This window comes from Streptomyces sp. NPDC007905, from assembly GCF_042959345.1.
GTDB lineage: Bacteria > Actinomycetota > Actinomycetes > Streptomycetales > Streptomycetaceae > Streptomyces.
Genome location: NZ_JBIBKS010000012.1, coordinates 110,380 through 166,118 on the forward strand (window position 1 = coordinate 110,380; position 55,739 = coordinate 166,118).

The window sequence follows — 55,739 nt, forward strand, 5'->3', positions numbered from 1 at the left end:
CGGGATGCCGCGCTCGGTCAGGTACTGCGTGAAGGCGGCCCGGGAGACGCGGATGGTGCCGCGGCCCGAACCGACCCGGTACGAGGGGAGGCGGCCGGCCTTGATCTCGGCGTAGACGGTGGAGACGTCCACGCGGAGGGCGGCGGCGATGTCCTTGGCCCGGAGCGGTTCGCTCGCGGGCGCCTGCGTCTGGGCAGGCGAGATAAGCTCAACGTGCATCTGAGACCTCGACTCTTGGATGCGAGGCCCTGGCGGGATCAAGACGGTGTTAACGGCACCGTCCTCGCCGGGGCTTTCTGCTGCCCACTAGACTGGTCTAGAAGGGTTTCGGGAGTCAAGGACTCTTCTGAACTATTTCAGAATAGGGAGGTTTTGTGGGCTCAGAATCGCGGCCGATGGCGCCCTACATGCGCATCGCGACACAGATCATCAGGCGGATCACCAGCGGTGATCTGCAGCCAGGCGACCACATCCCATCCGTAAGCAAGATCATGGAAACGGAGGGGGTAAGTCGCGCTACGGCGGCTCGGGTGGCCTCCGTCCTGCGCGCCGAGGGCTACGCCGAGTCAGTCCAGGGCGTCGGCACGGTCGTCACAAGGCCCAAGAAGCTGACGGCGGGCGCTGACCGTCTCGCGCAGCTGCGGACCGGCGGCCCCGGCATCGGCGAGGACGAGCGGGTGGAGATCGTGGGCGCCGAGCTGGAGCCCGCGACGCAGGAAGTCGCCGACGCTCTCGGGTTGGAGGCCGGCGCCGAGGTCATCCGACGCCGACGCCGGTACATCGACGGCGCCGGGGTCGTCACGGTCTCCACTACGTGGATCGCCGGCCAGCTGGCGGAGCAGGCGCCCGAGCTGCTGGAGACGGAGCCGCTGCCGAAGATGACGTTCGGCCTCATCGAGGAACGGACCGGCCGGCGGGCCTCGAGGCGCCGTGACACGGTCGCGCTCCGCGAGGTGCCCGAGGACGTCGCCGCCCTGCTCGACACGGAGCCGGGCACGGTCGTCCTCACCATGACGAACCACTACTGGGACCAGGACGGCGAGCCGACCGAGTACGCCGTCGACTACCTCGGGGTCGGGCGTGACCTCTCGTCGGAGTACGACCTCGACTGACCCCGACGGGCGACTCTCGGTGATGGCCAGCGGTCCGCAAACAGTCCGCAAGATGATCGAAGGTAGCCAACGCTACCCAACGTCCGCTAACGCGAAAAAGGGCAGGTCACAGCATTAAGGCCCCTCCGCCGCTGGTGACAGAAGGGCCGTTGAAGTTCGAGCTCTACTTCGACGTGTGATATCGCCCCAGGTCAGAGCGGTAACCGCTCACCTGGGCCGTCTGTGGGCCGTGGGCCGGTTCTCCCAGCGCGGGAGAGCCGGCCCACGGCTTTTTGACCCCGGGCCCTCCAAGCCTGCTCAGGCTGCGTCGTCACGTCGCTCTCGAAATGCCTGGTCGATGGCTTTGCGAGCTCGATCCTGGCTGTTCGGCAACAGGTGAGTGTAAGTACGCAGCGTGAAGCCGGGGCCCGCGTGCCCGAGGTACTCGGCCAAGGCCTTCACGTTCTCCCCCGCGTCCAGCAGGACCGACGCGTAGTAGTGCCTCAGGGCGTGCATGCCGTGCTCGCGCGACTGCTTGAACCTCTCCCCAGGCGACCGCTCGGGGATCACTCCAGCTGAGACCAGAGCGGGCTTCCAGAGGTACATGTTGAAGTAGTTGCGGTTCAGCGCCTTCCGTTCCCGCGAACGGGATGGGAGCTGGGGTGAGGGGTGTGTTGACGTAGGCGGGTGTGTGCGCCGTGCTTAAAGAAGAAAACGGCCGCCGGACGGCCCGGTCCGCATAGTCCCGGCGGACGTCCTCGCGGGCCGGACGGCAACCGGTGTCCTCCACAACTTTGAGGTCGAGCTTCCCTCCGCGGGTGCTCGGCCAAGTGGCACCCGAACGCGACGAGCTCCGGACCCGGAGGTCCGGAGCTCGGTCGGTGCGGATGTGCCGCGTGCCGTCGAGTGATCAGCCGTTGGAAGAGCTGGGCTTGGCGACCTTCACGCTGGAGCAACCGGGGACGTTGTCCCCGGCGCAGTTGTCGGGGCGGTTCTTGAAGATCTCGCTGTTCCTGAGGATGACCTTGGCGCCCGCCTCGTTGTAGATGCCGCCGCCCGTTTCGGTTGCGCGGTTCTCGGTGACCGTCGTGTGCTCAAGGGTGAGGGTCGTCGTGTTCGTGTCGCTCGTTTCCTGCTCGTTGTTGATGCCGCCGCCGAGCCGGCCGGCCTGGTTGTCCTCGATCTCGCTCTTCTTCAGGGTCAGCGTGCCCTCGTTGTTGAGTGCACCACCAAACTTGCCGGCCACGTTGCGGTAGAAGCGACTGCCCGAGATTTCGGTCGCGCTTGTGCCCGTGGGGTCGCTGTTGATGGCGCCGCCGTCGAGGCCGGCCCAATTCTCGATGAACTTGCTGTCCCTGATGCTGGCGGAGCCCAGCTGGTTGATTGCGGCGCCGTCGTCGTCACGTGCCTCGTTATTGGAGAAGTGGGTCCCTTCGACCGTCAGCGTGCCCTGGTTCTGGATACCGCCGCCGTCCTCTTGGGCGGTGTTGCCGGCGATGGTGGACTTCTTGACGGTGAGAGTGCCGGCCGCGTTGTTGCTGATGCCGCCGCCGTCTCCGGCTTCGTTGCCGACGGGTGTATTGAAGGCCACGTTGGTGAGGACCTGGCTGTTCACGAGTGTGAGGTTTCCGCCCTCGTTGGAGAGGCCGCCTCCGTCGCCGGACACTTGGTTGCCGGAAACTGTGACATTCTCCAGCTTGAGTGTGCCTTCGTTGGCGATTCCTCCGCCGTCCGCCTCTCCGGGATGGCTGTTCAGGTAGCCGCCGGTCACCGTGAGGTTCGTGAGGGTGAGGCTCCCGCCTTCCTCGACGCGGAGAATCCGGAATTCGGTGCCTCTTGCCGAGCGGATCAGGGTCGAGCCGTTGCCGATGATCTTGACGTTGCCGGTGATCGGAGGCAGAGCGTTCACGCTTCCGGCTGCGAAGGGGTTCGCGAACCGATAGGCACAGTCCTTGGCCAGCTTGATCGTGCCGCCGTTGACGTTGGCCAGGTTGATGGCGTCGATGAGGTCCTGGGATCCGCCCGAGTCGCAGGGGATGGTGACGTCGGCCTGGGCCGCCGCAGCCGGGACTGCCGACACGCCTAGGCCGAGGCTTGCGACGAGGGCTGAACCGACAAGCAACAGATGCTTGTTCATGAGTGTCCTTCCAGATGGTTCAAGCGACCCGACCGGCATCTGTTTGTCCGTCACCTAAGAGCAGCACGGACCCGGGCGCTTTTTTGGGCGTGAATGATGTAACACCCAGCCCCTGGGACATCACGCAGCATCACCTGTCCGGTGCGGAAAGTGCGTACGGATGGAGTCGGTGATCGCCCCGAACGGACTCCGGCAGCGGTTCAAGGACTGCACGGCTCGGACTGGTCGGCCGTAACTGTCCGTGACTGCGCGGACGGCAGCGCACGGCGCGTCGACGCTGGCCGCTGAAGGCATTCTGATTCGGGGTCGTAATGCCTGGGTTCGGCCATGCGCTCGTCTAGCTACGGGGAGGAGACAAGTAGCGCTGCGCAACTGTTGAGGCAAGGCTTTGAGTGCCTCGTTTCCTCACCTTGGTCGGCGCGTTGGGCCGGTTGCGTGATTTCGAGGTGCTGCCTGAGAGGACAGGTGGCGGCCGCTGGTCGCATTCGGCAGGCGCCCGCAGGAAGCCGGATACTGCGGCGTAGACGACGCTCCCACCACAGCCGTACAGCAACTGAGTACAGCAACCACAGCAACTGAGCCCGCCCACCAGCGTCCCTTCAGGACCGTAGTGCGGCCGGTACGACCCTGCGCGACCGCTCCACATAGCGCTACGGATCAAAAGTTCCCCGTGCACAACCGTGCCCGATCGAGCGGGGAACCACGGGGAACGGCGGTAAGTCCCGGAGTCCGGGCAAGCGAACGGCCCCCGACCATCAACCCTGGTCAAGGGCCGTTCTCACTGCTCACGCTGCGGAGGCGGGGGGATTCGAACCCACGGTGACATCGCTGCCACGACGATTTTCAAGACCGTGTACGGATCGACGCTCCCAAAGCGTCGACCGCGTCGAGTGCGCCCACGGCCGCGTGGATATGGGCCGGGCCGCGACGCAACCGTTCTCCTGCGCACCACCAGAACAGTCGCTCCTGAGCATCCTCCCTTGGATGCATGCCCAGGCCATGCTCGGGGCACAGGGGCCACGCCTGCCACAGAAGCTCCATGACGGTCTCCTGCGCGGCATCGGCGACGCTCGCCAGTGCAGAGGCAAGGCCGTCCTGTGAGTTCGGGTCCAGGCAGTTGCCGTGCCACTCGCCGTTGGCCATGGCGACGTAGACGTCCTCCGGCTCATCCGCAGCGTGGGACGGAAGGGCCAGCAGTTGCAGGGGTTCCAACTGGGGAAGCGTCACCGCCAGGTCCCGGTTCAGAAGAGCGAGCGCCTGGTCCCACACTAGGTACTCGCCCGGCGAGACGCGGCGAGGCTCGGGGGGTTCGAAAAGAGCGCACATGAGCACCATCCTCCGCCACACCGGAGACAGCCCCGAGCGCTCAACAGCGTCGCCCTCTGCAAAAAACCGCGTGTGACGGCTGACATCAGCGGCTGACACCAACAAGCACGAACAGCGGCGCTCGGCGGCGGACCTCGCGATCTTCCAAACTCGCTACGCCGACCGCGCTTGCCTCCGCAGGCATCATGCCGGCGCGCAATGACTGACCCTCACCAGAACACAGAGCGATCACATCATCGGATCGACTGGCTACGAGCCACCTCGAAGATGATCTCTATCCTTACCTGCGCATATACGATCCCTGGCCATGAAGCGTTCGATGATCGCGCTGGCCAGCGCAGGAGCAGTCACGCTCGCCGCAGGCGGGTACGCCGTCGGAGCGACGCGGCATGACCGCACACCCGAGCAGTCCGCTACGCGCCAGCAGGCCGGCAACGACTTCGGGAAGCGAGCCAATCAGCTGCGGGAGCAGAAGAAGCGCGAAGCCCGTGATGAGGACTATCTCAACTCCGTGAACGCGTTCGCGGAATCAGCCCAAGTGCAGATCCTCGGCCTGATCGTCGATCAGAATCCGACCTGTTTCAGTGGCGCGACTCGTGCGGCAGCGGCGTATCTGCAGAAGCCTCGCTCCAAAGACGCGGAGGGCCTGCAGGCCGGGGAGGATGTCGCGGCCTGTGAACTCCTCAGCATCGCGCTCAAGGACTGCTCGGTCACAGCAGCCGACTGAGGAAGCAGTACCGCATGATCACCTGCTCAGCCGAGCAGACCTCAGTGACCGTCCGCCCAGAATTCGCTTCCAGGTACAGCACGCGACACTCCCGCTGCGGCCGTCTCCGGGCCGTGCGCGGAGGTGCTCAACGACGACCAATGCTGACAACCACCGACAGCCAAGTCGCAGGTCGCAGTGTTGGTCGATGACACGGCCGCAGGTCAGGGACCCGGTCCTTCACTTCTTCGACGTGTGACATGGCCGCCCGGCGGTCACGCGCCGGACGACACGACACGGGAGGGCCGCCACCTGCGAACGCCGCAGGTGGCGGCCCTCGGCCGTGCTCACAGCCCTGTCACACCGCCTTCTCAGCCCACCACGATCACTACGACGCCCGTGCCGAAGCCGTTGTTGAAGCCGTTGTTGAAGCCGTTGTTGAAGCGGTTGTTGAAGCCGAAGCCGTTGTTGAAGCCACAGTTGTTCCACCAGCAGCCATGATTGGTGGAGACCTGGGTCGGGGTCGCCGCCGACGCGGTGCCGGCGGTGCCGATCGCCACTCCGCTCGCCATCAGAACGCCGATGGCCGACGCGGCGGCAAGACGCCTCGCACGATGTGCATTCATGGATCCACCTTCCTTCCACCCCTCGTGCGGCTTTCCGGGCACGAGACGGATGGCCGCGAACTCGGAGTGAGGAGTCCGGCGCGGTCGTAGGGGACGCCGCACGGGCATGAGAAGCAGGGCAGACACCATCGGGCACCCTGCGGTGCGGCTCTCACCTGTAAACGATAACCGTCCGGTGACCACGCAGCATCTTGGGCAACTTTTGCCGCTTCACAGGCTTCCTACTCTCGGGGGATCATCCTCCTGGCTCTGTCCGACGAGAGAGGTTGAACGGGGATGACTGAACAGGACGACTGGGAGCGCGAATTCGACCACAGGTGGGCGAACTCCGCCGAGCACAAGGAGCCCTCCGCCCGGGCCCGGATGCTGGCCGCCCGCTGGAAGGAGAACCCGCCGGACCCGGCGCCGTTCCGCGCCGACCCGGACCGGGGGGCGCCGCGGCGGTCCTCATGGGTGTCGACGGTCGTGGTGCTCGGCTGTGTGGCCGCGGTGATAGTCCTGCTCGGGTACGCGCAGATGCGCTCGCCCTACTAGGAGGCGGCGAGTGCGAGAGGGGATCCGGGCAGCGCGGCGGCTCGCCGAGGGCGCGGCGCTGCGAGACGTCCTCGACACCGGCGACCCGGCCGCCTGGCTGGCGCTGGACGAGGGCGTGCGGGCGGACGAGTGGTACCTCCCGCCCTACGCCGTTCCCACCTGGGAGGAGACGGACGGCGGGCGGACCCCGACCGCCGTCCTGCGCGGCGACGGCCCGCTCACCGAGTCCCGGCTCGCGCTCGCCCTGTGCCACCGCGACGGCCGGATCCGGCACAGGGCGCTGGGCCTGGTCGCCGGGCATGCGGCGCTGCTGCCGCTGGTGGCCGTGCGGTGTGCCGACTGGGCCGAGCCGGTGCGCGAGCGGGCCCGGAAGCGGCTCAGCGAGGCTCTGGACGCACACACGGCCGCGCGGCTCGCCCCGCTGGTCCGGCGCCTCGGCGGCCGACACCGCGGGGACTTCGCCGTCGGCCTGCTGAGCGATGTGCTGCGACGGGCGCCCGGAGAACAGCTGGCCCCGCTGCTCGCCTCCCCCGACCGCCGGGTGCGCCGGTTCGCGTACGGCCTCGCCGTCGAGCAGGGGCGGCTCTCCACCGCCGAGCTGGCTCGCGCGGCCGCCGGGGACGACGACGCCGTCGTGCAGACCCGGTGCGCCGAGGCCGCCCTGGCTGCCGTGGCGGAAGAGGACGCGGAGGAGGTGCTGGGAGCGCTGCTCGGGGCACGCAACCCCCGGGCCCGGTCCGCCGGGGTGACCGCGCTGCGGCGGCTGGAGCGGCCCCGGCAGGCCGTCGCGTTTCTGGCGGACCGCTCGGCGCTGGTGCGGGCCTGCGCCCGGTATGTCGTACGGCAGCACGGGACCGATCCGCTGCCCTGGTACCGGGACCGGTGCGCCGACCCGGGTGATCCCGCGCTGCCGCCGGGGGCCGCCATCGGGCTCGCGGAGTGCGGGACGCGTGCGGACGCCGGCCTGCTGTGGCCGCTGCTGGACCACCCGGCGCCGGGTGTACGGGCCAGGGCGGTGGCGGGTCTGCGCACCCTGGACGTGACGGACGTGGCGCGGATGCGGCGGCTGCTGGACGACCCGGCACCCGCGGTGGTGGGCGAGGCGACGCTCGCCCTGCTCCCGTCGGCCGCGCTGCTGCCCGAGACGTGGCTGGTGGAGCGGCTGGCGGTGGCGCGGTCCCGCTGGGTTCGTCTGTCGGCGTACCGGCTGCTGGACGGGCACGGCGGGGTCGTACGGCTGCGGGCGGCCGAGGCGCTGCTCGGTGATCCGGACGACCGGCTGCGGACGCGCGCCGAGGCGGCCGTACGGCGGGCACTGCGCCGGGGGGTGGCGGGCCGGGCGGACGCCGAGCTCGCCGAGCTGCTCGGGCGGCCCCGTCTCCGCCTGGGCTGACACCGGCGACCCACCGGGACCTTTTGCTGCTCCTAGGGTCGTTCGGAACCACTTCATGGGAATCGGCAGGTGCACACTGGACAGCGGGACGAGTGCCTGACTGCGGGGTGATGCAAGATGCAGAGCCGCTTCCGGAGCGATCGGCGGCTGACCGTGCGGATGACGGTCACGTTGTTCCTGCTCGGGCTGTTGTACGTGGCCTTCGTCGCCGCCTTGATCGTGTTGCTGAAGTCCTGGCTGCTGGTCGTCGTCCTGGTCGGGGCGATGTTCGTGGCGCAGTTCTGGTTCTCCGACCGGATCGCGATGTTCGCCATGCGCGGGCGGGTCGTGGAGCGTGAGGAGTATCCCGAGCTGCACGCCGTCGTCGACCGGCTGTGCGCGATCGCGGACATGCCCAAGCCGGTGGTCGCCGTCTCCGAGATGGGCATGCCGAACGCGTTCGCGACCGGGCGCAATCCCGACCACGCCGTGGTCTGTGTGACCACGGGGCTGCTGCGGCGGCTGGAGCCCGCCGAGCTGGAGGGTGTGCTGGCGCACGAGCTGTCGCACGTGGCGCACAAGGACGTCGCCGTGATCACGGTCGCGTCGTTCCTCGGGGTGATCGCGGGACTGATCGTGCGGTTCGCCTTCTACTCCCAGGTGCTCGGCGGGGGCCGCAGGGACCAGAACACGGCCGCCGTCTTCGCCGCCGTGATCGGCGTCGCCGCGGCCGTGTACGCGATCAGCTTCCTGCTGATCCGCGCCCTGTCCCGGTACCGGGAGCTGGCGGCCGACCGGGCGGCCGCGCACCTGACCGGCCGGCCCTCGGCGCTGGCCTCGGCGCTCACCAAGGTCTCCGGGGACATCGCCCGGATCCCGACGGAGGACCTGCGCACGGCCCAGGCCTTCAACGCCTTCTACTTCACCCCGGCGACCGGCAAGGAGCCCGGCATCGAGCGGTTCTTCTCCACCCACCCGACCCTGGAGCAGCGGCTGGACCAGCTGGGCCGGATCTCCGCGGAGCTGGGTGAGGCGTCCGCGCCCGGGAAGGCGGGCTGAGCATGGGGCTGCTGGACATCCTGCTCGGCCGTACGAAGCCGGTCGCCCCCGATCTGGACCAGCTGTTCGCGCTGCCCTCGGCGGCGGTGACGCTGCAGGTGGCGGCCGGGTTCACGCCGACCGGCGTCGGTGCGGTGTGCTTCGCCACGGTCGAGGGCGCCGCCTTCGAGCAGACCCACCGGGAGGTCCAGGCCCTGCTGGACGCGGACACCGACCGCACCGGACCTCCGGTGGAACTCACGCAGGACGACTACGGCTACTCCTGGCTGGTCTCCCGGCGGACCCCGGACCAGCTGCCCCAGCTGGTCAACGACCTGCACGCGGTGAACAGCTCGATGGAGGCCAACGGCTTCGGCCCGCAGCTGCTGTGCTCCCTCGCCGCGTTCGAAAACGACCGCGGACGCCGCCTGGCCCTCGTCTACCTCTACAAGCGCGGTACGTTCTACCCCTTCGCGCCACTGCCCGGCGCCGCCGAGCGCCGGGACAGCGCACTGGAGTTGCAGGTGAAGGCCGCGCTCGTGAACGACCTCAGGGCCGAGGAGGATCTGGGTCGCTGGTTCCCGGTATGGGCCGCCCCCGGCCTGTGAGCGGCGGCGGCCCCGCTCACCCGGCCTTCTCGCGCTTCTGACGCCGAACCTCGAAGGGGCGCTCGCGACGGTAGCGGCGCTCCCACTTGGCCTGGCGGTCCCTGCGCTCGCGGTACGCCCGGTAGGAGTCGGGCGGCGTGCCCGGGGCGGCCGGCGGGGTGGTCGTACCGGGCGAGCGCCGGCCGTACTTCGCGTACAGGTAGAGCAGCGCGACGGCGGCGAGCCACCAGGTGTGGTTCGAGAATCCGAGGATCACCAGGACGACGGTCCCGGAGAGGACGATGCCACTCATGACGGACCTCCGTGGGGTGAGTGCGGATGGGGGCGTGTCGGCTTCGCGACGTTTGTTCAGGGTAGGGAGGCCGTCACCGGGCGTGCACCTCCTTTTCCGTGCGGCCCGACGGCTGTGAGTGAATGACCCGCATGAGCGAACTCTCCCGCGCGTACGAGGAATTCACCTACGCGTACGACGGTGAACGGCTCAGCGCGGTGAGCGCGGGACCGCCCGGACGGGCGACCGTCGTCCTCCTGCACGGCGCGGGCAACGGCAGCAAGGAACGGCTGCTGCCGCTGCTCGCCGAGGTGGCGGCGCACGGCTGCCACGCGCTGGCCTTCGACTTCTCCGGGCACGGCGGGAGCACCGGTGCGCTCGCGGAGTTGAGCCTGCGGCGGCGGTTCGCGCAGGCGGTGGCGGTGGTCGACGCGCATGCTCCGGCGGGCGACCCGCTGGTCCTGGTGGGGTTCAGCATGAGCGGCCAGACGGTCGCGGACCTCGTCCGCCATTACGGGCGCCGGGTGGCGGCCGTCGGCCTGTGCGCGCCCGCCGTGTACGCGCCCGAGGCCTGGGACGTGCCCTTCGGCAACGGCGGCGGCCGGTTCAGCGAGATCATCCGTACGCCCGACGGCTGGCGGAACTCGTCCGCGCTCACGACCCTGCGGGCGTACGAGGGCCGGGCGGTGCTCGCGGTGCCGGGCACGGACGCGGTCATCCCGCCGGCGGTGACGGAGGCCGTGCAGGACGCGCTCTCGGCGCGCGCGCAGTACACCCGTTTCGAGCTCCCGGACGCCGAGCACCGGTTGGGGCCGTGGTTCCGTGAGCACGCCGCGGACCGGCGGGAGTTCGTTGCCGCGCTGCTCGGCGGCCCGGTGGAAGGGGGCTGGACGGCGACCCGGAGCTGAGTGGCCAAGCAGCTTGCGGAGGGCCGTACGGTCACCGGCTGCCGCCTGCTCTCGGGGGGCTGGTCCTCGCAGCTGCGGGGGCTGACCCTCGACGACGGGGAGGAGCTGGTGCTGCGCTCCTTCGTGAAGCCGTTCTTCCGGCGGCACGCCCCGGGCCTGCTGTCCCGGGAGGCGTCCGTCGTCGCCCTGCTCGCCGGGCGGGAGGGCATCCCGGCGCCGGCGCTCGTCGCCGTGGACGCCACCGCCCAACACTGCGACCACCCGAGCCTGTTGATGACCCGGCTGCCGGGCGTGGTACGCGTGGACGAGGAGGACCCGGAGGCCCTGGGCCGGCGGCTGGACCTGCTTGCCGCCCAGTTGGTCCGGATCCACGCGGTGGTTCCGGAGGAGCTTCCGCGCGCGTACCAGGCGTGGACGTCTCCGGAGCGCGTTCTCGCCCCGGCGGGCGGAATGTGGGAGCGGGCGGCGGACGTGATCCGCCGCGACCCGCCGCCGTACCGCGGCCGCTTCCTGCACCGGGACTACCATCCCGGGAACGTGTTGTTCACGGGGGCCGGTGACGGACTGCGGGTGAGCGGGGTCGTCGACTCGGTGGACACCTCGTGGGGCCCCGCCGACCTCGACGTCGCCCACTGCTCGACGGCACTGGCCCTGCTGCACGGCCCCGCGCAGGGGTTGGCCTTCCGGGCCCGGTACGAGGCGCAGGGCGGTCATGGGCTCGCGGTCGGGCCGGACCACCTGTACTGGCGGCTGCTCGATGCCCTGGCCTACTCCCCCGACGCCGGGAAACTTGCCGGCCCGTGGCGGGAGCTGGGGCGTACGGATCCCACGCCGGACGTGCCGGCCGAGCGGCTGGAGGCCTATGTGCGCCTGCTGCTGGAGCGGTACGGCTGATCGGGGGGGTCACACCCCGGGTTCCGCGGTCACCACGCCCGCCGCGATGGCCGCGACGAGTCCGGCGTGGTCGGCGGCGGTCTGGTCGGCGTAGGCCAGGGCGAACTCGGCGACGGCGCGGTCGAAGCTGTCGGAGCCGCCGAGGTAGGCGGCGATGGCGATGCGGTCGCCGGAGCGGGCGTGGGCCCGGGCCAGGGTGGTGCCGCACAGGCGGGCGTAGGCGAGCAGGCCGGCCGGGTCGAGGCCGGTGACCTCGGCGGAGCCCTTCATGTCGCGCAGTCGGCGCCAATAGAAGGCCCGGTCCTGCGGCCCGCTCATCCAGCCGAGGAAGATGTCGGTGGCCGACTGCAGCAGGCGCTGTCCGGCGACCACCCGGTGCCCGGGATGGATGTACGGCCCGTTCGGCAGGTGCTCCTCGAGCACCGATGTCCGCGCCTCCTTGATCTGCAGGACCAGCGGGTCGTCGGCGTCGCGCCCGGTGAGCAGCACGATGAAGCAGCGCAGGCCGACGCTGCCGACCCCGACGACCTTGCGGGCGGCGTCGACGAAGCGGTACCGGTCGAGGAGGTGGCGGCGTTCCTCGGGGAGGGTGGAGCGGTAGTCGCTGAAGGTCTTGCGCAGGCAGGCCGTGTCCGGGGCGCCGGCGGGTTCGAGGAGCGGGGGGTCGTGGATGATCCGGCGTCGCCCGTCGACCACCTCCGTCAGCTTTTCGAGGGCCTGGAGGCTGGTACGGCGGCGGGCCCGGGTGAGGCTGGACTCGAGGCGGTGCCGCCGGCGGGCGGAGCGGACCAGGGGCAGCAGACTGTCGGCGTCGACCTGTTCGTACCAGACGGCCAGCTCGCCGAGCCCGGCCAGCCGGCGCATGGCGGTGCGGTATCCGGTGACGGCCGCCTGGGCCGCGGCCCGCGTGCCGGCCTTGCCGTGCCCGTTCTCCCGGGCGGCCACGGCCACACTGGCCGCGAGCCGCTTGACGTCCCAGTCGAAGGGGCCGGGGAACGTCTCGTCGAAGTCGTTGAGGTCGAAGAGCAGGGCGCGTTCCGGTGAGGCGTGGAGCCCGAAGTTGAGCAGGTGGGCGTCGCCGCACAGCTGCACGGTGAGCCCCGTGTGCGGCTGGGCGGCGAGGTCGGCGGACATGACCGCGGCGGCGCCGCGCAGGAAGGCCAGCGGCGAGGCGGCCATCCGCCCGTAGCGGATCGGCAGCAGCTCCGGCAGCCGGTCACGGCCCTGCCGCTCCAGGGCGGCGACGGGGTCGGGCCGGTCGGCGGAAGGGAGCCAGAGGGCGTGCGCGGAGCGGGGCACATCCTTGCGAGCCGCTCTGCCGCGCTGGGCGCGGTCCTCGAGGGTGCTCATACGGCGGCCTCTTTCTGCGGTTCCCCGCGTCTGCCGTCACCTCCTGCTGGCAGTGAAGTCCGCGGGGGCGGGCGGCCGCACGCGGAGTACGGCGAACGGGTGAAGCGGCGGATTGTCAGTGGTGTCTGCGACCCTGCGGACAGGGGATGGTGAGCGACGGGAGGTCGGTATGGGTGACGGACGGCGGCGGCGCATCGACGTGGCGGAGCGGCGGGCCCGGCTGGCCCTGCGGCACCGCCTCGCGGGTGCGGCCCGGGCGGCGGCCCCCGAGGAGGTCGCGGCCTCCCTGGTGGCCCTGCACGGCACGGACCCGGCGACGGTGCACCTGGCGGTGGCCGCGCGGCTCGCCGACCCGGCGAAGGCGGTGCCGGAGACGGAGCGGGCGCTGTACGAGGACCGCACGCTGGTGCGGATGCACGGCATGCGGCACACGGTGTTCGTGTTCCCGACCGAGCTGACGGCCGTCGTCCACGCCTCGACGGGCCTGGCGGTGGCCGCCCGTGAACGGGCCTCCCTCCTGAAGGACATGGCAAAGGCGGGCGCGCCGGACGCGGCCTGGCTGGCGGAGGTGGAGGCGGCCACGCTGGCCGCGCTGGCCCGCCGCGGCCAGGCGACGGCGGCGGAGCTGACGGCGGACGAGCCGCGCCTGCGCGAGCAGTTCGTGTACGCGGCGGGGAAGAGCTACGAGGGCGTCCACACGGTCTCCTCCCGCCTGCTGCGCGTGCTCGGCGTCGAGGGCAAGGTGGTGCGCGGCCGCCCGCTCGGCTCCTGGACGTCGAGCCTGTTCACGTGGGCGCTCGCTCCGGAGCACCCGGTCATGGATACGGCGCGGGCGCAGTCGGCTCTGCTGGAGCGCTGGCTGCGGGCCTGTGGCCCGGCGACGGAGGCGGACCTGAAGTGGTGGACCGGCTGGCGTGTGACGGAGGTCCGCCGGGCGCTGTCCGCGATCGGTGCGCGGGAGGTGTCGCTGGAGGAGGGCACGGGTCATGTCGCCGACGGTGACGAGGACCCGGTGGAGGCCTCCGGGGAGTCCTGGGCGGCCCTGCTCCCCGCTCTGGATCCGACGGCCATGGCATGGCAGCGGCGCGACTGGTATCTGGACCCGGCGCTGCGTCCTGCGCTGTTCGACCGCAGCGGCAATGTGGGGCCGACGGTGTGGTGGAACGGCCGGGTGGTGGGTGGCTGGGCCCAGCGTCCGGGCGGGGAGATCGTCTGGCGGATCCCCGAGGCCGGTGTACGCAGAGAGGCCGAGGCCGCGGTGGCCGTGGAGGCGGAGCGGTTGCGGGGGTGGGTGGGGACGACGAAGGTGACGCCGCGGTTCCGGACGCCGCTGGAGCGCGAGTTGTCGGCGTGAGGAACCGGGTGCCCCGCACCGTCACGGGGCACCCGGCACCACGGCTCAGCGCGAGTAGCGCATGAACGCCCGCACCATGTGGCACGTCGTGTTCGACGGCGGATGCACGCCGATCCTCTCCGCCGTGCTGCGGATCGTCTCGTCGTGGGCCTGGTTGGGCAGGTAGATCCCGGAGTCGAGCAGGGCGATGGCGAGGCGCATGGCCTTCAGGCGCCGGTTGTGCGTGACGTACCACTCGCGCGGCCGCCCGGCCGGCAGCGGACGCTTCTCCATCGGCGCGTAGGGCGAGTCGAGCCGGACCGAACGCTTGGCGGTGGACTGGGTCGGCAACGGCTTGGTCGTCAGGGCGGCAGCGGGCACAGGCATCCTCCTGTCGCGGTCAGGGCACCCACCGGAAGACCCGGCGATGCCCTCGAACACTGCTTCTATTCTACGACCCGCCACTGACAAAAGCCCCTGGCCACAAGGGCTTTCGGGGCTGCCGTGACAGACGTGGAAGACGGGTTTCGCGTACCGTGTGCGGCATGGAGATCTGGATCAATCCCGCCTGCTCGAAGTGCCGCAGCGCCCTCAGCCTCCTCGATGCCGAGGGGGCCGACTACACCGTCCGCCGCTATCTGGAGGACGTGCCGAGCGAGGACGAGATCAGGGCCGTACTCGACCGGCTCGGGCTCGAGCCGTGGGACATCACCCGCATCGAGGAGGCCGCCGCCAAGGAGCTGGGGCTCAGGGAGTGGGCGCGCGACGAGGTGTCGCGGGACCGCTGGATCACGGCCCTCGCCGAGCACCCCGGACTCATCCAGCGCCCGATCATCACGGCCGACGACGGAACGGCCCTGGTGGCCCGCTCCGAGGAGGCCGTGCAGGACGCGCTCTCCCGCGGCAAGAGCTGAGCAGGGCGCAACTCGGCTGTGACGCAGGTTACTTCGATGACTCCTGTAACCGCTGAGTAACCTCGTTCGGGATCTCGTACATAGCGGCGTACGCTCCCCTACCTCTTGAGGAGGCGCGCATGTCGCGCAGGAGAACCCTCAGCACGAAGAAGAAGCTCGCGCTGCTCGTCAGCGCCGCCGCGGTGGCGGGCGGCGGAGCCTTCGCGCTGGCGTCCACCTCGAACGCCGCCCAGAGTCCGCAGAACGCCAAGACGCTGTCCGCCGGGGACTCGACCGTCTGCCAGGGGCTGGCCACGGCCCACGGCAACAACGACAAGTTCATCGCGGACCAGAAGGCGAACCCGGACGCGCAGTCGGCGGCCCGGATCGCCAACCGCGAGGCGGTCATCAAGCAGATCGAGGTCCAGCAGAAGGCTGCCGGATGCACCGTTGGGGAGTCGGCTCAGGGCTCCCAGGCGGCGCAGAACGGCAACGCCCAGCAGGGCGGCGGCGACCAGCAGGCCGGCGGCGCCCAGCAGACCGCACAGCCGGCGCAGACCGGCGCCGCGGGAAACAACGGCGGTGACGCTGCCGCGGCCTCCGGTCAGCAGGTCTGCAACGGTTCCACCGTCACGCTCTCCGGCGAGGGCGGTGCCCCGGCCGCGTCCAGCAACCAGTTCCCGGCGGGTACGACGCTGAAGGTCACCAACCTGGACAACAACAAGTCCACGACGGTGAAGGTCACCTCGGTCTCCGGCAGTTGTGTGCTGCTCAACAACGCGGCCTTCGAGCAGGTCCGGGAGCCGGGCAAGTTCCTCATCCGCCGTGCCGTGATCGAGAAGGTGGGGTGACGCTCAGCAACCGGACAGGAAACCGGTGAGGTGGCGGGCCAGGCCGGCCGGTGCGGCTTGCGGCAGCGCGTGGTGCGAGACATCCGGCAGGACGGCCGTCTCCACGCGCGGCAGCACCGCGGCGGCCCTGGCCGCCACCCTGGTGGGGTCATGGGTCCTGCTGTTCGCGGCCACGAGCAGCAGGACCGGCACGTCCAGGGTCCGCAGCGCGTCCGGTGCCGGGCGCGGGCCGGTCACCGGCTTCGCGGACGGGAAGCCCGCGGCCGCCTCCTGCAGCCGGAGCCAGTCGGGGTCCGGGGCCGCTCCCCCGGTCTCCCACTCCAGGAAGGCCCGAACCCGGCCGGGCGAGGGCCGCAGCAGCATCGGCACGGCGTGGAGCAAGTAGGCCGCCTTGTACCCGGCGAAGCACTGGGTCGGGTCCAGGAGGAACAGGCGGCGTACCCGAGCGGGCGCCCGCAGGGCCTGGTGCAGCGCGATCCAGGCGCCGTAGGAGTGCCCGCCCACGTCGGCGGCGGGCACGTCCAGGCCGTCCAGGAGGGCGTCCAGCCAGACGGCCAGGTCGGCGACCGTGCGGGGGTGGCGGTCGCCGGCCGGGGCGCCGAGGCCCGGGGCGCCGATCAGGTCGGGGGCGTAGACGCGCCGGATGCGGGCCAGTTCCGCGGCCTGGGCGTACCACGACACGGAGGTCGCGGCACCGCCGCCCGGCAGCAGGAGCAGTGGGGGCGCCTCGTGCGGGCCGCAGGCGTTGACCCGGGTGTCGCCGAACGGTGTGGGAACGGTCAGCGCCTCACGGTCCGCCGGCCATTTCGCCAGCACCTTGTCGTACGCAACCCGGAAGGCGTCGGCGTCGTACGCGCTCGTCCCCGGCATGGAAGCACCCCCTATTATCTCGCTCAGCAAGACAGTTGCTCAGCGAGATGCTACGCCCGGAGGACCCGCATGCCGAGCCCGCCCAGCCCCGACCCGGCGCCCGAGATGGAGATGGTCCATCTGCTGCGTGCCGTCACCGTCGAACTCGGCCTGCACAGCGCCCGGTTCGCGAGCCGGAACGGCATGCATCCCACGGATGTGCGCGCCCTGATCGCCCTCATGGACGCCCGGCGCGCGGGCGAGGAGATGACCGCCGGGCGGCTCGGGGCCGTGCTGGGGCTCAACTCGGCGGGGACCACGGCACTCGTGGACCGGCTGGAGCGGGCCGGGCAGGTGCGGCGGGTGCGCGGTGAGCGGGACCGGCGGCGGGTCGTGGTCGAGGTGGAGGAGCGCGCGGTCGAGCTGGGCCTGACCTTCTTCGGCCCGCTGATCGAGCGGTCGGTGGAGCTGCTGCGGGGGTACGACGAGCGGCAGCTGGCGGCGATCCGGGGCTTTCTCGGCGGGGTGCGGGAGGCGGCCGCCGAGGGGCGGGAGTAGCGCCGGGCGAGCGGCGGCGGGCCGGGGCCATACCCCGCCCGGCTCCATCTCACACCGTGAGTCGGGCCACAGAACCACCAGGTAACACGGGGTTCACATATGAGCAATGGACGGGAAACCGCCTGTTGACAAGCTGCCCGGCAGATCGAGCGGCGCCCCAGTGCCGCAGCGCCGCAGCACCCGCGAGTGCGCCCGACCCACCCCCGAAGGATGTGGCCCCGTGACCTTCAAGGCTGAGTACATCTGGATCGACGGCACCGAGCCGACGGCCAAGCTGCGTTCCAAGACGAAGATCATCACGGATGCCCCGGCCGGTCTCGACGCGCTGCCCATCTGGGGCTTCGACGGCTCCTCCACCAACCAGGCCGAGGGCCACTCCTCGGACCGCGTGCTCAAGCCGGTCTTCACCTGCCCGGACCCGATCCGCGGCGGCGACGACATCCTCGTGCTCTGCGAGGTCCTGGACATCGACTTCACCCCACACTCCTCCAACACGCGGGCCCCGCTGGCCGAGACCGCAGAGAAGTTCGCCGCGCAGGAGCCGATCTTCGGCATCGAGCAGGAGTACACCTTCTTCGACGGCTCCCGTCCGCTGGGCTTCCCCGAGGGCGGCTTCCCGGCCCCGCAGGGCGGCTACTACTGCGGTGTCGGCGCCGACGAGATCTTCGGCCGTGAGATCGTCGAGGCCCACCTGGACAACTGTCTGAAGGCGGGCCTCGGCATCTCCGGCATCAACGCCGAGGTCATGCCGGGCCAGTGGGAGTTCCAGGTCGGCCCGCTGGCCCCGCTGGAGGTCTCCGACCAGCTGTGGGTGGCCCGTTGGCTGCTGTACCGCACCGCCGAGGACTTCGGCATCTCCGCGACCCTGGACCCGAAGCCGGTCAAGGGCGACTGGAACGGCGCGGGCGCGCACACCAACTTCTCCACCAAGGCGATGCGCGAGGGCTACGACGCGATCATCACCGCCTGCGAGTCCCTCGGCGAGGGCTCCAAGCCGCTGGACCACGTCAAGAACTACGGCGCCGGCATCGACGACCGCCTGACGGGTCTGCACGAGACCGCCCCGTGGAACGAGTACTCCTACGGCGTCTCCGACCGCGGCGCCTCGGTCCGCATCCCGTGGCAGGTCGAGAAGGACGGCAAGGGCTACATCGAGGACCGCCGCCCGAACGCCAACGTCGACCCGTACGTGGTGACCCGCCTGCTGGTGGACACCTGCTGCTCCGCGCTGGAGAAGGCCGGCCAGGTCTGATCCTCCCCGTTTCACGAAGGGGCGCCCGCCGGCTCGGGCGCCCCTTGCGCGTGTCAGGCCCCCACGCCCAGCACCGCCTGTCCGGCTGCCGAGACGGCCGGACGGACGCCACAGGGACCCACGACCTGCCGACCAGGGCCGAAGGGCGGGTGAGAGGACGCCCGCAACGACAACTTCGTGCCGAGGAAGCGTCCAAGCAGTGAGAGGAGGGTCCTGTTGTGGCGCCGTGTCTGCTTCAATGGGCGCATGGCCGGCTTCCAGCAGTACACCGCGACGGGTCGCCATGACCTCGAGCCGTTCTGGCCTTCCCGTCAGCACCACGACTTCGACCGGGTGTGTTGCCGCGCGATGAACGCGCGGGCCCTCTAAAGCCGTACACCCCGGCCTTCGGCCAGCGCGAAGCGACGTACGTCCTCCGGCGCGCCCGACCACGAATCGCGGCCGTCGTCCTGCCCGACGAACTCCTCGCGCGAAAGAGCTGACCTCTCATGGCGACCACTCGTTCTCTCTCCACCGCCACCCTCACCGCCCCGGCCCCCGCCCCGGCGAACGCCGCACGCCACCGGCTGCGGGCCGTCGACCGGGACGAGGTCGTGGAGGTGGCGGACTTCCTGCCCCCGGGCGCCACCTGGCTGCCCGCGCCGCAGCACACCCTGCCCACCCTCCCCGGACAGCCGCCCATGGTCGGGTACCTGGTACTGGTCCCGGCCGACCAGCGGCCCCCGTTCCTGCCGGTGCCGTTGCCGGGCGAGCCGGAGACGGCCACCGAGGCGGCCGGCGACCCGCTCGTGCGGATCGACCCCGTGCAGCGCACCGCGAGCATCGACGGCCGCGAACTCGACCTCACCTACCTGGAGTTCGAGCTGCTCGCGCACCTGGTGGCGCACCCGCACCGGGTGCACACCCGCGACCAGCTGGTCACCACCGTGTGGGGCTACGGCCACGTCGGCGACGGCCGCACCGTCGACGTCCACATCGCGCGCCTGCGCCGCAAGCTGGGCGCCCAGCACCGCCAGTCGATCCAGACGGTCCGCCGGGTCGGCTACAAGTACACCCCGCCGACCGGGCGTTGACCCGGTCTGTCTGCCCTCGGCAGACAGGTCTTCCCCGCTCCGCCCCGTACCGGGCACGCTCCCGGCATGAGACTTCTTGTGCTGGGCGGTACGGAGTTCGTGGGACGGGCCGTCGTGGAAGCCGCACTCGGACGCGGCTGGGAGGTGACCGTCTTCCACCGGGGACGGCACCGGCCTCCGTCGGGCGCGCGGGCGCTGCACGGCGACCGCGCCGCCCCCGACGGCCTTGCCGCGCTCGCCGGGGACGGCGGCACGTGGGACGCGGTGGTCGACACCTGGTCGGCCGGGCCCCGCGCGGTGCGGGACGCGGCACGGCTGCTGCGGGGCCGTGCCGGACGGTACGTGTACGTCTCCAGCCGGTCCGTGTACGCCTGGCCCTGGCCACCAGAGGCCGCCGAGGACGCTCCGCTGGTCGAGGGCGCCGCCGCCGACGCCGGCCCGACGGACTACGCGCGGGACAAGCGGGGCGGCGAACTGGCCGCCGTCGAGGCCTTCGGCGCGGCCGGCTCGGTGCTGGCCCGGGCGGGGCTGATCCTCGGCCCGTACGAGAACGTCGGCCGGCTGCCGTGGTGGCTGACCCGGATCGCCCGCGGCGGCCCGGTCCTGGCGCCCGGGCCGCGCGACCTGCGGGTGCAGTACGTCGACGTACGCGACCTGGCCGACTGGCTCCTCGGGGCGGTGGAACGCCGGTTGAGCGGGCCGTACAACCTGGTGAGCCCGCCGGGACACACCACCATGGGCGAACTGCTCGAGGCGTGTCTGAGGGCCACCGGCGGGGACGCGGAGCTGCGCTGGACCGAGCCGCGGGTGATCCTGGACGCCGGGATCGAGCCGTGGACCCAGTTGCCGGTGCGGGTGCCGCCGGGCGGCGAGATGTACGACGCCGTGCACGGGGCGGACGTGTCCCGTGCGCTGGCGACGGGGCTGGTGTGCCGGCCGGCGGGCGCGACCGTCGCCGACACCTGGCGGTGGCTGACGGAGCTCGGTGGTGAGGCGCCGCGGCGGCCGGACCCGACGGCCAAGGGTCTCGACCCGGAGGTGGAGGCGAAGGTGCTGGCCAGGGCGGGGGGTGTAGCCGGCACCACCTCCGGGGAGGGGACCTCGGGCGAGTGACCGTCGAACACCGGTCGGTCAGACTGACGGCATGAACACCCACACCAAGAGCGGCGGCATCCGCAGCCACGTCCGGGATGTCGTACTCGCCGCCGTACGGGGGCTCGTGCTGGCAGTCACGATGCTGCCCGTCACCGTGCTGTGCTTCACGCTGACCCTGGTGTCCATCGCCCTCGTCCCGCTCGGCCTCGGCATCTTCACGACCCCCGGGATCCTGGGCGGCGTACGGGACTTCGCGAACACGCGGCGACGGCTCGCGGCCGAGTGGTGCGGGGTGCGGATACCGTCGGCCTACCGGCCGATGCCCAAGGACGCCAACCCCTGGACCCGTACCGCCCTGATGCTGGGCGATCCCGCCACCTGGCGGGATCTGCGGTGGCTGCTGGTCGACATGACGGCCGGGTTCGTCACCGCGCTGCTCCCGGCCGTCCTGCTGTTCTACCCCTTCGAGGGGTTCGCGGTGGCCGCCGGCCTGTGGCGGGTGGTCGCGGACGGCCGGACCTACTGGTACGGCTTCGTACCGGTGACCGACCAGCCGAGCGCGCTCGGCGCGGGCGCCACCGCCGTCGTGCTCCTCTTCGCCGCCTACCACCTCACCCCGCGCCTGCTGACCGCCCACTTCGAGCTCACCCGGGCCGTCCTCGGCGGTGACCAGGGCGAACTCGCGGAACGTGTACGGGTGTTGACCGAGACCCGGCGGGACGCCGTCGACACCTCCGCCGCCGAGCTGCGCCGGATCGAACGGGATCTGCACGACGGCGCGCAGGCCAGGCTGGTCGCGGTGGGCATGGATCTCGGGGCGGTCGAGACGCTGATCGACAAGGACCCGGCGCAGGCGAGGAAGCTCCTCTCCCAGGCCCGCCGGAACTCCGCCGAGGCCCTGGAGGAGCTGCGCGACCTGGTCCGCGGCATCCACCCGCCGGTGCTGGCCGAGCGCGGACTCGGTGACGCCGTACGGGCGTTGGCGCTGCGGCTGCCCGTGGCGACGGAGGTGACCGTGGAGCGGCCCGGCCGTGCGGACGCGCCCGTCGAGTCGGCCGCCTACTTCGCGGTCAGCGAGGTGCTCACCAACGCCGTCAAGCACTCCGGCGCCGACCGTCTCTGGGTGGACCTGCACCACACCGACGGGATGCTGCGGATCACGGTCACCGACAACGGCAAGGGCGGCGCCGTGATCGGCGCGGGTTCGGGGCTGGCCGGGGTCGAGCGGCGGCTGGGTACATTCGACGGCATCCTGGCCGTCAGCAGCCCCGCGGGCGGTCCCACCCTGGTGACCATGGAGATTCCGTGCGCGTTGTCCTAGCCGAAGACCTCTTCCTGCTGCGCGACGGGCTGGTCCGGATGCTGGAGGCCTACGGCTTCGAGATCGCGGCGGCCGTCGAGTCCGGCCCCGAACTCTCCGGTGCGCTCGCCGAGTTGGATCCGGACGTCGCCGTGGTCGACGTACGCCTGCCGCCCACGCACACCGACGAAGGACTGCAGTGCGCGCTGAAGGCCCGGCGGGAGCGGCCGGGGCTGCCGGTGCTGGTGCTCTCCCAGCACGTGGAGCAGCTGTACGCGCGCGAACTGCTGGCCGACGGCGACGGCGGGGTGGGCTACCTGCTGAAGGACCGGGTGTTCGACGCCGACCAGTTCGTGGACGCCGTACGGCGGGTGGCCGCGGGCGGTACGGCGATGGACCCGCAGGTGATCCAGCAGTTGCTGTCGCGGCGGGCGGCCGGCGACCGGCCGCTCGGCAACCTCACCCCGCGGGAGCGCGAGGTGCTGGAGCTGATGGCGCAGGGCCGGTCGAACGCGGCGATCGCCGCGCAGCTGGTGGTGACAGAACGGGCCATCGCCAAGCACACCTCCAACATCTTCACCAAACTGGGCCTGGAGGTGTCGGACGACGACAATCGCCGCGTACTGGCGGTGCTCGCCCACCTCGACCGCGATCGGTGACACTCGGCGCAACTTCCGCTGCTCAGAGAGAGGTTGAGGCTGTTGCGCGGCGAGGTCCGCCGAGGAATTCGTGAGACCGGTGAACACCCCTGGGGCGGCGTCCGTATGGAAGGGCGCCGCTTCACTCCTGTCGGGCGCCTCGATGCTGCCCCGCAAGGAAGTCAGAGGAGTTCCATGGGACGCAACACACGAAAACGCCGTACGCCGCTGGCCACCAAGGCCATAGCCGCATCGGCGGCCCTAGCGCTCGGTGGGGGCGGGCTGATCTGGGCGAACTTCTACGCCTCGGCGCACGAGTCGAACAACCAGTCGTGGGGAGGCAACCAGACCAAGGCAGCGACAGCGCAGGTCGCGACGATCTCCTGCCCGGACGTGGGCCAGAAGCTCACCAACGTGCCGAACCAGGCCCGTACCGAGGTCGCCGGGGAACTGGCCAACCTCGACCGGCAGATCACCGACGCCTACCAGCGTCTGGCGACCACGCGGGACGCACAGGCCAGGGACGCGAGTTTCGTACAGAACTCCATCCTGCAGCCGCTCAAGGAGCGGCGGTCGGCGATCCTCGACCGGATCAAGCTGGAGATCACCCGGGTCGGCGGCACCACGCCCGGCGATCTGGGCACCCTCGCCGCCTGTACGGGGCAGAACGCCAACCAGACCGCCGCCGGCGGCCAGAACAACACCGGCGGTCAGCAGCAGAACGGTGGCCAGCAGCAGAACACCGGCGGGCAGCAGCAGAACGGTGGCCAGCAGCAGAACACCGGCGGGCAGCAGCAGAACGGTGGCCAGCAGCAGAACACCGGCGGGCAGCAGCAGGGCAACACGGGCCAGCAAGGCAACACGGGCCAGCAGGGCAACGCCGGGCAGCAGCAGAACATCGGCGGGCAGGCCGGCAACGGCCCGGTGGCGGCCGACTTCGTCGACATCACCAAGGTCCAGCCGAACGTGCAGGCCAAGCCCGGCAGGAACGGAAACGCGTCGACCGGTACGTTCACCACGCGCTGCGGTGTGAACGCCAACAAGAACCACAACACCGACAACGTGATCGTGGCGCCCGGCGTGAACAACGGCGCGCACCACCTGCACGACTACGTCGGCAACCAGAAGGTCAACGCGTTCTCCAGCAACCAGACGTTCCTGCAGGGCGGCACCAGCTGCCAGAACAGGAACGACCTGTCGTCGTACTACTGGCCGGTGGTCCGCGTCCAGGACGGCACCCAGGACTTCGACCAGAACAAGGACGGTGGCGGCAAGGAGGGCAACGTCGGCAAGATCCTGACGCCGGTGTCGGCCCAGATCAAGTACGTCGGCAGCCCGACCAGCAAGGTCGTCGCGATGCCGCAGTTCCTGCGCATCATCACCGGCGACGCCAAGACCACCACCAACGGCCTGGCCAACGCCAACGCCCACTGGAGCTGCACCGGCTTCGAGAACAAGGTGCAGCTGACCACGCAGTACCCGATCTGCCCGCAGGGCAGCAAGGTGGTGCGTACGTTCGCCTTCCAGAGCTGCTGGGACGGCCAGAACATCGACAGCGCCAACCACCGCACGCACGTGGCCTTCGCCGACGCCAATGGCAACTGCCAGAACGGCTTCAAGGCGATCCCGCAGCTGACGATGCGCCTGACGTACAACATCACCCCGCCGACCGTCCAGAACGGCCAGGTGAAGAACGCCTACGCGGTGGACGGCTTCCCGGAGCAGCTCCACAAGGCGGCCACCGACCACGACGACTTCATCAGCGTCACGACCGGCGGCCTCGCGAACAAGATCGCCAACTGCATCAACGGCGGTCAGAACTGCGCATGACGCGCCGGTGACCGAAGCGGGCGGTGGGAGTCCCCACCGCCCGCTTTCGTCTGTGCCACCGGCGTCAGCCGTGGTGCGCGTGATGGTTGGTCCCGATCTCCACATCGCCGCCGAGCGTGCCGCGCAGCGCCTTGACCACTCCGTCGTCGCCGACGGCGACCCACTTGCGGCCGACGAGGTAGTAACCGCCGTAGTCCTTCGCGTCGTTGATCCACTCGCGCTGGCCGCGGTCGGTGGCGAAGGTGGCGAGAATGAACCGGCCGTCGGAGTTCCGGCAGATGGCCTGGCGGATCTCGTCGGCGTCGGTCTGCATGTTCGGCTTGCACTTCACCTCGGCCGCCAGGCTCTCCAGGCTGCCTGTGGCGGTGGGCGGCACCGCCTTCGTGTCCCCGCCCGAACCACAGCCCGCCAGCGTCAGCGCCGCGGCGGCGCCGATCATCAGTCGCGTCAACCTCATCCGTTCCTCCGGTCCTGGTGGGCCAAGCATGCCCCAGTCCCTTCGGATACGGCTCCCGCGTGCGGTGCGCTCAAATCCCGTACCGGGGTGGGCACGGATGTGCGAAGGTGCTCCGGTGAACCAGGACTGGGAAGACCGCGTGGCCGCAGCTTGGGCCACCTTCGACGACTATCCGGAAGAGCGCGCGCACGAGTTCCGAGCGGTGATCGACGAGCTCGTCGCCGAACTGCCGGACGACAGCCCGCTGGGCCCCTTCGAGCAGGCCTGCGCCTGGGACTCGACCGGGCACTCGGACCAGGCGGTGCCGCTGTACCGGGAGGCGCTGGCGCGCGGCCTGAGCGAGGCCAGCCAGTACAAGGGCCGCCGGACCAAGATCCAGTTGTCCAGCTCCCTGCGGAACGTCGGCGAGGCGGAGGAGGGCGTCAAGCTGCTCACCACGGAACTCGACGCGCCCTCCGACGAGTTGGACGACGCCGTACGGGCCTGTCTGGCCCTGTGCCTGTCCAGCCTGGGCCGCGACCGCGAGGGACTCTCCCTGGTGCTCGGCGCCCTGGCCCCGCATCTGCCGCGCTACCAGCGGTCGATGGCGAATTACGCGCGCGCACTGGTGGAACCGGAGGACTGAGTCACCCGCACAGCGGTGACCAACCAACGACTCGCTCGTTCTCCCGGACGTGCAGTCACAGGATGTAGCCCAGCGTCGGGCACCCGCTCCCTCCGGCGCCGCAGGCCCGGTCGTCGACGTCGAACAGGCCGAGGCCGCGCTCGTCGAGCACTACCCCCGGCTGGTCCGGCTCGCCTACCTGGTACTGCCGCCCGGCCTCGGCCGCAGCCGCCGGGTGCTGACGGCACACGCCCTCGCCCAGCGCGCCCTGCCCCGGGGCCGCAAGCAGACGTCCGTGATCCCGGCCCAGTCCACGGGCCGGGAGGGGGACCCCGGGTATGCCTTGGTCCGTCTCCGGGTGCTGCGTACGGCGCTGAAGGCGGCCCGCCCCCGCAAGCGCCGGTCGAGGCTCTCACAGCTGCCGCCGCTGCTGCCCCACGTGTGGGGCCTGCGTCTGTTCCCGCGCTCCGGCGGGGCCGACGAACTCGCCCTGGACCAGCGGCTGTCCACCCTGTCCGGCCCGGCTCGCGCCGCCTATGTGCTGCGTGGTCTGGAGAAGCTGCCCGATCCGGACATCCGCAGGATCCTCAAGTCCGCCGGGGTCGAACACCCCGAGTCGGCACTGGCGGAGGCCAACGGAGTGCCCGCGCAGGGCGCGCTGCTCTCCTCCCCCGAGTTCGACCCGTGCTCGCTGCAGGCCCGGCCCACCGACCTGATGCGCCGCCGCCAGCACACCAAGGCCGCGTTCGCCGCCGCGGCCGCGCTCGCGGTGTGCGGGGCTCTGGTGGCCATGCCGGGCGGGGGCTGGGGACCCGACGGTGCCGCCGCGCCCGTCTACGCGGAGAACCCGGCGGCCGAGGCGGCCCTGGACCCCGGCAAGCTCATCCGGGTCGCCCCCACCGCCTGGGAGTCCTCCCCCCGCACCGACTTCTCCGTGTGGCCCGCACGCGGCCCGCTCACCGGCGACAGGGCCCTGCTGCGCCGCGCCCTGGCCGTCTGGGCCAGGCCCGGGGAATCGGTCCGCGTCTCGGCCACCCCCGGGACCCAGACCGGCGGCCCGGCCGGCCCGCCCCAGCTGCTGTACGCGGGCGAGGTGGACGCCACGCGCGTGGTGATCCTCTACGACGGCCTGCGCATCGCCCGCTACGCCGAGCCCACGGAGGGCACCGCGGGCGCGGCCCTCGACTTCGCGCGCGTCGACGGAGCGACCGGCGCCGAGGCGAGCGCGCTGGTGCTGGGCCGCTCGGACGGCAACGTCCGCTATCTGACCGCCCCCTGGGTGAGGAAGACCGCCGAGCGGGACCTGATGAAACCGGGCTCGGCCGCGACGTTCCTCACCGTCACCGACGGCGTCACCGCGCCGCTGGTCAGCCCCGCCCTGCAGCCCGGCGGCTGCACCTCGTGGAACGTGCTCCAGTTGACCGACGCCTCCGGTACCCGGCTCGCCACGGACCTGGGCGAGCTGGTCCCGGCCCACCTCACCGCCGGGCGCCCGGGCTCCACCGGTGAGGCGTCCGGCGCGGACGGGCTGCGCGCGTGGGCGCCGTTCGCCTGCTCGCTGTCCACGGAGCGCTCCGCGGGTGTGCGCAGTGTCAACGCCTGGAGGTTCGCGGAGCAGACCCTGCCCGACGCGGGCGGGGCCGGTCAGTGGGTGTGCACCAGGGCCGAGACCTGGCGCGGCGACGGTACGCTCGCGCTGGCGCAGTTCCGGACTCCGGGCGGGCCGGTAGGTGCGGTCGTGGCCAAGGGCGCCGACGTGGCGGCCTGCGGTCCCCGAGACCCGCATGTGCTGGCCGGGGTGCTGTGGAAGTCGGGAGCCGGCACCTGGTATCTGCTGGCCGCGGGCAGTCCGGACACCGCGTCGATCCGCGCGACCGGCGGGGTCACCGCGTCGGGACGGGGTCCCCTGCTGGCCGCGCGGGCGAACCATGGGGCCCGGGCCGACCTGAAGGGCAGCCTGGCGGACGGGCGGCAGATCAGCGGGCTGCACTAGCCGAGACACGCGTCGGACCAGCGGACCGCACTAGCTGACACTGGCGTCAACAAGGTGCTGCACAGGGGTTCTCGCCTCCCACTCGTCGAGGCGCCCTCGTACGTCTTCGTCGCCGGCGGTATCGACATCACGCCGATCCTGCCGATGCTGCGGGCGCTGCCCGGGGGCCCGGACCGGCGGCTGCTGTACGGCGGCCGGACGCGGGCCTCGATGCCCTTCCTGGAGGAGGTGCGGGGGCTCGACGGCGACCGGCTCACGATCGTCGCCGAGGACGAGGGCGGACGGCCGGACCTGGAGGCGTTGTTCACGGACGCTCCCGCGGGGACGGCCGTCTACCGCTGCGGCCCCGAAGGCCTCATGGAGGCGGTGCGGGCACGGCTGCCCGAGGGCGCCACGCTCCACCTGGAGCGGTTCGCGCCGCGCGCGTCCGGCGACGGGAACGCGGAGTCAGAGGCCGAACTCCGGCGCAGTGGGCGTACAGTGCGGGTCCCCGCCGGCTCCACCGTGCCGGCCGCCGTGCGCCGGGAGCTGCCGGACACCGCCTACTCCTGCGAGCAGGGCTTCTGCGGGGCCTGTCAACAGCGGGTACTGGAGGGTGAGGTGGACCACCGGGACGAGCTGCCGACGGATGCGGAGCGTGCCGACTCGATGCTGATCTGTGTGTCACGGGCCGGAAGTGAGCGTCTTGTGCTGGACCTGTGACGCAATCATGTGAACGCCGCTGCCGGTCCGGCCCATTCGGAGGCTGAATTCGATCGGTAAGGTGTTCGCATGAGTACCGGGGTTCGCCGCAGGATGGGCGTCGAGGAGCGGCGGCAGCAGCTGATCGGTGTCGCGCTCGACCTGTTCAGCCGCCGCTCGCCCGATGAGGTCTCCATCGACGAGATAGCGTCGGCCGCGGGCATCTCGCGCCCGCTGGTCTACCACTACTTTCCCGGCAAACTCAGCTTGTACGAGGCGGCGTTGGAGCGTGCCGCGGAGGATCTGGCGGGCCGGTTCGCGGAGCCCCACGAGGGCCCGCTCGGGGCCAGGCTGCTGCGCGTGATGCGCCGCTTCTTCGACTTCGTGGACGAACACGGGCCCGGCTTCTCGGCGCTCATGCGCGGCGGTCCGGCCGTCGGCTCCTCGGCGACCAACGCCCTCATCGACTCCGTACGGCAGGCCGCCTATGTCCAGATCCTTTCGCATCTGGACGTCACCGAGGCGTCCGCGCGACTGGAACTGGTGATCCGCTCCTGGATCTCGCTGGCCGAGTCGACGGCGCTGATCTGGCTGGACGGCCGGCGCCTCCCGCGCGCCGAGCTGGAGCTCCAGCTGGTGCACGACTTCGCCGCCCTGGCGGCGGTGAGCGCCGCCCACGACCCGGACATGGCCGTGCTGCTGCGCAGCATGGTCAAGGACGAGCCGGCCGACGGCCCCTTCGCGGAGCTCGCCGGCCGGCTGATGTCCCTGGCGTCCTGAACTACCGGTCGAACTTGCGGTACGACGGATCCAGGTCGCGGATCTCGGCGGAGGCGTGCAGGGCGAACCCCTTCTCGGCCACGTGCCCCCGCAGCAGCTCGAGCACGGACTCGGTGAGCCGGGCCTTCGTCTCGGCGCTGCGGCCGGCGAGGAGCCCGATGGTCACGTGCACGAGGGCGTGCCCGTGCTCCGCCGGGTCCTCGTACCCGTAGGCCGTGAACGCCCCGGGCCGGAACTGCGTCTTGCAGGCCTCCGGCTTCGCCGCCGCGATCTCGACGACCGCCTCGTGCAGCGCCCGCGCGAAGCCCGGACGGTCGAAGGCCTCCTCCATCGTCTCGGAATAGTCGACGGTGATCTGCGGCATGGGCACTCCTGTTTCTGCGGCGACGGGCCGACCCTACTCGGCCGCCCGGGTGAACACCGCCACGGTCCGCGCCGGAACGGTGAACGTGCCCGAGCCGGCCGCGTAGGCGGAGGTCTTCACCACCGTGTCCGCACCGGCGGCCTGCACCGGGTGCAGCCGGTAGTGCGTCCCGGCGAGGGCGCCGATCCTCTGCTCCTGCTGCTCCGGCGTGGCGTTGAACACGACGACCAGGTCCCCGAGCCGCATGGTGATCACGCCGGGCGTCTCGTCCTTGCCGGACAGCGGGAAGGACAGCCGGTCCTGCACCTGTGCGGCCGTGCCGAGGGAGAACGCCTTCTCCGTCGTGCGGATCCGCAGCAGGTCCTGGTACGCGGCCGAGGCACCGGTGATCTGCGGGCAGCCCACCTTGACCGTGCCGAGCAGCGGCTTGGCGTACGTCCACTTGGACTGGTTGTCGGCGGCCATGGGCAGCCCGCGCCCGAAGCCGTTGCCGTCCGCGCAGTTCCAGTGGATGGCGTTGAACCAGTCGCCGCTGTCGAAGGAGTTGCGGTCCAGCGACTTCGAGCGCAGCAGGTCGGTGCCCGCCTGGGAGAGGGCCGGCCCCTGCGAGAGGGCGGCCGTGGCCATCGCCAGGACCTGCATACGGGCCCGGTCGGACGCCGGCGTGTCCGTCGGGAGCTTGTAGGTCAGGGCGTCGAACAGCGACTCGTTGTCGTGTGCGTCCACGTAGGCGAGGGCGTCGCCGGGCGCGGCCGCGTAGCCGGCGGGGGCGCCGTTGTAGTCGACCTCTGCGCCCGTGACCTCCTTGCCGTCGGTGTCGGTGAAGCGGTACTTGGCCAGGTTGCCGGTCAGGCCGATCTTGATCAGGTCCTGGTAGTGCAGGAGCCGGGCCTTCTGCTCCTCCTTCGTCCCGTTGGCGGTGGAGGAGTTGGGGTCGGTGTACAGCCCGGACGCGAAGCCCTGCACGCCGGGGTCCGAGTCGAAGGGGCCGCCGCCGCGCACGGCGTCACGGGCGCGGTCGGAGAAGGTGGCGATGCCGGTGCCGGCCATGTTCGCCTGCGTGGCCTGCACGAACCGGGCGTCGTTCGCGACCTCCCCGAAGTTCCAGCCCTCGCCGTACAGGATGATCTTCTTGCCGTCGACGCCGTCCTTCTCCGGGGTCAGCGCATCCAGGGCCTTCCTTACCGCCAGGATGTTGGCCTTCGGGTGGTGGCCCATGAGGTCGAACCGGAAACCGTCGACCTTGTACTCCTTGGCCCAGGTGACGATCGAGTCCACGACGAGCTTGCCCATCATCGCGTTCTCGGGCGCGGTGTTGGCGCAGCAGGTGCTGTTGGCCACGCTGCCGTCGGCGAGCAGCCGCTGGTAGTAGCCGGGCACGATCCTGTCGAGGACGGACGTGTCCGCCTGGCCGCCGGCCGCGGTGTGGTTGTAGACGACGTCCATGACGACCCGCAGACCGTCCTGGTTGAGCGCCTGGACCATCTTGCGGAACTGGACCGTACGGGCGGTGCCGTCCGGATCGGTGGCGTACGAGCCCTCGGGGACCGTGTAGTGGTACGGGTCGTAGCCCCAGTTGTAGGCGTCCTTCGCGGCGATCTTCGCCACGCACTCCTGCTGCTTGTCGGAGTCGGCCGGGTAGGAGGCCAGGTCGCAGTCGGTTCTCGCCTGGTCGGCCTTCTTCTCGGGGATGGTGGCGATGTCGAAGGCGGGCAGGAGGTGCACGTACGAGGTGCCGGCCTTGGCCAGCGCCCGCAGGTGCCTGGAGCCGTCACTGTGCTTGTCCGTGAAAGCCAGGTAGGTGCCCGGGTGCTTCGAGGTGCCGTCCCCGACGGAGAAGTCCCGGATGTGCAGCTCCTGGATCCGGGCGTCCTTCAGGGGTACCGCCCTCGGCTTGCGCAGGCCCGCCCAGCCGCTCGGGGCGAGGGACTTGTCGTTCAGGTCGACGACGAGGCTGCGCTCGGAGTTCGCGGTGAGGGCGACCGAGTAGGGGTCGGTGACCTTGTTGGTGACCACCTTGCGGACGCTGGGCGCCCAGACCTTGACGACGTACCGGTAGGGCTTGCCCTTCCAGGACGCGGGGCCGGTGACGGACCAGACGCCGGTGGTGGCGTTCCGGTGCATCTTCACGGGCGTGCCGTCGAGGTCGAGGTGGACGCTCTGCGCGGTCGGCGCCCACACGGCGAGGGTCGGCCTGCCGTGGTGGAAGGTCGGCCCGAGCGCGGCCTTCGTCGCGCCGGAGTACAGGTCGTCCAGCACGCCCGCGATCTGCACGCCGGTCGCGGCCAGCACGGCACCGCCCGCGGTCCGCTGCGAGGCGACGAGCTGCCCGCCCAGCGCCGCGCGCACCCGGTCCCGGTCGCGCGGGTCGACGGACCAGGCGGTGTAGTCCTTCAGATGCGGGAACTTCGCCTTCTGGGCGTCGGTGAGCGTGGTCTTCGTCAGGCGCAGCCAGCGCTCGTCGTCGCTGGTCAGCGTCCCGTCCTTGACGGCGATCGAGCCGTCGTGGGAGTACAGCAGCTGGGTGGAGGCGGCGCCGTCGACGCCGTTCCAGGCGACGGTGTTCCGGTCGATCCAGACCGCCTTGGAGGTGGTCAGGTCGAGCGCGGCCGCGCTGCCCGCCGGCTGCGGCAGCAGGTACTTCTCCTGGCCGTTCACCAGCCACACCTCATAGCCGTTGGCCTTGAGGTCCAGGGACTGGTCGGCGGCCAGGTCCTTGTCGTCGCCCTTGTGGATGATGTAGCTGAGGCTGGTGGCACCCTCGGTGAGCGGCACCTCGAAGACCGCGCCATAGGCATCAGTCTTCACCGGCTTCAGCGGGTTCGACCAGTCGGTGGGGTTCGCGGCGCCCGTCCAGACGTGCAGACCCCAGCCGTCGTAGTTGCCGTCGGCACGGTGGTAGTGGATGACCGCCTTGGTCTTGTCCTGGGCCGGGTAGTCGGGCTTCTGGGTCAGTACGTCGGCCTTGCCCTGCTCGACCCAGACCTCGCCCGTCCTGGTGACGTCGATGCTCCGGTCGGCGGCAACGTCCTTGTTGCCGTCCTTGTCGATGACCAGGAAGCCGACGTCGGAGGCGCCCGGCTTCAGTTTGACGTAGGCGAAGGCGCCGTACGCGTCCCGGCCGACGAAGGGGTGGCTGGCGGGCCAGTCGGTCGCCTCGCCGTCGGCGAGGTCGCCCCAGGCGTACAGGCCCCAGCCGTCGTAGTCGCCGTCGGCGCGCTTGTAGTGGACGATCGCGTAGTCCCGGGAGGAGGCCGTGGGGACCTCGGGCGCGGGCGGAGTGCCGGTGGTGCTGTTCGCCGTGGCGCTCGCGGTGTGCCCGGCCGAGTCGACCACGACCGCCTTGTAGCGCAGGGCGGTCCCGGCGGGTACGTCCTTGCCGATGGTCTGGGTGACCTTGTAGGGGGCGTGGTCGGCGGAGCCGAGGATGCGCCACTTGCCGTTGCCGGTCTGGGCGGCGAAAACGACGCGGTCGAGCGCTCCGGCTCCCCCGCTCCCGGCTTCGCTCGAGCGGGAGGTGCCCCCGACGCCGGCCGTGACCTCCACGGTGCCGGTGGCGCCGGTGGCCGGGGCCTTCAGGGTGAGCGTCGGCCTGGAGGCGGGCTCGGCGAGGGTGCCGGCCGCCTTGAGGACGACGGAGGTGCCGGCCGGGACGGTGACGGTGAGCTTGTTGTCGGCGTCGGTCCGGGCACTGGTGTGGGTGCCGTAGATGCCGCGGTACGTCATGTCCGCCGAGCCGGTCGCGAAGGTCGCGGTCCGCTCCTCGTCGGCGTTGTTGAGGGCGACGACGTACTCGGCGCCCGTCCTGGCGTCCGTGCGGGTGAAGGCGTAGATGCCGGCGCCGTCGGCCGCGTACCGCTCGGTCTGGACGCCGTCCGTCAGGGCCGGGTTGGTCCTGCGGAGCCTGGAGAGGGCGGCGATCTCCCGGTAGAGCGGCGCGCTCGTGTCGTACGCGTCACTCGCGTGGGTGCGGTCGGTGCCGATCTCGTCGTCGTCCAGGTAGTCGGCGACCTTGGAGGCGAACATGGTCTGGCGGGCGTCCTTGTCGCCGCCGGAGCCCGTGAAGCCCTGCTCGTCGCCGTAATAGACGACCGGGTTGCCGCGGCTGAGGAACATCAGCTCGTTGGCGAACTCGTCCTTCTTGAGGATCTCGGCGTCCGTGGCCTTCGGGTTGTCCTGCTTCAGGAAGGACCCGATGCGGCCCATGTCGTGGTTGCCGAGGAAGGTGACCTGCTCGTACGCGTTGGCCTTGTCGGTCGTGTACTTGTAGTCGTCACCGAAGACGCTCGCCAGCTTCTGGGCGCTGCCACCCTGAGAGGCGTAGGCGCGGGCCGCGTCCTGGAAGGGGAAGTCGAGGGTGGCGTCGAGGCGGCCCTGGGTGACGTACGGGGACGTGAGGGAGGTGTCGGCGGAGTAGACCTCGCCGAACATGAAGAAGTTCTTCCGCCCGTGCGCGGCCGCGTACCTGTCGAGCGCGGTGGCCCACTGGGTCCAGAACTCCATGTTCACGTGCTTGACGGTGTCGATCCGGAAGCCGTCGACGCCGAAGTTCTTCACCCAGCGCTCGTAGATCTTCTCCATGCCCTCGACGACCTCGGGACGCTCGGTCCACAGGTCGTCCAGGCCGGAGAAGTCGCCGTAGGTCGTGGACTCGCCGGCGTACGTCGAGTCGCCCCGGTTGTGGTACATCGCCGGGTCGTTGAGCCAGGCCGGGACCTTGCTCCTGCTCGTGACCTTCGGGGTGCGCGGGAAGGAGTCGGCGTCCACGGCCGGGAACTTCCTGCTTCCGTCCGCGTAGCCGGAGTCGTCGAAGGGCCGGCCGTCCTTCGTCAGGTACGGGAAGGCGCCCTTGGAGAGGTAGTCGTACGACTTCTCCTTGTAGTCCACGACGTCGGCGGTGTGGTTGGTGATGACGTCGAAGAAGACCTTCATACCCTTGGTGTGCGCCTTGGAGATGAGGGTCTGGAGGTCCTTGTTCGTCCCGAAGTGCGGGTCGACCTGGGTGAAGTCGGTGATCCAGTAGCCGTGGTAGCCGGCGGAGGCATCGGCGCCCGTGCCCTGCACCGGGCGGTTCTTGAAGATGGGCGCCATCCAGATGGCGGTGGTGCCGAGGCCCTTGATGTAGTCGAGCCGCTTGGCCAGGCCCTTGAGGTCGCCGCCCTGGTAGAAGCCCTTGTCGGTGGGGTCGTAGCCGGTGCTCAGGCGGGATCCGGTCAGGCCGCCCCTGTCGTTGGACCTGTCGCCGTTGGCGAAACGGTCCGGCATGACGAAGTAGAACTGCTCACGGGTGTCGTCGTGCCGGGCCGGCTGGGCGGCGAGCCTGGCGTCCGACGGCGGCGCGGGCGGGGTGTCCGCCCGGGCGGACAGCGGCTGCAGGAGGGCTGCGGCGAGAGCGGCGACGGTGACGGCCGCGGCCCGTCTCGCTCGTGGGGTGCGGCGCGTGCGGGGCGCCGGCCATCTCGGTATCACAGGCGGTAACTCCTTGCGACTACGGCTCTCTTGGGTCCGACCCCAACGCCGCGGCACGGCATCGATGCCGGGCGCCCGCGCGACCGTATCGCTAACGAAAGGTTTACAGCAAGAGGCTTGAAACCCACAGCAAGAACTTTCACCGACCGCCTTGACGTGCCCTTCGCAACTGCCGCACGTCTGCACCGACGCGGTGATCAACCACACGGCCGGCAGACCGGTACCGGCAACCACGGCACGACGGTCACCAGCAACGACACCCCCGAGTGGGACCGGGCGAACTACCACGACCGGCCCGGGGCACTGGGCGGCCGGGACACGTCCGAGGCGGTGAAGCCGTCCTCGTCCGGCTGCCCGGTCCGGTCCGGGGAGGCGAGCCCGCCGGTCAGCATCTCGTTCGAGTACAAGCACACCAAGAAGGACACTTCAGGCAGCGTGCCCCGGGATACCTCAAGAAGGGCGGCTCCGGGAACGTGACCCGGGAGTCCGGGACGAACCGCCCGTCCACGACGGGCGGTTCGTCCGGCTGCACGACGAGCGACACGCGGAAGCAGCGCCGGTTCAGCAGCTCGACTTCCCCGCATGGATCGCCAGCGCCGTGTTGGCGCCCAGGGTGGCGGTGAACTGCCCGCTGGAGTTCACCGTCACCGTCGTGCTGTTCTGCACATTGCAGTACGTGCCCGCCGGCAGCGAGGTCTGGTAGGTGCGGGTCAGGGACGAGGACTCGTGGTTGATCGCCACATACCCCTTGCTGCCCCGGCCGAAGGCGATCGCGTTGTTGCCGTTGTCCCACCAGTTGGAGACGGCCTGGCCCCGCGTCGCGTTGCGGAAGGCGACCATGGACCTGATCTCCGGCCAGGCGTGCTGGCACTTCCACCCGTCCTGCCAGCAGGCGTTCACCTTGCCCCCGTTGGGCGGACCGGCGTCCGCGTCGGACCACTCGTAGCCCGAGTTGATGTCCGGGGCGCCGTAGGGGTACGCGAGCATGAAGACGTTGGCCAGGGTGTAGTTGGCGCCGTCCTTGTAATTGAGCGTGCTGCCATTGCGTTCGGTGTCGTGGTTGTCGACGAAGACGCCGGCCACCGAGTTGCTCAGGTAGCCCCAGCCCTCGCCGTAGTTGCTCAGGTACGCCAGCTTCTCGCTGGTGAAGACGCGCTTGAGGTCGTAGGCGTACCGGAACTCCTGGACGTCCCCGTTGCCGGTGTACTCGGACGGCTGGACCGCCTCGTTCGCGCCGTAGATGACCTCCTGCTTCCAGTAGACGGAGGGGTTGGTCAGGCGGCTCTTGATGTTGGCCAGGTCGCCCGCCGGGATGTGCTTGGCCGCGTCGATGCGGAAGCCGTCGACGCCGAGGGTCAGCAGGTCGTTCATGTAGCCGGCGATGGTCTTGCGGACGTACTCCTCGCCCGTGTCCAGGTCGGCGAGGCCGACGAGTTCGCAGTGCTGGACGTTCCAGCGGTCCGCGTAGTTGGACACCTGGGCGGTGCAGTCGTCGAAGTCGTAGATCGAGTACAGGCCGGGGTAGTCGTACTTCGTGTACGACGAGCCGCCGGTGCCGGTGCCGCTGCCGCTGCCCGCCGACATGTGGTTGACGACGGTGTCGACCACGACCTTCACCCCCGCCGCGTGGCAGGTGTTCACCATGTTCTGGAACGCCGTACGGTCGCCGAGGCGCCCCGCGATCTTGTACGACACCGGCTGGTACGACGTCCACCACTGCGCGCCCTGTATGTGCTCGGCGGGCGGGGAGACCTGGACGTATCCGTAGCCGGCGGGGCCGAGGGCGGTGGTGCACTCCCTGGCGACCGAGGCGTAGTTCCACTCGAAGAGGACGGCGGTGACGTCCTTGGTACCGGGCGGGGAGGCCTGTGCGGTAGTCGGGTACATGCCAACCGAAAGGGCGGCTGCGAGGGCGAGTGCCGCGGGGAGGGTTCTGCGTGCCATGTGGGGGTCCTTCGTCACTGAAGGCGCTTGCTGCAATGTTTCAGCAAACTTGCGGTGACGCAGATGTTAAAGGCCCGCTGCCGGAAAAGGCAGCGGGCCGTTGTGAAGTTGATGCAAGAACTTTCAGACGAGCCGTCAGACCGCGGTCGTCCACCAGACGGTGGTGTCGGCCGGCACCTTCGCCTCGCCGTCGGCCTCGGTCACCTCACCACTCGTGAGCAGGACACGGCCGTACGCCGGGATCGTCACCGACTCACCCGTCGTGTTGGCGACGCACACGAACTCCCCGCGCCGCAGGGCGAGGACGCCCTCCGGGGCCCGCAGCCACTCGACCGCGTCGCCCGCGCCCAGGTCGGGCTGCGACCGGCGCACGCTCAGCGCGGCGCGGTACAGCTCCAGCGTCGAGCCGGGCGCACCCGTCTGGGCCTCCACACTCAGCTCGGCCCAGGCCGCCGGCTGGGGCAGCCAGCTGCCGCCGCTGCCGAAACCGTACGAGGAGCCCTCGCGGGTCCACGGGATCGGCACCCGGCAGCCGTCGCGGAAGCCGTCCTGACCGGCGCCCCGGAAGTACGCCGGGTCCTGGCGCACCTCGTCGGGGAGGTCCACCACGTCCGGGAGGCCGAGTTCCTCGCCCTGGTAGATGTACGCCGAGCCGGGCAGGGCGAGCATGAGGAGGGTGGCGGCACGGGCGCGCCGCAGGCCCAGCGCGCGGTCGCCCGCGGTGCGGATCTGGGTGCCGAGTCCGGGCGGGTTGGCGAAGCGGGTCGCGTGCCGGGTGACGTCGTGGTTGGACAGCACCCAGGTGGCGGGGGCACCGACCGGGCGCATCGCCTCCAGGGTGCGGTCGATGACCGTCCGGAGTTCCTTCGCGTCCCACTCCGTGCCCAGGTACTGGAAGTTGAAGGCCTGGTGCAGCTCGTCCGGGCGGACGTAGTTGGCGGTGCGCTCGACGGTCGGGGTCCAGGCCTCGGCGACGAAGATGCGCTCCGGGGGACCCCCCTGCTCGGAGAGCTCGGGGGAGTATTCGTCGAGGATCGTGCGCCACTGGCGGTAGATCGCGTGCACGCCGTCCTGGTCGAAGAACGGCATGACATCGTTGCCCAGCAGCTTGAGCTGGTCGTGGGCGCCGAGGTCCGGGAGGCCCGGCGCCTTCACCAGGCCGTGGGCCACGTCGATGCGGAAACCGTCGACGCCCATGTCCAGCCAGAAGCGCAGGATCGAGCGGAACTCGTCGCCGACCGCAGGGTGCTCCCAGTTGAAGTCGGGCTGCTCGGGCGCGAAGAGGTGCAGGTACCACTCACCGGGCGAGCCGTCGGGCTCGGTGACCCTGGTCCAGGCCGGGCCGCCGAAGATGGACTCCCAGTCGTTCGGCGGGAGTTCGCCGTTCTTCCCCTTGCCGGGGCGGAAGTGGTAGCGGTCCCGCAGGGGCGAGCCGGGGCCCTCGGCGAGCGCGCGCTTGAACCACTCGTGCTGGTCGGAGGAGTGGTTGGGCACCAGGTCGACGATGATGCGCAGGCCCAGCTCGTGGGCGTCGCGGATCAGCGCGTCGGCGTCGAGCAGGTTGCCGAACATGGGGTCGACGGCGCGGTAGTCGGCGACGTCGTAGCCGGCGTCGGCCTGCGGTGAGGCGTAGAAGGGGCTGAGCCATACGGCGTCGACGCCGAGGTCGCGCAGGTACGGGAGTCGGGAGCGTACGCCCTCCAGATCGCCCATGCCGTCGCCGTTGCTGTCGGCGAAGCTGCGCGGATAGACCTGGTAGATCACCGCGTCCCGCCACCAGTCGCGGCGCTTGGCGACGGTGGCGACGGCGGAGGCGTCGGCCGGGGCTGCAGGGTGCTGCTGGCTCATGGCGTCCTTGATGCGTAAGGGAGTTCTGGTCATGGGCGGCGTGGGTGGGCGGCCGGGGGTGCGAGGCGGCCGCGGTGTCAGCGGGGTCGGATGGAACACCGCGGCCGCCTACCCGCGCGGACAGGCGCGCGGGAGCCCTCTCACCGGTCGGGCGTCAGCCCTTGGTGCCGCCCGCGGTGAGGCCGGTGACGAGGTTCTTCTGCACGAGGTAGAAGAACAGGGACACGGGTATCGCGATCAGCACCGCGGTGGCGGCCATGTAGTTCCACTGGGCATCGTGCTCGCTGACGAAGGTCTGCAGACCGACGGCGAAGGTGTACTTCGAGTCGTCCAGCATGAAGGTCGTCGCGAAGGCGACCTCGCCGACGGCGGTGATGAAGTTGTAGAAGGCGGCCACGGCCAGTCCGGGACGGGCCAGCGGCAGGATCAGCCGGAAGAAGGTGCCGAAGGGGCTGAGTCCGTCCACGCGCCCTGCTTCGTCGATCTCGAACGGGATGGTGTCGAAGTAGCCCTTGAGCAGCCAGGCGCTGTACGGCACGGCCGTGGTGCAGTTGATGACGATCAGCGACCAGTAGGTGTCGATGAGGTCGAGCTCGCTGAAGATCTCGTACATCGGCACGATCAGGATGGCGATCGGGAAGGCCTGGGTGAGCAGCAGCACCCACATCAGCTGCTTGTAGCCGGGGAAGCGCATGCGCGACACGGCGTAGCCGGTGGTGGCGGCGACGAAGACGCCGATCAGGGTGGTGCCGATGGCCACGATCATCGTCGACTTGAACCAGTCGAAGAACGCGGTGTGCTGCAGTACGAAGCCGTAGTTGGAGAAGGTGAGCTTGCCCAGGATCTTGCCCGGGTGCAGGTAGTCGTCCTTGTCCGGGCCGAGGGACAGGAAGATCAGCCAGGCGACCGGGGCCAGCGCGACCAGGCTCGCGACGGCGAGGCCGCCGTGCAGGAGGGCGGCGCCGAGCGGGCCGCGTTCGCCGCGCCGGCGGGACCGGCGCCCGGGCTGCGGGACGGCGGCCGGTGCGGCCTGTGTCTTTTTGTCGAGGGTCGTGGTGCTCATGGCGGCGGCTCCTGCGGCGTCAGACGGCGAGCTGGTCATTGCGCTTCAGCCAGCGGAAGTAGAAGGAGGTGAAGACGGCGATGATCGACAGCAGCAGCACGCCGTACGCGGCGGACTGGGCGAAGTCGCGCGGCTGCTGTCCGAAGCCCAGGTAGTAGGCCCAGGTGACGAGGATCTGGGCGTCGGGCGCGCCGGTGGGGCCGAACAGCAGGAAGATGATGGCGAACTGGTTGAAGGTCCAGATGATGCCGAGCAGCACCACGGTGGAGCTGACCGAGCGCAGTCCCGGCAGGGTGACGTGCCGGAACCGCTGCCAGGCGCTCGCGCCGTCCATCTCGGCCGCCTCGTAGAGCGAGGAGTCGATGGACTGCAGGCCGCCGAGCAGCGAGAGCATCATGAACGGCACACCGCACCAGGTGTTCACCATGATCGCGGCGAACCGCTGCCAGAAGGTGTCCTCCAGCCACTGCGGCTCGGGCAGATGGAGCGTGCCGAGGACCTGGTTGAGCACACCGGAGTCGGCGAGCATGATCCGCCAGGAGAAGACCGTGACGAAGGTCGGCACGGCCCAGGGCAGGACCAGCAGCACCCGGTAGACGGTGCGGCCGCGCAGCTTCTCGTCGAGCATGAGCGCGAGGCCGAGGCCGATGGTGTAGTGCAGGGCCACACAGGCGGCCGTCCAGACGACGGTCCACAGGAAGTGGGACCAGAACCGGTCGTACGACAACGGACCGAACAGGATGTCCTTGTAGTTGTCGAACCCGATGAACTTGTACGTGGCGGCGATGTGGTTGACGCCGATGGTGCGCGCCGTGTTGAGGCTGTTGGCGTCGGTGAGGGTCAGGTAGACGCCCCTCAGCAGCGGGTAGCCCACGATCACACCGAGCACGACGACCACGGGGGCGATCATCGCGTAGGCGTACCAGTATTTCTGGTAGCCGTTCTTGATGCGCTGCCCCAGCCCGGGCCGAGGCGCGCGGTCACCGCGGCGCTTGCCGGTCGCGCGGTCGATGGCGACTGTCATGGTTCGACACCTTTTGAGAGTTCAGGTTTGGGCTGGGCACAGGGCGGTGGCCGCCGGATCCTTCCCCACCTTGAAGGGAGGATCCGACGGCCACGCGGGCTCACTTGCTGAAGTCGGGCACCAGCTTGGCGATCGCCAGCTCGGCGTTGCTCAGACCCTTGTCCAGCGACTCCTTGCCACCGGCGATCTTCGGCAGCTCGGTGTCCAGCGGACCCCACAGGGAGCTGTACTCGGGCAGCGCCGGGCGGGGCTGCGCGGCGGCCAGCACGCCCTGGTAGCCGGCGATGCCGGGGTCGGCCTTGACCTGGGCGGTGTAGGCGTCGGAGCGGGTGGGCAGCGTGGAGTTCTTCAGGGCGATGGTCTCCTGGGACTTCGCCGAGGTCATGAACTTCACGAACTTCAGCGCCGCGGCCTGGTGGGCCTTGTCGGAGCCGGCGTAGACCGAGAGGTTGTGACCGCCGGTCGGGGCACCCGCCTTGCCGGAGGAGCCGGCCGGGACGGTGGCGATGCCGAGGTTGGACTTGTCGCTGAAGGCCGAACCCTTGTAGAAGTTCGTGATCTCCCAGGGGCCCTGGATGATCGCGGCGACCTTGCCGTTGACGAACGCGTCCTGGATGTGGGCGTAGGCGTCGGCCGTGGTGTCGGCCTTGTGCAGGCCCTTGCCGGAGAACGTGCTCAGCCAGGTGCCGTAGGCCGTCTTGGCGGCGGCCGAGTTCACGGTGACCTTCTTGGCGGCGACGTCGACGGTGTCGGTGCCCTCGCCGTAGAGGAAGGACTGGGCGTAGTAGGCCTGGGTGGAGCCCCAGTAGCCGTCGACCTTGGTCTTGGCCTTGATCTTGGCGGCGTCGGACTTCAGCTCGTCCCAGGTCTTGGGGGCTTCGGTGATGCCGGCCTTCTTGAACAGGGATTTGTTGTACACCAGGGCGAGGGTGTCGGTGACCAGCGGCGCGCCGTAGGTCTTGCCCTCGTACTGGGCCTGCTTGATCAGGTTCGGCTGGAACTTGGCCTGGTCGGCGAGGGCCTCGGTGCCGTCCAGCGGCAGGAAGTAGCTCTTCTTGGCGAAGGCCGGGGTCCAGCCGACCTCCGAGCGCAGGACGTCCGGGGCGCCCTTGGAGCTCGCGGCGGTGTCGAACTTGTTCTGCGCCTGGTCGAAGGGGACGTCGACGTACTTGACCTTGATGTTCTTGTGGGCGGCCTCGAACTGCTGGACCAAGGCCTTGTACGTCGGTGCCTCATTCGTCGCGTTGGAGGTGTCCCACCAGGTGATGGTGACCGGGCCGTCCGACTTGCTGCCGCTGTCGCTCCCGCCGCACGCCGTCGCCGCCAGGGCGAGGGACGCCACCAGCGCGGAGGCCGCTATGCCACGCCGCATGAGTTCTCCTTGAGGGTTAAAAGCCCGAGTGGTGCAGAAGGCGGTCCCGTCTGACGCCTCTGCGACTTGCCGACTGCGCCGTTGCGGCGGCCGGGCGACCAGGAACGTAACAGCGATGTAAGCGCCGCGAAAGACCTTGCAGAAAAAAAGTGCAAGAGAACACGGGGGTTACCCCCTTCGTGACCTGGGTCGGCCCGGGTCGAAACCCCGATCCACCACCGGTGGGCGGGTTGACGGACGCGTGTGCAAGACTCTGCAAGTTCTTGCCATTCGCTTCTGCCGCGGGGATCATCCCCTTGCGGAACAGACGTCGGCTTCGGATGAACCCGGGCAAGACGCCCAGCACACACCCAGCGGACGTCGAGCAGACACCGAAAAGGACGAGGAGCGCGATGACGCAGCAATCCACGGCGGGGCGTTCGGCCGCCCGCGCACGACGTCCCGTCGGTGTGCAAGGCGAGGTGCGGCCGGTACAGTCCAGTGCCGTGACCACACGGCTTGCGGACATCGCTGCGCAGGCGGGGGTGAGCGAAGCGACCGTCAGCCGCGTCCTCAACGGGAAGCCGGGCGTCGCCGCCACCACCCGCCAGTCCGTGCTCGCCGCGCTGGACGTGCTCGGCTACGAGCGTCCGGTACGGCTGCGCCAGCGCAGCGAGGGCCTGGTGGGCCTGATCACCCCGGAGCTGGAGAACCCGATATTCCCGGCCCTCGCCCAGGTCATCGGCCAGGCGCTGACCCGGCAGGGCTACACCCCGGTGCTCGCCACCCAGACCCCCGGCGGGTCCACGGAGGACGAACTCACCGAGATGCTGGTGGACCGCGGGGTGGCGGGGATCATCTACGTCTCCGGGCTGCACGCGGACACCACCGCCGACATGCAGCGCTACGAGCGGCTGCGCGCCCAGGGCGTGCCGTTCGTGCTGGTGGACGGGTTCTCACCGAAGGTGCAGGCCCCCTTCATCTCCCCCGACGACCGGGCGGCGACGACCCTGGCGGTGACGCACCTGGTGTCACTGGGCCACACCCGGATCGGTCTCGCGCTCGGCCCGAAGCGGTTCGTGCCCGTGCAGCGCAAGATCGACGGCTTCGTCCGCGCCATGCAGGACCAGCTGGGGCTGGCACCCGGCACGATCGAGACCGAGCTGATCCAGCATTCGCTGTACACCCTGGAGGGCGGTCAGGCGGCCGCGACAGCGCTGATCGAGCGGAACTGCACGGCGGTGGTGTGCGCGAGCGACATGATGGCGCTCGGCGCGATACGGGCGGCCCGGCAGCTGGGCCTGGAGGTGCCCACGGACGTGTCGGTGGTCGGCTTCGACGACTCCCCGCTGATCGCGTTCACCGACCCGCCGCTGACCACGGTCCGCAAGCCGGTCCCGGCGATGGGACAGGCGGCCGTGCGCACGCTGCTGGAGGAGATCGGCGGGACGCCCGCGCCGCACAGCGAGTTCGTGTTCATGCCGGAGCTGGTGGTGCGCGGTTCGACCGCTTCGGCGCCGGGTGACCGGAGTGACCGCAATCGCAGGTGATCGTTCACGATCGGGGGTGCATGTCCTCGCTGTGTCGTAGGACGTGCACGGCGGGCCCACCCTTGGGATGATCTGGCGAAGAAGCCTTTTCTGGCAGACTCTGTGCCTATGAGTGACTCGACCGTGACAGAGCCGGAAGGTCGCGAGGAGGTGGCCGTTCCGCGGGCCGTCACGGGCGAGAACAGACAGGGTTTCCTGCCCGGGGTACGCCGCCCGCGCAGGCCCCGGCTGTGGTTCGAGATCCTGTTGATCGCAGCGAGTTACTGGACGTACTCGCTCATCCGCAACGCCGTCCCGGAGCAGAAGGCGCAGGCGCTGCGCAACGCCGAGTGGGTCTGGCGCCTCGAGCACCGGCTGGGCGTCGCCGTCGAGGGGTCGGTCAACCACGCCGTGAACGCGGCGTCCTGGCTGATCGTCGGCATGAACTATTACTACGCCACCCTGCACTTCGTGATCACGCTGGGTGTCCTGGTGTGGCTCTACCGCTGGCATCCCGGCCGCTATGCGGCGAGCCGGCTGGTGCTGTTCGCGACCACGGGCGTGGCCCTGGTCGGTTACTACCTGTTCCCGCTGGCTCCGCCCCGGCTGATGAACGGCGGCCACTTCGTGGACACGGTCATGGTGCACCACACCTGGGGCTCGATGGCCTCCGGCGACCTGAAGCACATGTCGAACCAGTACGCGGCGATGCCCTCGATGCACATCGGCTGGTCGCTGTGGTGCGGCCTGACGATCTTCGCACTGGCGTCCGCGCCGTGGGTGCGGGTGCTGGGTCTGCTCTACCCGGCGGCGACCCTCGTGGTGATCGTTGCCACGGCCAACCACTTCTGGCTGGACGCGGTGGGCGGGGTCCTCTGCCTGACCTTCGGGTTCACGGTGGCCCGCCTCTGGTACGGCAGCCTGCCCCACGCCCTGCCGAGGCTGGTGCCGGCCCCGGCGGCCGGGCCCGTTCAGGTCCCGTCGGCGTAGAACAGCTCCTCGACGACCGCGCGCGCCCTCCGGGTGGTGCGGCGGTAGGCGTCCAGCATGTCCCCGGCGTGCCCGGCGCCGTAGCCCAGGTAGCGGCCGACCGCGGACAGCTCGCGGGGCTCGGTGGGGAAGGTGTCCCCGGCGCGGCCGCGGACCAGCATGACCGCGTTGCGCACCCGGGTGGCCAGCACCCAGGCCTCGTCCAGCACGGCCGTGTCCTCGGCGGAGAGCAGCCCGGCCTCGCGGGCGGCGGCCAGGGCCTCCCGGGTGCGGGTGGTGCGCAGGCCGGGCTCGCGCCGGGCGTGCCGCATCTGGAGCAGCTGGACGGTCCACTCGACGTCGGACAGGCCGCCGGGCCCGAGCTTGGTGTGCAGTCGGGGGTCGGCGCCGCGCGGCAGGCGCTCGGACTCCATCCGGGCCTTGAGCCGGCGGATCTCACGGACCGCCTCCTCGTCCAGGCCCCGCTGCGGGTAGCGCAGCGGGTCGATCAGCTCGGTGAAGCGGCGGGCCAGGTCCTCGTCCCCCGCGACCGGCTCGGACCGCAGCAGCGCCTGCGACTCCCAGACCAGGGACCAGCGGCGGTAGTACGCCTCGTACGACTTCAGGGTGCGCACCAGCGGCCCGGACTTGCCCTCGGGACGCAGGTCGGCGTCGATGAGCAGCGGCGGGTCGGCGCTCGGCAGCTGCAGCAGGCGGTGCATCTCGGCCACGACCTTGTTGGCGGCCGCCGCTGCCTCCTGCTCGGCCACGCCGTCCCGCGGTTCGTGCACGAACAAGACGTCGGCGTCGGAGCCGTAGCCCAGCTCGTGGCCGCCGAAGCGGCCCATCCCGATGATCGCGAACCGGGTGGGCAGGGTGTCGCCCCAGCCGTCCCGGACGACGGCCCGCAGGGCGCCGGCGAGGGTGGCCGCGGTCAGGTCGGACACCGCGGCGCCGACCCGGTCCACCAGGGCGCCCTGGTCGGCCTCGGCGGGGCTGGTCTCGGTGCCGTAGGAGCCGACGATGTCGGCTGCGGCCGTACGGAACAGCTCCCGGCGGCGCACGCCACGGGCCGCGGTGACGCCCTGCTCGGCGTTCTCGGCACGGCCGGCGGCGGCGAGGATCTCCTGCTCCAGAGGGGCGCGCTCGCGCGGCTCCAGGCCGCCGCCGTCGCCGTCGCCCAGCAGCGCCACGGCCTCGGGGGCGCGCATGAGCAGGTCGGGGGCGAGGCGGCCCGCCGACAGGACGCGGGCCAGGTTCTCGGCGGCCGCGCCCTCGTCCCTGAGGAGCCGGAGGTACCAGGGGGTCTTGCCGAGGGCGTCGGAGACCTTGCGGAAGTTGAGCAGGCCCGCGTCCGGGTCGGCGGAGTCGGCGAACCAGCCGAGGAGGACGGGCAGCAGGGTCCGCTGGATGGCCGCCTTGCGGGTGACGCCGGAGGCGAGCGCTTCCAGGTGGCGCAGGGCGGCCGCCGGGTCGGCGTAGCCGAGGGCGACCAGGCGCTCACGGGCCGCCTCGGGGCTCAGCCGGGCCTCGCCGGGGGCGAGTTGGGCGACCGCGTCGAGCAGCGGGCGGTAGAACAGCTTCTCGTGCAGCCGTCGTACGACCCCGGTGTGCCGCTTCCATTCGCGGTTCAGTTCGGCCACCGGGTCGGCGCGCAGGCCCAGGGAGCGGCCGAGACGCCGCTGGTCTGCCTCGGCCTCGGGGACGAGGTGGGTGCGGCGCAGGCGGTAGAGCTGGATGCGGTGCTCCATGGACCGCAGGAAGCGGTAGGCCTCGTCGAGGCGGGCGCCGTCCTCACGGCCCACATAGCCTCCGGCGGCAAGGGCCTGAAGGGCGCCCAGGGTGCTGCCGCTGCGCAGCGACGGGTCGGTGCGGCCGTGCACCAACTGCAGGAGCTGCACGGCGAATTCGACGTCGCGCAGGCCGCCGGGGCCGAGTTTCAGTTCGCGTTCGATCTCGGCTGCGGGGATGTTCTCGACCACGCGGCGGCGCATCTTCTGCACGTCCGCCACGAAGTTCTCGCGTTCGGCGGCCTTCCAGACGAGGGGTTCGAGCGCCTCGACGTAGGCCCGGCCGAGGTCCGCGTCGCCGGCCACCGGGCGGGCCTTGAGCAGAGCCTGGAACTCCCAGGTCTTGGCCCAGCGCTGGTAGTAGGCGAGGTGGCTGCTGAGGGTGCGGACGAGGGGGCCGTTGCGGCCCTCGGGGCGGAGGTTGGCGTCCACCGGCCAGATCGAGCCCTCGATCGTGGACTCGGAGCAGATCCGCATCATGTGCGAGGCCAGTTTGGTGGCGGACTTGAGGGCCTTGCCCTCGTCGGCGCCCTCGGCCGCCTCCGCCACGAAGATCACGTCCACGTCGGAGACGTAGTTCAGCTCGTGGCCGCCGCACTTGCCCATCGCGATCACCGCGAGGCGGCAGGCGGCGGCGTCCGCGGGGGCGGCGGCCGCCGCTATGGCCAGGGCGGCGCGGAGCGTGGCGGTGGCGAGGTCGGCAAGTTCGGCGGCGGTCTCGGCGACGTCGATGGTGCCGCAGACGTCCCGGGCGGCGATGGACAGGAGGCAGCGGCGGTAGGCCACGCGGAGGGAGACGGGGTCGGTGGCCTCGGCCAGGCCCCGTTCGAACTCCTCCACTCCACGGTGGAGGTCGCGGGGCTCGTAGGTGACCAGGGCCTGCCAGTCGCTCGGGTGGCGGGCGAGGTGGTCGGCCAGGGCGGCGGAGGCACCGAGGACGCCGAGGAGGCGGTCGCGCAGCGGCTTGGCCGCTGTCAGGGTGTCCAGCAGTTCGCGGTGGGCGGTGGGGCCGGGCTGGGCCTCCAGGAGCCGTACCAGGCCGTGCAGGGCCAGGTCGGGGTCGGCGGTGGCGCCCAGGGCCTCCAGGAGGACCGGGTCGTCTCGGACGGGGGCCAGCTCGGTGCTGTCGAGGAGGCGCTCGGCGGCTGAGGGGTCGGTGAAGCCGTGTCGGAGCAGGCGGGTGAATGTGCTGCTTCTGCGCCCCGGCGTCATCCTTGGCCTCCCCTTGTTGTCTCGGATCAAGGTCGTCCTGGCCCGAGCCTAACCGGATTGCGGGCGGGGGGCTTCGGGGTGGCTCTCGGGGTGCGCTGCGGTTCTGGCTGGGGGGTGTCCGGGTGCGGGCGGGCGGTCTCCGGCTGGGGGCGGGTGCGGGCTCCGGGTGCGGGCTCCGGGTGCGTGCGGGTGCGGGCTCCGGGTGCGTGCCGGTGCGGGCTCCGGGTGCGTGCGGGTGCGGTCTTCGCCTGCGGCGGCCCGTGCAGGTGCGGTCTCCGGGTGCGCCCCGGATGCGGGCTCCGGCTAGTGCGGGCTCCGGGTGCACTCCGGATGCGGACTCCGGCTGGTGCGGTCTCCGGGTGCGCCCCGGATGCGGACTCCGGCTGGTGCGGGTGCGGTCTTCGCCTGCGGCGGCCCGTGCAGGTGCGTCGTGGCTTGGGGCGCGCCTGCCGTGGTCGGTGGGTCGGTGCCGCGCCGGGTGGTGTCCGTCCTCGGTCCGGCGCCCTGTTCGTTGCGTCGCCAAACGAGTTTTCGCCGGCCGCTGCGGGCGGACACCACCCGGCACGTCCCCTGCCCGCCGTGCGCGGGTGCGGGACCGTGTCGGCGGGCGCGGGGTCGTGCCGGCCGGCGCGGGTGCGGGGTGCGGGCTCAGGTGACTGGTCGGCTGTGTGTTTCTTCGGGCTTCCGCTGGGGCGGCAGGCTTGTCGTCAGGAGGTCCTGCATGGTGCCGGCCGCCCTTGCCGCCGCGTCGCCGCAGCAGTTGTTGAAGAGGACGTGGACCTCTTCGGCGGTCTCTGCCAGGGCCCGGATGCGCGGCAGCCACTCCGTGAGTTCCGCGGTGGTGTAGCTGTGGCGGAAGCGGTCCTCCTTGGAGCCCGTGCCCCAGTGGGGGCTGCGTCCGTGTAACCGGACGAGGGCCAGGTGGGGGGTGGTCGCGAAGGTGACCGGGGGGAGCGAGGTGGACAGGCCCTGGGGGGTGTCCACCGCTACGGCGGTGGCGTCCAGGTCCTTGAGGAAGGCGGTCGTACGGTCGGTCCGCCACCAGGCGGGGTGGCGGAACTCCACGGCGAACGGCCAGTCGCGGGCACGTTCGCGGGCGGTGCGGATGAAGGCCTCCGCGTCCGGGCCGGGGGTGAGGGAGGGCGGGTACTGGAAGAGGAGGGTGCCCAGGCGGCCGGAGCTGCGCAGGGGCGCGAGCGCTTCCGCGTAGCGGGTCCAGGCCTCGGTCAGCAGGCCCTCGTCCCGGCGGTGTCCGCGCAGGTCCGCGGGCAGGGCGGACGGGCGGGTGGGGTGACCGGTGAGCAGGGAGAACGCCTTGACGTCGAAGCGGAATTCCGCCGGGGTGCGCTCCGCCCAGAGCCGGGTGGTGCGGGGGGCCGGGAGGGCGTAGTAGGGAGAGTCCGCCTCGACCACGGGGAAGCGGGCCGCGTAGTGCCGCAGGCGCCTGTCGGGGTCGCGGTGGCCCGGTGGGTACCAGCCGCTCCTGAGCAGCGCGGGGTCGGTCCAGCCACAAGTGCCCACGAGGATCCGTGTCATGGGGCGCTGGTACCCGCCGTTCATCCGGTCTTCACCCGAGAGGTTGGCTTACGTGGGCCGAGGGAATGTTGGCGTGAGCATGCTCTGTCCGCACCGCCAGCCCCGCCCTTCCTCCCGGAGGTTGATGTGTCCGGCAGTTCCGTGTTCCGCCGTGCCCGCACCGTCGTGGCGTCCGCGGCGGCCTTCGCCGCGGCCGCGGTCGGTGTGTGGACCGGGCTCGGCAGTGAGTCCGCCCACGCCGCAGGCGCCGTCCCCAGCCCGGACCACGTGGTCGTCGTGGTCTTCGAGAACCACGCCTACAGCCAGGTCATCGGCTCCTCGAGCGCCCCGTACATCAACTCGCTCAAGTCCGGCGGCGCCAACCTCACCCAGTCCTACGCCATCACCCACCCGAGCCAGCCGAACTACTTCGCCCTGTTCTCCGGATCGACGCAGGGCATCACCGACGACAGCTGTTACACGCCCGGCTTCTCCTCGGCGCCGAACCTGGCCTCCGAGCAGATCGCCGCCGGACGCAGCTGGGCCAGCTACAACGAGACGCTGCCGAGTCAGGGCTCCACCACCTGCAGCAGCGGCACCTACGCGCGCAAGCACAACCCGTGGTTCGGCTTCAGCAACGTGCCGACGTCGAGTGCCAAGACCTTCGCGCAGTTCCCCACGGACTACTCGACGCTGCCTCAGATGTCCTTCGTGGTCCCGAACCTGTGCAGCGACATGCACGACTGCTCGGTGTCGACCGGTGACACCTGGCTGAAGAACAACCTCGGTGCCTACGCCACCTGGGCCAAGACCCACCACAGCCTGCTCGTCGTCACCTTCGACGAGGACAACCGGCTCAGCGGCAACCGCATCCCGACCGTCCTGTACGGACAGCCGGTGACGGCCGGGTCGTCGTCCGCCACGACGTACGACCACTACGACCTGCTGCGCACCCTGGAGGACACCCAGGGTCTGACCGCACACGCGGGGAACGCGGCCTCCGCCAAGGACATCACCGGCATCTGGGCGTCCTGACGTGTACGTAGCGGACAGCCGCGCGAGCACGCCTGACGCGCGGGCGTCCGCGGACGGTGCCGTCCGGCCCCGGGCCGGGCGGCGCCGCGCCGCGATCGCCCCGACCGTGCTCGCCCTCGGAACCGTCAGCCTGGTCACCGACGTGTCGTCCGAGATGGTGACGGCGATGCTGCCGCTGTACCTGGTGACGGGGCTCGGTCTGTCCCCGCTCGGCTTCGGGCTGCTCGACGGGATCTACAACGGTTTCTCCGCGCTCGTCCGGCTGGTGGGCGGCCACCTGGCGGACCGGGGCGGCGGGCGGCACAAGTGGGTGGCCGGACTCGGCTACGGCGTCTCGGCGCTGTGCAAGCCGCTGCTGCTGATGGCGCACTCGCTCACGCCCATCGGCCTGGTCCTGGCCGCCGACCGCACCGGCAAGGGGCTGCGCACGGCCCCGCGTGATGCGCTGATCTCCCTGTCCAGCACGCCGGGGACCCGGGGCCGTGCCTTCGGGGTGCACCGCGCGATGGACACCGCGGGCGCCCTGTTCGGCCCGCTGGTGGCGTTTCTCATCCTGCGCGCCACGGTGGACGGTTACGACGCGGTGTTCACGGTCAGCTTCTGCGTGGCGGTGTTCGGGGTGCTGATCCTGGTGCTGTTCGTACCGGGCGGCCGGCACCAGCGGGCCGAGGACGGTGCGCGCCCCACCCTGCGCGCCGCGGTGGGCCTGCTGCGCCGCCGCGACCTGCGCCGGATCACCGTCTGCGCCTTGCTGCTGGGCCTGGCCACGGTCAGCGACTCCTTCGTCTACCTGCTGCTGCAGCGCCGCCTGGGCGTTCCCGACCGCTGGTTCGCGCTGCTGCCGCTGGGCACGGCGGCCGCATTCCTGCTGCTTGCGGTGCCGCTCGGCCGGCTCGCGGACCGGGTGGGCCGGTGGGCCGTCTTCCTGGCCGGTCACGGAGCCCTGCTCCTCGCGTACGCGCTCCTGCTCACCTCCTGGCACGGGACGGCCCTGCCGTACGTCGTCCTGGCCCTGCACGGCGGTTTCTACGCGGCCACCGACGGCGTGCTGATGGCGGCGGCCTCCGAGGGCGTACCGGAGGCACTGCGCTCGTCAGGCCTCGCCGTCGTACAGACCGGACAGGCCCTGGCCCGGTTCGCCTGCTCACTGCTGTTCGGCGCCGCCTGGACGGTGTGGGGCGACCGGGCGGCGCTGACGGGGGCGGCGGTGGCCCTGGCGGCCTGTGCCGCGTTCTCCCTGACCCTGCGCCCGAAAGGCACCGTCCCCGCATGACCGTACGCACCCGGATCCTGATCCTGCTCTCGGCCGTCGCCGTCCTGGCGGCGGTCGGGCTGGCGTCCGTCCTGCACGCGTCGGCGCGCGCGGACCGCCGCAACCACCCGCAGGCGGGCGGCCCGAAGATCACGTCGGGCACGGTGACCCTGACCGGCCAGGGCCGCATGGTGTTCCGCAACATGGCCTGGGGCCCGCACCGCGACGAGCTGACCACGGTCCCGGCGTCCGACCCGGCGGGCCCGCGTACGGCCTCCGGCGTCAAGTGCCTCAGGTTCTACGCCGCTTCGGGCACCGGCGTGTGCCTGCAGGCGGTGCACGGCCCGGTCTCCGACACCTACCGCGCCCTGGTCCTGGACACCCGCCTCCACACCCGCCACCGGTACGACGTCCCGGGCATCCCCTCCCGCGCCCGGGTCTCCCCCACCGGGCACTTCGCCGCCTGGACGGCGTTCGTGGGCGGTGACTCGTACGCCGGGACGAACTTCTCCACGCGCACGGCGATCGCGGACACCCGCACCGGCGAGCTGATCCCGACCCTTGAGGCCTTCCGGATCATCAAGGACGGTCGCCCCTACCACGCGGCGGACGTCAACTTCTGGGGCGTGACGTTCGCGAGCGACGACCGCACGTTCTACGCCACGCTGGCGACCAGGGGGAGCACCTACCTGATCCGGGGCGACCTGCTCAGGCGCACGGTCACCACCCTGCACACCGACGTGGAGTGCCCGTCCCTCTCCCCCGACGGCACGCGCGTCGCGTACAAGAAGCGCGTCAAGGGCCTGCCCAAGGACGCCCCGTGGCACCTGTACGTCCTCGACCTGCGCACGATGCGCGAGACCCCGCTGGCCGAGCCGAGAAGCGTCGACGACCAGGCGGTGTGGAAGGACGCCCGTACGGTCGTCTACGCCCTGCCCGGGGACTACGGCGCGGACCTGTACGAGGTCCCGGCGGACGGGTCGGGCAAGCCGCGGCGGATCAGCAAGGCGGCGGTGTCGCCCGCGTATCTGCGGTGAACGGAGCGTCGGGCGCGTCACAGTAGGGACATGAACGAGGACGACAGGAACCTTCTGGCCCGAGGCCGGGTGGCCACCAGACTGCCCGCCCAGGATCTGGACCGGGCGCGCCACTTCTACTCCGAGCGGCTCGGCCTGGAGCCCGTCGACGAACGCCCCGGCGGGCTGCTCTACCGATGCGGGGGCGTGGACTTCGTCCTGTTCCGGTCGACGGGCGCCTCTCCCGGGACGTTCACGCAGATGGCCTGGGAGGTGGCGGACATCGAGGCGGTCGTCTCGGAACTGAGGCGGCGCGGGGTGAACTTCGAGGAGGTCGACGTGCCCGGCTTGCACACCCGGGACGCAATCGCCGAGGTCGAAGGGAACTACCCGAGCAAGGGCGCACGGGGTGAGCGCGGCGCCTGGTTCCGGGACAGCGAGGGCAACCTCCTGGCCGTCGGCCAGCCGATCCACTGACCGGCCGGCCCATCGGCTGACCGCCCAGCCCCGGGACTGGCGATCCACACCCACCGGCCCCACGCACGCCTGCGCCTACAGCACCGGCAGATTCTTCCGCAACTCGAACGCCGTCACCTCCGAGCGGTACTCCCCCCACTCCGACTTCTTGTTGCGCAGGAAGTGACGGCAGCCCAACCCGACCTCGTGCGGTCAACGTTGGCGCAGCTTTGGCTGTGGTCAAGCGGGTCGTCATTGGTCATTGTCGGCTGCTCTGGGCCACCCTTCGACGGCCCACAGACGGCCCAACCACGACCACCGACGTGGGGGTGTGAGGATGGCTGTTCCGGGATCGTTATGGTCAGTTCGGCGTCGGTGGCAGGCCGGGCCGGCCCTCGGTAGTAGGGCTGGCGGGCCAGCCCGAGCACCCGGCCCTCACCGCCACCGGCACCCGGTGAGGGGCATCGGCGGCGGCCAGTTCGCGGCGAGCGGGTACATCATTTTGCCGGCAGGTTCGCCTGCGACAGATACGCTGCCGGGCCGCGCCCACGACCTGACCGCCGCCCGCACCCACCGGATCATCCGCATCTGCGAGCGCCAGGGCGTTCCCATCCTGGCCGGTCTCGCCTACCAGGGCGGCGGCCCCCTGGCTGACCACGGGCATCAAGCGCAGGCCCCTGCAGGAACTCACCCCCACCCAGAAGACCGTCAACCGGGCCCTGGCCGCGGCACGGGCGCCGGTCGAACGCGGCGTCGCCCGCTTGAAATCCTGGCGGATCTTCCGCAGGTCCCGATGCAGTCCGAATCGCATGACGTCAATCGCCAAAGCCATCCTCACCCTGGAGCGTCAAGGCTGAAGAAGCTCATTGATGAATCGTGCGCGAAATGTAAAATCCTGCCGACTTGCGATCAGAATTGCGGAGTGCTGCTCTGGAAGAGGCAGGGGGTAAAGGGCTAAATGATCCGGGCCCGAACGGGTGGCGTTCAGCCGAAGGAGGGGGACGACGCGTCGTGCGACGACGGGATACCCCGCGCCGCGACCCGCTATCGGAGGTTCACGATGACACAGGTCTCTTCTGCCCGCATTCCACTACACCAGATCATGGCCGTGCTCTTGACGGCCGCCCTGACGCTCTCCCTCTCGGTGGTGCTCACCGTCACCTCGACGAAAGAAGCAGCCGCCTCGTGCTCCGCCAGCCGGTTCAACGGAACGTGGCGCTCGTCCGACGCGAGGCTGAAGCGTATCGACGTATGGCAGGGAGAGGACTGCCACCTGTACGCCAGGGCCTGGTCCGTCTGCGAGAACGACTCGTCGCATATCTGCAGCTGGGGAAACAGGAGAATGGGAGACAGTCCCGAGCCGAACTTCCAGTTCGTCGGATACAACTGGAGCAACGCCGATGAGGTGCTGCACCTGCGGATGCAGGACAGGTCTCACATCTCGGTGTGGGACAGCACCGACTACCACAACGGTAAGAAGGTCAGCTTCACGGTCACGATGTACAAGAGCGGTTGAGCCCGCGAAGGGCAGCAACTCCGCCCGCGCCGCTACTGGACGAGACCCCCTACCAAGACAGGTGGGGGCCTCGCCGCTCGTCCCGCGCCCCGACAGGATGCGAACCGCGCCGGCTCGACGAGCGAACGGAAGCACTGAGCGTTTGCAGCGTGGCCACTGATCGGGTGATGCCGGTCAGGTCGAGGTGAGGGCCGCAACGCACAAAACCCCCGTGCCGTTGAGGGAGGTGTCGACGTCTCAACCCACCGGCACAGGAGCTCTGTTGATTCCCTGTCCTGCCGCACTCGACCTCCCAGACTCCCTGGTCGAGTGGGTCACCATGCTCATCGTCACCCGCGAGGGTGACCGCCGCTGCAAGCTCCCGCCGCACCAGCGTGCGCTTGTCGCTCTGGTGTACCTGCGCCCCCACGACACCCTCGCCCGGATCGTGGCCGGGTTGGGGATATCCGTCGGTACCGTCCACGCGTACGTCACCAGCGGGGCCGGCCTGCTCGCCGAACGAGCCCCTGGCCTGCTCAAGACGCTGCGCGAGCATGATCCGGACTTCGTCCTGCTGGACGGGACCCTCGCCGAGTGCGACCGCGCCGGCGACGGCCGGGCGGACTACTCGGCCAAGCACCGCCGGCACGGCGTGAACGTCCGGGTCCTCACCGATCCGGCCGGCGAGCTGCTGTGGATCCGCCCGCCCTGCCGGTCCGCACTCATGACCTGACCGCGGCCCGTACCCACCGGATGATCCGTATCTGCGAACGCCAGGGTGTCCCCGTCCTCGCCGACCATGCCTACACGGGTGCCGACTCCTGGGTCACCACCGGACTCAAACGGCCACCGGGCGGCGAGCTCACCCTCACCCAGCGCACCGTCAACCGAGCCCTGGCCGTAACCCGGGCACCGGTCGAACGCGGCATGGCACGGCTGAAGTCCTGGCAGATCTTCCGAAGATCCCGCATCAGTCCCAACCGCATGACCGTCATCACCACAGCTGTCCTCACCCTGGAGGGGCAACGCTGAAAACGCTCGGTGCACGAGCAGCACATGCTCGGGGTGGCAAGCCGCATCACGGCCCGTCACGCGAATGAAGCAGGTGGACCCGCAGTCTCAGGACGCTCGCTCCATGGCCCGACGGCCCAGAAACGGCCCAGTGACAGTGACACACCCTGGGGTCGACGGTCCATAACCGCCGACCCCAGGGAATCGATTCGGCCGTGCACTCACCTGACCTGCCGTTACAGCACCGGCAGGTTCTTCCGCAGCTCGAACGCGGTCACCTCGCTGCGGTACTCCTCCCACTCCGACTTCTTGTTGCGCAGGAAGAAGTCGAAGACGTGCTCGCCCAGG

At 70.7% G+C, this 55,739-nt stretch carries 49 protein-coding genes and 4 pseudogenes (2 of these 53 only partly in view); 32 read left to right on the plus strand and 21 right to left on the minus strand.

The window, feature by feature from the left end:
* Positions 1–219, minus strand: the 5' portion of a protein-coding gene (locus ACFZDC_RS22235) for a helix-turn-helix domain-containing protein (protein ID WP_391326292.1). The gene continues 27 nt to the left of window position 1, outside the view; only the first 219 of its 246 coding nucleotides appear in the window; the start codon lies at positions 217–219; its stop codon lies beyond the left edge, outside the window.
* Between the two features lie 188 nt (positions 220–407).
* Here ACFZDC_RS22235 and ACFZDC_RS22240 point away from each other — a divergent pair, with 188 nt between their 5' ends.
* Positions 408–1,112 (plus strand): UTRA domain-containing protein, encoded by a 705-nt coding sequence (locus tag ACFZDC_RS22240; protein WP_391326293.1) that lies wholly within the window; start codon positions 408–410, stop codon positions 1,110–1,112.
* A gap of 297 nt (positions 1,113–1,409) precedes the next feature.
* Here ACFZDC_RS22240 and ACFZDC_RS22245 read toward each other — a convergent pair whose 3' ends face one another.
* The 3 genes from ACFZDC_RS22245 to ACFZDC_RS22255 form a co-directional block, all read right to left on the minus strand.
* On the minus strand, positions 1,410–1,697 hold the full coding sequence (locus tag ACFZDC_RS22245; protein ID WP_391326295.1) for a tyrosine-type recombinase/integrase: 288 nt from the start codon (positions 1,695–1,697) through the stop codon (positions 1,410–1,412).
* Positions 1,698–2,001: 304 nt separating this feature from the next.
* The gene (locus tag ACFZDC_RS22250) at positions 2,002–3,228 is read right to left on the minus strand and encodes a hypothetical protein (RefSeq protein WP_391326296.1); all 1,227 of its coding nucleotides are present in this window, start codon (positions 3,226–3,228) and stop codon (positions 2,002–2,004) included.
* 843 nt (positions 3,229–4,071) lie between these two features.
* The gene (locus ACFZDC_RS22255) at positions 4,072–4,554 is read right to left on the minus strand and encodes a hypothetical protein (protein WP_391326298.1); all 483 of its coding nucleotides are present in this window, start codon (positions 4,552–4,554) and stop codon (positions 4,072–4,074) included.
* Between the two features lie 307 nt (positions 4,555–4,861).
* Between ACFZDC_RS22255 and ACFZDC_RS22260 the strand changes: the two genes are divergently transcribed.
* Positions 4,862–5,281, plus strand: a complete 420-nt coding sequence (locus ACFZDC_RS22260; protein ID WP_391326299.1) for a hypothetical protein — start codon at positions 4,862–4,864, stop codon at positions 5,279–5,281.
* Between the two features lie 350 nt (positions 5,282–5,631).
* On the opposite strand, the gene ACFZDC_RS22265 is transcribed toward ACFZDC_RS22260, so the two are convergent.
* On the minus strand, positions 5,632–5,886 hold the full coding sequence (locus tag ACFZDC_RS22265) for a hypothetical protein (protein WP_391326301.1): 255 nt from the start codon (positions 5,884–5,886) through the stop codon (positions 5,632–5,634).
* A gap of 276 nt (positions 5,887–6,162) precedes the next feature.
* Here ACFZDC_RS22265 and ACFZDC_RS22270 point away from each other — a divergent pair, with 276 nt between their 5' ends.
* From ACFZDC_RS22270 to ACFZDC_RS22285, 4 genes are all read left to right on the plus strand, one after another.
* A complete protein-coding gene (locus ACFZDC_RS22270; RefSeq protein ID WP_391326302.1) occupies positions 6,163–6,420 on the plus strand; it encodes a hypothetical protein in 258 nt (85 codons plus the stop codon).
* A gap of 10 nt (positions 6,421–6,430) precedes the next feature.
* Positions 6,431–7,813, plus strand: a complete 1,383-nt coding sequence (locus tag ACFZDC_RS22275; RefSeq protein WP_391326304.1) for a hypothetical protein — start codon at positions 6,431–6,433, stop codon at positions 7,811–7,813.
* Positions 7,814–7,930: 117 nt separating this feature from the next.
* On the plus strand, positions 7,931–8,851 hold the full coding sequence (htpX, locus tag ACFZDC_RS22280; protein WP_391326306.1) for a zinc metalloprotease HtpX: 921 nt from the start codon (positions 7,931–7,933) through the stop codon (positions 8,849–8,851).
* Between the two features lie 2 nt (positions 8,852–8,853).
* Entirely contained in the window at positions 8,854–9,438 is a 585-nt protein-coding gene (locus ACFZDC_RS22285; RefSeq protein ID WP_391326308.1) for a hypothetical protein, read from the plus strand.
* Positions 9,439–9,454: 16 nt separating this feature from the next.
* Here the strand turns inward: ACFZDC_RS22285 and ACFZDC_RS22290 are convergent, their stop codons facing one another.
* The gene (locus tag ACFZDC_RS22290; RefSeq protein WP_391326310.1) at positions 9,455–9,730 is read right to left on the minus strand and encodes a hypothetical protein; all 276 of its coding nucleotides are present in this window, start codon (positions 9,728–9,730) and stop codon (positions 9,455–9,457) included.
* 131 nt (positions 9,731–9,861) lie between these two features.
* On the opposite strand from ACFZDC_RS22290, the gene ACFZDC_RS22295 reads away from it, so the two are divergent.
* Positions 9,862–10,617, plus strand: a complete 756-nt coding sequence (locus tag ACFZDC_RS22295) for an alpha/beta fold hydrolase (protein ID WP_391326311.1) — start codon at positions 9,862–9,864, stop codon at positions 10,615–10,617.
* Positions 10,618–11,511: a phosphotransferase gene (locus ACFZDC_RS22300; RefSeq protein WP_391326313.1), complete on the plus strand. Its 894-nt coding sequence runs from the start codon at positions 10,618–10,620 to the stop codon at positions 11,509–11,511.
* A 9-nt stretch (positions 11,512–11,520) separates the two neighbouring features.
* On the opposite strand, the gene ACFZDC_RS22305 is transcribed toward ACFZDC_RS22300, so the two are convergent.
* The gene (locus ACFZDC_RS22305) at positions 11,521–12,861 is read right to left on the minus strand and encodes a DUF2252 family protein (RefSeq protein WP_391326315.1); all 1,341 of its coding nucleotides are present in this window, start codon (positions 12,859–12,861) and stop codon (positions 11,521–11,523) included.
* A gap of 169 nt (positions 12,862–13,030) precedes the next feature.
* Here ACFZDC_RS22305 and ACFZDC_RS22310 point away from each other — a divergent pair, with 169 nt between their 5' ends.
* Positions 13,031–14,215, plus strand: a complete 1,185-nt coding sequence (locus ACFZDC_RS22310) for a DNA glycosylase AlkZ-like family protein (protein WP_391326317.1) — start codon at positions 13,031–13,033, stop codon at positions 14,213–14,215.
* Between the two features lie 45 nt (positions 14,216–14,260).
* Here ACFZDC_RS22310 and ACFZDC_RS22315 read toward each other — a convergent pair whose 3' ends face one another.
* Positions 14,261–14,575, minus strand: coding sequence for a hypothetical protein (locus ACFZDC_RS22315; protein WP_391326319.1), 315 nt, complete (start codon positions 14,573–14,575; stop codon positions 14,261–14,263).
* 164 nt (positions 14,576–14,739) lie between these two features.
* On the opposite strand from ACFZDC_RS22315, the gene ACFZDC_RS22320 reads away from it, so the two are divergent.
* Both ACFZDC_RS22320 and ACFZDC_RS22325 read left to right on the plus strand, forming a co-directional pair.
* Positions 14,740–15,108: an ArsC/Spx/MgsR family protein gene (locus tag ACFZDC_RS22320; RefSeq protein ID WP_391326320.1), complete on the plus strand. Its 369-nt coding sequence runs from the start codon at positions 14,740–14,742 to the stop codon at positions 15,106–15,108.
* A 119-nt stretch (positions 15,109–15,227) separates the two neighbouring features.
* The gene (locus ACFZDC_RS22325; RefSeq protein WP_391326322.1) at positions 15,228–15,938 is read left to right on the plus strand and encodes a hypothetical protein; all 711 of its coding nucleotides are present in this window, start codon (positions 15,228–15,230) and stop codon (positions 15,936–15,938) included.
* Positions 15,939–15,941: 3 nt separating this feature from the next.
* Here ACFZDC_RS22325 and ACFZDC_RS22330 read toward each other — a convergent pair whose 3' ends face one another.
* Positions 15,942–16,808, minus strand: coding sequence for an alpha/beta fold hydrolase (locus tag ACFZDC_RS22330; RefSeq protein WP_391326324.1), 867 nt, complete (start codon positions 16,806–16,808; stop codon positions 15,942–15,944).
* 69 nt (positions 16,809–16,877) lie between these two features.
* Here ACFZDC_RS22330 and ACFZDC_RS22335 point away from each other — a divergent pair, with 69 nt between their 5' ends.
* From ACFZDC_RS22335 to ACFZDC_RS22365, 7 genes are all read left to right on the plus strand, one after another.
* Entirely contained in the window at positions 16,878–17,345 is a 468-nt protein-coding gene (locus ACFZDC_RS22335; protein ID WP_391326326.1) for a MarR family transcriptional regulator, read from the plus strand.
* A 220-nt stretch (positions 17,346–17,565) separates the two neighbouring features.
* Positions 17,566–18,597, plus strand: a complete 1,032-nt coding sequence (gene glnII / locus ACFZDC_RS22340; RefSeq protein WP_391326328.1) for a glutamine synthetase — start codon at positions 17,566–17,568, stop codon at positions 18,595–18,597.
* A gap of 488 nt (positions 18,598–19,085) precedes the next feature.
* Positions 19,086–19,670, plus strand: a complete 585-nt coding sequence (locus tag ACFZDC_RS22345) for a winged helix-turn-helix domain-containing protein (RefSeq protein WP_391326329.1) — start codon at positions 19,086–19,088, stop codon at positions 19,668–19,670.
* 66 nt (positions 19,671–19,736) lie between these two features.
* Positions 19,737–20,783, plus strand: a complete 1,047-nt coding sequence (locus ACFZDC_RS22350) for an NAD-dependent epimerase/dehydratase family protein (protein WP_391326331.1) — start codon at positions 19,737–19,739, stop codon at positions 20,781–20,783.
* A 31-nt stretch (positions 20,784–20,814) separates the two neighbouring features.
* Complete coding sequence (locus ACFZDC_RS22355; RefSeq protein ID WP_391326332.1) at positions 20,815–22,086, plus strand: sensor domain-containing protein; 1,272 nt, start codon at positions 20,815–20,817, stop codon at positions 22,084–22,086.
* Positions 22,071–22,724, plus strand: coding sequence for a LuxR C-terminal-related transcriptional regulator (locus ACFZDC_RS22360; protein ID WP_391326333.1), 654 nt, complete (start codon positions 22,071–22,073; stop codon positions 22,722–22,724). Before ACFZDC_RS22355 ends, ACFZDC_RS22360 begins: the two co-directional genes overlap by 16 nt.
* A 174-nt stretch (positions 22,725–22,898) precedes the next feature.
* Positions 22,899–24,533 carry a DUF1996 domain-containing protein gene (locus tag ACFZDC_RS22365; protein ID WP_391326335.1) on the plus strand — a complete coding sequence of 545 codons (1,635 nt, stop codon included), beginning with the start codon at positions 22,899–22,901 and terminating at the stop codon, positions 24,531–24,533.
* A 64-nt stretch (positions 24,534–24,597) separates the two neighbouring features.
* Here the strand turns inward: ACFZDC_RS22365 and ACFZDC_RS22370 are convergent, their stop codons facing one another.
* The gene (locus ACFZDC_RS22370) at positions 24,598–24,990 is read right to left on the minus strand and encodes a hypothetical protein (RefSeq protein ID WP_391326337.1); all 393 of its coding nucleotides are present in this window, start codon (positions 24,988–24,990) and stop codon (positions 24,598–24,600) included.
* A gap of 97 nt (positions 24,991–25,087) precedes the next feature.
* On the opposite strand from ACFZDC_RS22370, the gene ACFZDC_RS22375 reads away from it, so the two are divergent.
* The 4 genes and pseudogenes from ACFZDC_RS22375 (at position 25,088) to ACFZDC_RS22390 (ending at position 29,048) form a co-directional block, all read left to right on the plus strand.
* On the plus strand, positions 25,088–25,615 hold the full coding sequence (locus tag ACFZDC_RS22375) for a tetratricopeptide repeat protein (RefSeq protein ID WP_391326339.1): 528 nt from the start codon (positions 25,088–25,090) through the stop codon (positions 25,613–25,615).
* Positions 25,616–25,664: 49 nt separating this feature from the next.
* Positions 25,665–27,587, plus strand: coding sequence for a hypothetical protein (locus ACFZDC_RS22380; RefSeq protein ID WP_391326340.1), 1,923 nt, complete (start codon positions 25,665–25,667; stop codon positions 27,585–27,587).
* Between the two features lie 69 nt (positions 27,588–27,656).
* Positions 27,657–28,289, plus strand: a pseudogene (locus tag ACFZDC_RS22385) (flavin reductase family protein); the annotation flags it as partial.
* A gap of 69 nt (positions 28,290–28,358) precedes the next feature.
* Complete coding sequence (locus tag ACFZDC_RS22390) at positions 28,359–29,048, plus strand: TetR family transcriptional regulator (RefSeq protein ID WP_391326342.1); 690 nt, start codon at positions 28,359–28,361, stop codon at positions 29,046–29,048.
* A gap of 1 nt (position 29,049) precedes the next feature.
* On the opposite strand, the gene ACFZDC_RS22395 is transcribed toward ACFZDC_RS22390, so the two are convergent.
* Both ACFZDC_RS22395 and pulA read right to left on the minus strand, forming a co-directional pair.
* Positions 29,050–29,412, minus strand: a complete 363-nt coding sequence (locus ACFZDC_RS22395; RefSeq protein ID WP_391326344.1) for a 5-carboxymethyl-2-hydroxymuconate Delta-isomerase — start codon at positions 29,410–29,412, stop codon at positions 29,050–29,052.
* Between the two features lie 33 nt (positions 29,413–29,445).
* The gene (pulA, locus tag ACFZDC_RS22400; RefSeq protein WP_391326345.1) at positions 29,446–34,881 is read right to left on the minus strand and encodes a pullulanase-type alpha-1,6-glucosidase; all 5,436 of its coding nucleotides are present in this window, start codon (positions 34,879–34,881) and stop codon (positions 29,446–29,448) included.
* A 156-nt stretch (positions 34,882–35,037) separates the two neighbouring features.
* On the opposite strand from pulA, the gene ACFZDC_RS22405 reads away from it, so the two are divergent.
* A complete protein-coding gene (locus ACFZDC_RS22405) occupies positions 35,038–35,358 on the plus strand; it encodes a hypothetical protein (RefSeq protein WP_391326347.1) in 321 nt (106 codons plus the stop codon).
* An 84-nt stretch (positions 35,359–35,442) separates the two neighbouring features.
* On the opposite strand, the gene ACFZDC_RS22410 is transcribed toward ACFZDC_RS22405, so the two are convergent.
* The 5 genes from ACFZDC_RS22410 to ACFZDC_RS22430 form a co-directional block, all read right to left on the minus strand.
* Positions 35,443–36,825, minus strand: a complete 1,383-nt coding sequence (locus ACFZDC_RS22410; protein ID WP_391326349.1) for an alpha-amylase family glycosyl hydrolase — start codon at positions 36,823–36,825, stop codon at positions 35,443–35,445.
* Positions 36,826–36,960: 135 nt separating this feature from the next.
* On the minus strand, positions 36,961–38,673 hold the full coding sequence (locus tag ACFZDC_RS22415) for an alpha-amylase family glycosyl hydrolase (RefSeq protein WP_391326541.1): 1,713 nt from the start codon (positions 38,671–38,673) through the stop codon (positions 36,961–36,963).
* A 154-nt stretch (positions 38,674–38,827) separates the two neighbouring features.
* Entirely contained in the window at positions 38,828–39,736 is a 909-nt protein-coding gene (locus ACFZDC_RS22420) for an ABC transporter permease subunit (RefSeq protein WP_391326350.1), read from the minus strand.
* Positions 39,737–39,755: 19 nt separating this feature from the next.
* A complete protein-coding gene (locus tag ACFZDC_RS22425) occupies positions 39,756–40,760 on the minus strand; it encodes an ABC transporter permease subunit (RefSeq protein WP_391326352.1) in 1,005 nt (334 codons plus the stop codon).
* A gap of 100 nt (positions 40,761–40,860) precedes the next feature.
* Positions 40,861–42,132: an extracellular solute-binding protein gene (locus ACFZDC_RS22430; protein ID WP_391326354.1), complete on the minus strand. Its 1,272-nt coding sequence runs from the start codon at positions 42,130–42,132 to the stop codon at positions 40,861–40,863.
* Positions 42,133–42,617: 485 nt separating this feature from the next.
* On the opposite strand from ACFZDC_RS22430, the gene ACFZDC_RS22435 reads away from it, so the two are divergent.
* Complete coding sequence (locus ACFZDC_RS22435) at positions 42,618–43,661, plus strand: substrate-binding domain-containing protein (protein WP_391326356.1); 1,044 nt, start codon at positions 42,618–42,620, stop codon at positions 43,659–43,661.
* A 108-nt stretch (positions 43,662–43,769) separates the two neighbouring features.
* Entirely contained in the window at positions 43,770–44,630 is an 861-nt protein-coding gene (locus ACFZDC_RS22440; protein ID WP_391326358.1) for a phosphatase PAP2 family protein, read from the plus strand.
* On the opposite strand, the gene ACFZDC_RS22445 is transcribed toward ACFZDC_RS22440, so the two are convergent.
* Both ACFZDC_RS22445 and ACFZDC_RS22450 read right to left on the minus strand, forming a co-directional pair.
* Positions 44,612–47,611: a bifunctional [glutamine synthetase] adenylyltransferase/[glutamine synthetase]-adenylyl-L-tyrosine phosphorylase gene (locus tag ACFZDC_RS22445; protein WP_391326360.1), complete on the minus strand. Its 3,000-nt coding sequence runs from the start codon at positions 47,609–47,611 to the stop codon at positions 44,612–44,614. The genes ACFZDC_RS22440 and ACFZDC_RS22445 overlap by 19 nt on opposite strands.
* A gap of 648 nt (positions 47,612–48,259) precedes the next feature.
* Positions 48,260–49,147, minus strand: a complete 888-nt coding sequence (locus tag ACFZDC_RS22450) for a DUF72 domain-containing protein (protein ID WP_391326362.1) — start codon at positions 49,145–49,147, stop codon at positions 48,260–48,262.
* Between the two features lie 126 nt (positions 49,148–49,273).
* Here ACFZDC_RS22450 and ACFZDC_RS22455 point away from each other — a divergent pair, with 126 nt between their 5' ends.
* From ACFZDC_RS22455 to ACFZDC_RS22470, 4 genes are read left to right on the plus strand one after another with little or no spacing between them, the layout of a single operon-like run.
* Positions 49,274–50,161, plus strand: a complete 888-nt coding sequence (locus ACFZDC_RS22455) for an alkaline phosphatase family protein (RefSeq protein ID WP_391326363.1) — start codon at positions 49,274–49,276, stop codon at positions 50,159–50,161.
* Position 50,162: 1 nt separating this feature from the next.
* Positions 50,163–51,434: an MFS transporter gene (locus ACFZDC_RS22460; RefSeq protein ID WP_391326364.1), complete on the plus strand. Its 1,272-nt coding sequence runs from the start codon at positions 50,163–50,165 to the stop codon at positions 51,432–51,434.
* Entirely contained in the window at positions 51,431–52,450 is a 1,020-nt protein-coding gene (locus ACFZDC_RS22465) for a TolB family protein (protein WP_391326366.1), read from the plus strand. Before ACFZDC_RS22460 ends, ACFZDC_RS22465 begins: the two co-directional genes overlap by 4 nt.
* 30 nt (positions 52,451–52,480) lie before the next feature.
* Positions 52,481–52,906, plus strand: a complete 426-nt coding sequence (locus tag ACFZDC_RS22470; RefSeq protein WP_391326368.1) for a VOC family protein — start codon at positions 52,481–52,483, stop codon at positions 52,904–52,906.
* Between the two features lie 75 nt (positions 52,907–52,981).
* Here the strand turns inward: ACFZDC_RS22470 and ACFZDC_RS22475 are convergent.
* A pseudogene (locus tag ACFZDC_RS22475) lies at positions 52,982–53,068 on the minus strand (glutamine synthetase); the annotation flags it as partial.
* A gap of 331 nt (positions 53,069–53,399) precedes the next feature.
* Here ACFZDC_RS22475 and ACFZDC_RS22480 point away from each other — a divergent pair.
* From ACFZDC_RS22480 to ACFZDC_RS22490, 3 genes and pseudogenes are all read left to right on the plus strand, one after another.
* A pseudogene (locus ACFZDC_RS22480) lies at positions 53,400–53,742 on the plus strand (transposase family protein); the annotation flags it as partial.
* Positions 53,743–53,945: 203 nt separating this feature from the next.
* Positions 53,946–54,401: a hypothetical protein gene (locus tag ACFZDC_RS22485; protein WP_391326370.1), complete on the plus strand. Its 456-nt coding sequence runs from the start codon at positions 53,946–53,948 to the stop codon at positions 54,399–54,401.
* A 262-nt stretch (positions 54,402–54,663) separates the two neighbouring features.
* Positions 54,664–55,412, plus strand: a pseudogene (locus tag ACFZDC_RS22490) (transposase family protein).
* Positions 55,413–55,627: 215 nt separating this feature from the next.
* Here the strand turns inward: ACFZDC_RS22490 and glnA are convergent.
* Positions 55,628–55,739, minus strand: partial view of a type I glutamate--ammonia ligase gene (glnA, locus tag ACFZDC_RS22495; RefSeq protein WP_391326372.1) — the 3' portion only. It continues 1,250 nt past the right edge of the window; the window shows 112 of its 1,362 coding nt (coding positions 1,251–1,362); its start codon lies off the right edge, out of view; the stop codon is at positions 55,628–55,630.

Excerpts from the sequence above, each read along its gene's own strand:
- ACFZDC_RS22240 (WP_391326293.1), top strand. The coding sequence starts at position 408 with ATGCGCATCGCGACACAGATCATCAGGCGGATCACCAGCGGTGATCTG.
- ACFZDC_RS22245 (WP_391326295.1), bottom strand. The coding sequence starts at position 1,697 with ATGTACCTCTGGAAGCCCGCTCTGGTCTCAGCTGGAGTGATCCCCGAG.
- ACFZDC_RS22250 (WP_391326296.1), bottom strand. The coding sequence starts at position 3,228 with ATGAACAAGCATCTGTTGCTTGTCGGTTCAGCCCTCGTCGCAAGCCTC.
- ACFZDC_RS22255 (WP_391326298.1), bottom strand. The coding sequence starts at position 4,554 with ATGTGCGCTCTTTTCGAACCCCCCGAGCCTCGCCGCGTCTCGCCGGGC.
- ACFZDC_RS22260 (WP_391326299.1), top strand. The coding sequence starts at position 4,862 with ATGAAGCGTTCGATGATCGCGCTGGCCAGCGCAGGAGCAGTCACGCTC.
- ACFZDC_RS22265 (WP_391326301.1), bottom strand. The coding sequence starts at position 5,886 with ATGAATGCACATCGTGCGAGGCGTCTTGCCGCCGCGTCGGCCATCGGC.
- ACFZDC_RS22270 (WP_391326302.1), top strand. The coding sequence starts at position 6,163 with ATGACTGAACAGGACGACTGGGAGCGCGAATTCGACCACAGGTGGGCG.
- htpX (WP_391326306.1), top strand. The coding sequence starts at position 7,931 with ATGCAGAGCCGCTTCCGGAGCGATCGGCGGCTGACCGTGCGGATGACG.
- ACFZDC_RS22285 (WP_391326308.1), top strand. The coding sequence starts at position 8,854 with ATGGGGCTGCTGGACATCCTGCTCGGCCGTACGAAGCCGGTCGCCCCC.
- ACFZDC_RS22290 (WP_391326310.1), bottom strand. The coding sequence starts at position 9,730 with ATGAGTGGCATCGTCCTCTCCGGGACCGTCGTCCTGGTGATCCTCGGA.
- ACFZDC_RS22295 (WP_391326311.1), top strand. The coding sequence starts at position 9,862 with ATGAGCGAACTCTCCCGCGCGTACGAGGAATTCACCTACGCGTACGAC.
- ACFZDC_RS22305 (WP_391326315.1), bottom strand. The coding sequence starts at position 12,861 with ATGAGCACCCTCGAGGACCGCGCCCAGCGCGGCAGAGCGGCTCGCAAG.
- ACFZDC_RS22310 (WP_391326317.1), top strand. The coding sequence starts at position 13,031 with ATGGGTGACGGACGGCGGCGGCGCATCGACGTGGCGGAGCGGCGGGCC.
- ACFZDC_RS22320 (WP_391326320.1), top strand. The coding sequence starts at position 14,740 with ATGGAGATCTGGATCAATCCCGCCTGCTCGAAGTGCCGCAGCGCCCTC.
- ACFZDC_RS22325 (WP_391326322.1), top strand. The coding sequence starts at position 15,228 with ATGTCGCGCAGGAGAACCCTCAGCACGAAGAAGAAGCTCGCGCTGCTC.
- ACFZDC_RS22330 (WP_391326324.1), bottom strand. The coding sequence starts at position 16,808 with ATGCCGGGGACGAGCGCGTACGACGCCGACGCCTTCCGGGTTGCGTAC.
- ACFZDC_RS22335 (WP_391326326.1), top strand. The coding sequence starts at position 16,878 with ATGCCGAGCCCGCCCAGCCCCGACCCGGCGCCCGAGATGGAGATGGTC.
- ACFZDC_RS22345 (WP_391326329.1), top strand. The coding sequence starts at position 19,086 with ATGGCGACCACTCGTTCTCTCTCCACCGCCACCCTCACCGCCCCGGCC.
- ACFZDC_RS22350 (WP_391326331.1), top strand. The coding sequence starts at position 19,737 with ATGAGACTTCTTGTGCTGGGCGGTACGGAGTTCGTGGGACGGGCCGTC.
- ACFZDC_RS22355 (WP_391326332.1), top strand. The coding sequence starts at position 20,815 with ATGAACACCCACACCAAGAGCGGCGGCATCCGCAGCCACGTCCGGGAT.
- ACFZDC_RS22365 (WP_391326335.1), top strand. The coding sequence starts at position 22,899 with ATGGGACGCAACACACGAAAACGCCGTACGCCGCTGGCCACCAAGGCC.
- ACFZDC_RS22370 (WP_391326337.1), bottom strand. The coding sequence starts at position 24,990 with ATGAGGTTGACGCGACTGATGATCGGCGCCGCCGCGGCGCTGACGCTG.
- ACFZDC_RS22375 (WP_391326339.1), top strand. The coding sequence starts at position 25,088 with ATGTGCGAAGGTGCTCCGGTGAACCAGGACTGGGAAGACCGCGTGGCC.
- ACFZDC_RS22390 (WP_391326342.1), top strand. The coding sequence starts at position 28,359 with ATGAGTACCGGGGTTCGCCGCAGGATGGGCGTCGAGGAGCGGCGGCAG.
- ACFZDC_RS22395 (WP_391326344.1), bottom strand. The coding sequence starts at position 29,412 with ATGCCGCAGATCACCGTCGACTATTCCGAGACGATGGAGGAGGCCTTC.
- ACFZDC_RS22410 (WP_391326349.1), bottom strand. The coding sequence starts at position 36,825 with ATGGCACGCAGAACCCTCCCCGCGGCACTCGCCCTCGCAGCCGCCCTT.
- ACFZDC_RS22415 (WP_391326541.1), bottom strand. The coding sequence starts at position 38,673 with ATGAGCCAGCAGCACCCTGCAGCCCCGGCCGACGCCTCCGCCGTCGCC.
- ACFZDC_RS22420 (WP_391326350.1), bottom strand. The coding sequence starts at position 39,736 with ATGAGCACCACGACCCTCGACAAAAAGACACAGGCCGCACCGGCCGCC.
- ACFZDC_RS22425 (WP_391326352.1), bottom strand. The coding sequence starts at position 40,760 with ATGACAGTCGCCATCGACCGCGCGACCGGCAAGCGCCGCGGTGACCGC.
- ACFZDC_RS22430 (WP_391326354.1), bottom strand. The coding sequence starts at position 42,132 with ATGCGGCGTGGCATAGCGGCCTCCGCGCTGGTGGCGTCCCTCGCCCTG.
- ACFZDC_RS22440 (WP_391326358.1), top strand. The coding sequence starts at position 43,770 with ATGAGTGACTCGACCGTGACAGAGCCGGAAGGTCGCGAGGAGGTGGCC.
- ACFZDC_RS22445 (WP_391326360.1), bottom strand. The coding sequence starts at position 47,611 with ATGACGCCGGGGCGCAGAAGCAGCACATTCACCCGCCTGCTCCGACAC.
- ACFZDC_RS22450 (WP_391326362.1), bottom strand. The coding sequence starts at position 49,147 with ATGACACGGATCCTCGTGGGCACTTGTGGCTGGACCGACCCCGCGCTG.
- ACFZDC_RS22465 (WP_391326366.1), top strand. The coding sequence starts at position 51,431 with ATGACCGTACGCACCCGGATCCTGATCCTGCTCTCGGCCGTCGCCGTC.
- ACFZDC_RS22470 (WP_391326368.1), top strand. The coding sequence starts at position 52,481 with ATGAACGAGGACGACAGGAACCTTCTGGCCCGAGGCCGGGTGGCCACC.
- ACFZDC_RS22485 (WP_391326370.1), top strand. The coding sequence starts at position 53,946 with ATGACACAGGTCTCTTCTGCCCGCATTCCACTACACCAGATCATGGCC.